General features: G+C 29.4%; 46 protein-coding genes, 8 tRNA genes and 4 pseudogenes (1 of these 58 cut by a window edge). 47 read left to right on the top strand and 11 right to left on the bottom strand.

The features are described 5' to 3' along the window. Positions 1-1,135 (bottom strand): annotated as a pseudogene (locus tag CLPA_RS19485) (transposase) (its annotated part extends 122 nt beyond the left edge of the window); the annotation flags it as partial. Positions 1,136-1,596: 461 nt separating this feature from the next. Between CLPA_RS19485 and CLPA_RS19480 the strand changes: the two are divergent. Both CLPA_RS19480 and CLPA_RS20170 read left to right on the top strand, forming a co-directional pair. Continuing rightward, entirely contained in the window at positions 1,597-2,814 is a 1,218-nt protein-coding gene (locus tag CLPA_RS19480) for a macrolide family glycosyltransferase (protein ID WP_003445022.1), read from the top strand. A gap of 577 nt (positions 2,815-3,391) precedes the next feature. Continuing rightward, complete coding sequence (locus CLPA_RS20170) at positions 3,392-4,372, top strand: DUF4878 domain-containing protein (protein ID WP_003445023.1); 981 nt, start codon at positions 3,392-3,394, stop codon at positions 4,370-4,372. A gap of 263 nt (positions 4,373-4,635) precedes the next feature. Here the strand turns inward: CLPA_RS20170 and CLPA_RS19465 are convergent. Beyond that, positions 4,636-6,057, bottom strand: a pseudogene (locus tag CLPA_RS19465) (aspartate ammonia-lyase). 274 nt (positions 6,058-6,331) lie between these two features. On the opposite strand from CLPA_RS19465, the gene CLPA_RS19460 reads away from it, so the two are divergent. Further along, complete coding sequence (locus CLPA_RS19460; protein WP_003445024.1) at positions 6,332-6,769, top strand: Lrp/AsnC family transcriptional regulator; 438 nt, start codon at positions 6,332-6,334, stop codon at positions 6,767-6,769. Between the two features lie 641 nt (positions 6,770-7,410). Here CLPA_RS19460 and CLPA_RS19455 read toward each other — a convergent pair. From CLPA_RS19455 to CLPA_RS19440, 4 genes are all read right to left on the bottom strand, one after another. Then, positions 7,411-8,805, bottom strand: coding sequence for a GntP family permease (locus CLPA_RS19455; RefSeq protein WP_003445026.1), 1,395 nt, complete (start codon positions 8,803-8,805; stop codon positions 7,411-7,413). A 59-nt stretch (positions 8,806-8,864) separates the two neighbouring features. Continuing rightward, positions 8,865-10,421: an acyl CoA:acetate/3-ketoacid CoA transferase gene (locus CLPA_RS19450; RefSeq protein WP_003445028.1), complete on the bottom strand. Its 1,557-nt coding sequence runs from the start codon at positions 10,419-10,421 to the stop codon at positions 8,865-8,867. A gap of 231 nt (positions 10,422-10,652) precedes the next feature. Then, positions 10,653-12,368 carry a sigma-54-dependent Fis family transcriptional regulator gene (locus tag CLPA_RS19445; protein WP_003445029.1) on the bottom strand — a complete coding sequence of 572 codons (1,716 nt, stop codon included), beginning with the start codon at positions 12,366-12,368 and terminating at the stop codon, positions 10,653-10,655. A gap of 273 nt (positions 12,369-12,641) precedes the next feature. Beyond that, positions 12,642-13,073: a MaoC family dehydratase gene (locus tag CLPA_RS19440; protein ID WP_003445031.1), complete on the bottom strand. Its 432-nt coding sequence runs from the start codon at positions 13,071-13,073 to the stop codon at positions 12,642-12,644. 907 nt (positions 13,074-13,980) lie between these two features. Here CLPA_RS19440 and CLPA_RS19435 point away from each other — a divergent pair. The 6 genes from CLPA_RS19435 to CLPA_RS19410 all read left to right on the top strand — a co-directional run bounded on the left by CLPA_RS19435 (position 13,981) and on the right by CLPA_RS19410 (position 21,381). Next, positions 13,981-14,196, top strand: a complete 216-nt coding sequence (locus CLPA_RS19435) for a LexA family protein (RefSeq protein ID WP_003445033.1) — start codon at positions 13,981-13,983, stop codon at positions 14,194-14,196. A 629-nt stretch (positions 14,197-14,825) separates the two neighbouring features. Beyond that, complete coding sequence (gene pfkB, locus CLPA_RS19430) at positions 14,826-15,740, top strand: 1-phosphofructokinase (protein WP_003445035.1); 915 nt, start codon at positions 14,826-14,828, stop codon at positions 15,738-15,740. Positions 15,741-15,943: 203 nt separating this feature from the next. Further along, on the top strand, positions 15,944-17,860 hold the full coding sequence (locus tag CLPA_RS19425; protein WP_003445037.1) for a PTS fructose transporter subunit IIABC: 1,917 nt from the start codon (positions 15,944-15,946) through the stop codon (positions 17,858-17,860). A 262-nt stretch (positions 17,861-18,122) separates the two neighbouring features. After that, entirely contained in the window at positions 18,123-18,884 is a 762-nt protein-coding gene (locus CLPA_RS19420; protein WP_003445039.1) for a hypothetical protein, read from the top strand. A gap of 13 nt (positions 18,885-18,897) precedes the next feature. Beyond that, positions 18,898-20,034, top strand: a complete 1,137-nt coding sequence (locus tag CLPA_RS19415) for an AAA family ATPase (protein ID WP_003445041.1) — start codon at positions 18,898-18,900, stop codon at positions 20,032-20,034. Between the two features lie 15 nt (positions 20,035-20,049). After that, entirely contained in the window at positions 20,050-21,381 is a 1,332-nt protein-coding gene (locus tag CLPA_RS19410; protein ID WP_003445042.1) for a vWA domain-containing protein, read from the top strand. A 116-nt stretch (positions 21,382-21,497) separates the two neighbouring features. On the opposite strand, the gene CLPA_RS19405 is transcribed toward CLPA_RS19410, so the two are convergent. Beyond that, complete coding sequence (locus CLPA_RS19405; protein ID WP_003445043.1) at positions 21,498-21,740, bottom strand: AbrB/MazE/SpoVT family DNA-binding domain-containing protein; 243 nt, start codon at positions 21,738-21,740, stop codon at positions 21,498-21,500. Between the two features lie 263 nt (positions 21,741-22,003). Here CLPA_RS19405 and CLPA_RS19400 point away from each other — a divergent pair, with 263 nt between their 5' ends. The 17 genes from CLPA_RS19400 (at position 22,004) to CLPA_RS19320 (ending at position 31,280) form a co-directional block, all read left to right on the top strand. Next, positions 22,004-22,939, top strand: a complete 936-nt coding sequence (locus CLPA_RS19400; protein WP_003445044.1) for a dipeptidase — start codon at positions 22,004-22,006, stop codon at positions 22,937-22,939. 252 nt (positions 22,940-23,191) lie between these two features. Next, the gene (locus CLPA_RS19395) at positions 23,192-23,737 is read left to right on the top strand and encodes an NADH peroxidase (protein WP_003445045.1); all 546 of its coding nucleotides are present in this window, start codon (positions 23,192-23,194) and stop codon (positions 23,735-23,737) included. A 152-nt stretch (positions 23,738-23,889) separates the two neighbouring features. Continuing rightward, positions 23,890-25,296 carry an NAD(P)/FAD-dependent oxidoreductase gene (locus CLPA_RS19390; protein ID WP_003445052.1) on the top strand — a complete coding sequence of 469 codons (1,407 nt, stop codon included), beginning with the start codon at positions 23,890-23,892 and terminating at the stop codon, positions 25,294-25,296. Between the two features lie 31 nt (positions 25,297-25,327). After that, positions 25,328-26,614, top strand: coding sequence for an adenylosuccinate synthase (locus CLPA_RS19385; RefSeq protein ID WP_003445054.1), 1,287 nt, complete (start codon positions 25,328-25,330; stop codon positions 26,612-26,614). Positions 26,615-26,723: 109 nt separating this feature from the next. Then, positions 26,724-26,909, top strand: a complete 186-nt coding sequence (locus tag CLPA_RS19380; protein ID WP_003445055.1) for a DUF1858 domain-containing protein — start codon at positions 26,724-26,726, stop codon at positions 26,907-26,909. 110 nt (positions 26,910-27,019) lie between these two features. Further along, complete coding sequence (locus CLPA_RS19375) at positions 27,020-27,769, top strand: acyl-[acyl-carrier-protein] thioesterase (RefSeq protein ID WP_003445059.1); 750 nt, start codon at positions 27,020-27,022, stop codon at positions 27,767-27,769. Between the two features lie 36 nt (positions 27,770-27,805). Further along, complete coding sequence (locus tag CLPA_RS19370) at positions 27,806-29,047, top strand: BaiN/RdsA family NAD(P)/FAD-dependent oxidoreductase (RefSeq protein WP_003445060.1); 1,242 nt, start codon at positions 27,806-27,808, stop codon at positions 29,045-29,047. A gap of 127 nt (positions 29,048-29,174) precedes the next feature. Then, positions 29,175-29,558 carry a CoA-binding protein gene (locus CLPA_RS19365; protein WP_003445061.1) on the top strand — a complete coding sequence of 128 codons (384 nt, stop codon included), beginning with the start codon at positions 29,175-29,177 and terminating at the stop codon, positions 29,556-29,558. 116 nt (positions 29,559-29,674) lie between these two features. After that, entirely contained in the window at positions 29,675-30,478 is an 804-nt protein-coding gene (locus CLPA_RS19360) for a pyruvate, water dikinase regulatory protein (RefSeq protein WP_003445062.1), read from the top strand. Positions 30,479-30,615: 137 nt separating this feature from the next. Beyond that, positions 30,616-30,690 (top strand) — tRNA-Glu (locus CLPA_RS19355). A gap of 6 nt (positions 30,691-30,696) precedes the next feature. Then, a tRNA-Val gene (locus CLPA_RS19350) sits at positions 30,697-30,772 on the top strand. A gap of 8 nt (positions 30,773-30,780) precedes the next feature. Then, positions 30,781-30,857, top strand: a tRNA-Asp gene (locus CLPA_RS19345). A 7-nt stretch (positions 30,858-30,864) separates the two neighbouring features. Further along, positions 30,865-30,940, top strand: a tRNA-Thr gene (locus CLPA_RS19340). Between the two features lie 14 nt (positions 30,941-30,954). Then, positions 30,955-31,029, top strand: a tRNA-Glu gene (locus CLPA_RS19335). Between the two features lie 6 nt (positions 31,030-31,035). After that, positions 31,036-31,111, top strand: a tRNA-Val gene (locus CLPA_RS19330). 8 nt (positions 31,112-31,119) lie between these two features. Beyond that, positions 31,120-31,196 (top strand) — tRNA-Asp (locus CLPA_RS19325). A gap of 8 nt (positions 31,197-31,204) precedes the next feature. Continuing rightward, positions 31,205-31,280: transfer RNA gene (locus CLPA_RS19320), tRNA-Thr, on the top strand. 186 nt (positions 31,281-31,466) lie between these two features. Here CLPA_RS19320 and CLPA_RS19315 read toward each other — a convergent pair. Beyond that, positions 31,467-32,450 carry an ATP-binding protein gene (locus CLPA_RS19315; protein ID WP_003445063.1) on the bottom strand — a complete coding sequence of 328 codons (984 nt, stop codon included), beginning with the start codon at positions 32,448-32,450 and terminating at the stop codon, positions 31,467-31,469. Beyond that, on the bottom strand, positions 32,443-33,429 hold the full coding sequence (locus CLPA_RS19310; protein ID WP_003445064.1) for a DnaD domain-containing protein: 987 nt from the start codon (positions 33,427-33,429) through the stop codon (positions 32,443-32,445). The genes CLPA_RS19315 and CLPA_RS19310 overlap by 8 nt, the downstream gene beginning before the upstream one ends. Before the next feature lie 566 nt (positions 33,430-33,995). On the opposite strand from CLPA_RS19310, the gene CLPA_RS19305 reads away from it, so the two are divergent. From CLPA_RS19305 to CLPA_RS19210, 21 genes and pseudogenes are all read left to right on the top strand, one after another. After that, a complete protein-coding gene (locus tag CLPA_RS19305; protein WP_003445065.1) occupies positions 33,996-34,736 on the top strand; it encodes a M23 family metallopeptidase in 741 nt (246 codons plus the stop codon). A gap of 199 nt (positions 34,737-34,935) precedes the next feature. Beyond that, a complete protein-coding gene (locus CLPA_RS19300; protein ID WP_003445066.1) occupies positions 34,936-36,192 on the top strand; it encodes a competence/damage-inducible protein A in 1,257 nt (418 codons plus the stop codon). Positions 36,193-36,339: 147 nt separating this feature from the next. Then, positions 36,340-36,555 carry a hypothetical protein gene (locus tag CLPA_RS19295; RefSeq protein ID WP_003445068.1) on the top strand — a complete coding sequence of 72 codons (216 nt, stop codon included), beginning with the start codon at positions 36,340-36,342 and terminating at the stop codon, positions 36,553-36,555. A gap of 480 nt (positions 36,556-37,035) precedes the next feature. After that, positions 37,036-38,112: an NAD(P)H-dependent flavin oxidoreductase gene (locus tag CLPA_RS19290; protein ID WP_003445070.1), complete on the top strand. Its 1,077-nt coding sequence runs from the start codon at positions 37,036-37,038 to the stop codon at positions 38,110-38,112. A gap of 58 nt (positions 38,113-38,170) precedes the next feature. After that, complete coding sequence (locus CLPA_RS19285; RefSeq protein ID WP_003445072.1) at positions 38,171-39,154, top strand: beta-ketoacyl-ACP synthase III; 984 nt, start codon at positions 38,171-38,173, stop codon at positions 39,152-39,154. A 212-nt stretch (positions 39,155-39,366) separates the two neighbouring features. Next, positions 39,367-40,305: an enoyl-[acyl-carrier-protein] reductase FabK gene (fabK, locus tag CLPA_RS19280; protein WP_003445074.1), complete on the top strand. Its 939-nt coding sequence runs from the start codon at positions 39,367-39,369 to the stop codon at positions 40,303-40,305. Between the two features lie 46 nt (positions 40,306-40,351). Then, complete coding sequence (gene fabD / locus CLPA_RS19275) at positions 40,352-41,287, top strand: ACP S-malonyltransferase (protein ID WP_003445076.1); 936 nt, start codon at positions 40,352-40,354, stop codon at positions 41,285-41,287. A 12-nt stretch (positions 41,288-41,299) separates the two neighbouring features. Continuing rightward, complete coding sequence (gene fabG / locus CLPA_RS19270) at positions 41,300-42,055, top strand: 3-oxoacyl-[acyl-carrier-protein] reductase (protein ID WP_003445077.1); 756 nt, start codon at positions 41,300-41,302, stop codon at positions 42,053-42,055. 49 nt (positions 42,056-42,104) lie between these two features. Beyond that, positions 42,105-43,346, top strand: coding sequence for a beta-ketoacyl-ACP synthase II (gene fabF, locus CLPA_RS19265; protein WP_003445079.1), 1,242 nt, complete (start codon positions 42,105-42,107; stop codon positions 43,344-43,346). Positions 43,347-43,351: 5 nt separating this feature from the next. Next, positions 43,352-43,852 carry an acetyl-CoA carboxylase biotin carboxyl carrier protein gene (gene accB, locus CLPA_RS19260; RefSeq protein ID WP_003445080.1) on the top strand — a complete coding sequence of 167 codons (501 nt, stop codon included), beginning with the start codon at positions 43,352-43,354 and terminating at the stop codon, positions 43,850-43,852. A gap of 70 nt (positions 43,853-43,922) precedes the next feature. Further along, on the top strand, positions 43,923-44,348 hold the full coding sequence (gene fabZ, locus CLPA_RS19255) for a 3-hydroxyacyl-ACP dehydratase FabZ (RefSeq protein ID WP_003445081.1): 426 nt from the start codon (positions 43,923-43,925) through the stop codon (positions 44,346-44,348). A gap of 210 nt (positions 44,349-44,558) precedes the next feature. Further along, positions 44,559-45,902, top strand: a complete 1,344-nt coding sequence (locus tag CLPA_RS19250) for an acetyl-CoA carboxylase biotin carboxylase subunit (RefSeq protein ID WP_003445082.1) — start codon at positions 44,559-44,561, stop codon at positions 45,900-45,902. Positions 45,903-46,001: 99 nt separating this feature from the next. Continuing rightward, complete coding sequence (accD, locus tag CLPA_RS19245; protein ID WP_003445083.1) at positions 46,002-46,865, top strand: acetyl-CoA carboxylase, carboxyltransferase subunit beta; 864 nt, start codon at positions 46,002-46,004, stop codon at positions 46,863-46,865. A gap of 120 nt (positions 46,866-46,985) precedes the next feature. After that, positions 46,986-47,804 carry an acetyl-CoA carboxylase carboxyltransferase subunit alpha gene (locus CLPA_RS19240; RefSeq protein WP_003445084.1) on the top strand — a complete coding sequence of 273 codons (819 nt, stop codon included), beginning with the start codon at positions 46,986-46,988 and terminating at the stop codon, positions 47,802-47,804. Positions 47,805-47,886: 82 nt separating this feature from the next. Next, positions 47,887-49,746, top strand: coding sequence for a type IA DNA topoisomerase (locus tag CLPA_RS19235; protein WP_003445085.1), 1,860 nt, complete (start codon positions 47,887-47,889; stop codon positions 49,744-49,746). Positions 49,747-50,065: 319 nt separating this feature from the next. Beyond that, complete coding sequence (gene modD / locus CLPA_RS19230; protein ID WP_003445086.1) at positions 50,066-50,920, top strand: ModD protein; 855 nt, start codon at positions 50,066-50,068, stop codon at positions 50,918-50,920. A gap of 137 nt (positions 50,921-51,057) precedes the next feature. Then, positions 51,058-52,074, top strand: a complete 1,017-nt coding sequence (locus CLPA_RS19225; RefSeq protein ID WP_003445087.1) for an ABC transporter substrate-binding protein — start codon at positions 51,058-51,060, stop codon at positions 52,072-52,074. Between the two features lie 195 nt (positions 52,075-52,269). Continuing rightward, complete coding sequence (locus tag CLPA_RS19220) at positions 52,270-52,953, top strand: GTP-binding protein (protein ID WP_003445088.1); 684 nt, start codon at positions 52,270-52,272, stop codon at positions 52,951-52,953. Between the two features lie 42 nt (positions 52,954-52,995). Then, a pseudogene (locus CLPA_RS20615) lies at positions 52,996-53,254 on the top strand (recombinase family protein); the annotation flags it as partial. Next, positions 53,226-54,389, top strand: a pseudogene (locus tag CLPA_RS19215) (RNA-guided endonuclease InsQ/TnpB family protein). The pseudogenes CLPA_RS20615 and CLPA_RS19215, both read left to right, overlap by 29 nt. 170 nt (positions 54,390-54,559) lie before the next feature. Then, the gene (locus CLPA_RS19210; protein ID WP_003445089.1) at positions 54,560-55,594 is read left to right on the top strand and encodes an ATP-binding cassette domain-containing protein; all 1,035 of its coding nucleotides are present in this window, start codon (positions 54,560-54,562) and stop codon (positions 55,592-55,594) included. A gap of 132 nt (positions 55,595-55,726) precedes the next feature. Here the strand turns inward: CLPA_RS19210 and CLPA_RS19205 are convergent, their stop codons facing one another. Together CLPA_RS19205 and CLPA_RS19200 are read right to left on the bottom strand one after the other, a co-directional pair. Next, on the bottom strand, positions 55,727-56,416 hold the full coding sequence (locus CLPA_RS19205; RefSeq protein WP_003445090.1) for an SIMPL domain-containing protein: 690 nt from the start codon (positions 56,414-56,416) through the stop codon (positions 55,727-55,729). A gap of 72 nt (positions 56,417-56,488) precedes the next feature. Next, on the bottom strand, positions 56,489-57,409 hold the full coding sequence (locus CLPA_RS19200; RefSeq protein WP_003445099.1) for a metal ABC transporter substrate-binding protein: 921 nt from the start codon (positions 57,407-57,409) through the stop codon (positions 56,489-56,491). Positions 57,410-57,671 lie beyond the last annotated feature (262 nt).

Here is a 57,671-nt window from a genome sequence, read left to right as displayed (position 1 = left end):
TTTCTATTCGGCTTATATCATCCTTATATTTTCTTGTTTTAGCTATTTCATAATTTGCTGGCTTAATATATGATAACTGTCCATTTTCTTTAGTATAAACATAATTTTCTTCACTCTCATAGCCTGAGTCTGTAGTTATTTTTAAATATCTAAAATACAAGAAGTTCTCCATGCTTTTTAGAAATGGAATCAACGTTGTGGTGTCCGCAGGCTGATCGCCTACAGTAAGCCACACTATATATTCAGAATCAACTCCATGCTGCACATTGTAAGCAGGTTTTAACTGACCGTTTTTCATGGCGTCTTCTTTCATCCTCATAAAAGTTGCATCTTTATCTGTCTTCGAATAGCTATTACGCTTACCGCAGATATGGATTTTCTGTGTGTATTCTTTTAGCTTATTAAGATATTCCTCGAGTTTTTCAATAGAACGTTGAATTGGAGTTTTCCTTTTACCACATCCATGTACAAATTCAATATTTTCTTCTTGTTTCAAGGCATAAAGTTTCTTGCGTAGCTTCTTTACATGCTTTATTTTTACTCTGTTTTCATATACGAGCTTTAGTCCGTATAGTTCTTCGCATTCAGCTACAAAATCAGCTAATTTATAAAGTAGTCTCTCCAAATTTTTTGAAACTGCTTTTTTCCAAACGAAAGTATACTTATTGGCACATGCCTCTATCTTTGTACCGTCAATAAATATAGCGTCCCCTAATATTTCTCCAATTTCATAAAGAAAGTTTGTCATTTCTGCCATAATTGTTTCTGCGCATTGAGAAAGGTGGATACTACGGAATCTTGCAAAGGTAGAATGATCTGGTACTGGTGAACCCTCTAAAAGGTACATGAAATTTACATCTCTTTTGCAGGAGGTTTCCATTTCCCTAGAAGAATATCTATGATTCATGTAAGAATAAAGTACAATCTTCAGCATCTGACGAGGCGTAGCCTGATTTTCCCTTAATCGAGAATAAGTCAAATATAAATCTGTTAAATCCATCTCCTCTACAAACTGACTTAGCAAACGCACCGAATCATTATCTGGAATCATGTAATCCATATTTAGTGGAAGTTTTAATTGATAACTTCCGCGATTTAAAGTATAATTTTTATGTAAATTAATATATTTTGCCATATGTTAATTTTACTATAAATCTTTCACTCTTCCGAGTGGGAGATTTATTTTTTTACGCAAAAAACTGTCCCACTAATTTTTTAGTGCGACAGCTCCTTTATTTTTTACATAAAAATAGATGCAACTCTTAAAGCTGCATCTACCCCAAATAAGTAAAAAAGAGATTATCTAAATTATTGACAGATATATGAATTATATGCAAAAAGTAAGAGCATTGCTACTAAACAATGCTCTTACCATACGAAAGTTTTAAAAAGAAAGTCTCATACTTCGTATACTATAATAATACTTTACTGGAAATATTTCAATATTAAGTAGAAATGATATCTTTATGTTTATTTGTTTATATATATTTATTATTTTGTTAATCTTTTAAAACGTATACATAATAAAGGATGAATTGACAATAAATAACATAGTAGTAGAATATTTATATAAAATAAAGTAAGGATGTGAAGTTTATGTCAAAAGTGCTTTTTTTAAGTATTCCAGCTCATGGACACGTTAATCCTACATTAGGATTAGTAAATGAATTAGTAAAACAAGGTGAGGATATTACTTATTTTTGTTCACAAGATTTTAAAGAAAAAATCGAAAAAACAGGTGCCGAATTTAAGGCTTATGAAACAAAAGCAAATATTCTTGAAAGAAACCATAATATGCCTAATAGCATGGATATAAGTAAATTATTTGACCATATAAATGAAATGCTTAAATCAAGTGATGAAATTATAGAAAGTATCTTAAATCAAATTAAAGATGAAAAATTTGATTATATTATGTATGCAGCTATGTTTCCTTTTGGAAACATCATTGCTCAAATATTGAAAATACCATCAATTTCTTCTTTTGCAGTATTTGCTACTCCAAAAGAACTTATGGCTCAAAATAAACAATTAATGAATGAAGACTTAATAAAAAAACATCCTGTTATAGATACTTACAAAAAAGTTTCGAAACAATTAAAAGAAACGTATAATGTAGAAATTCCTGAAAGTATGATTGAATTATTCTTTAACAAAGGTGATATAAACATTGCTTACACTTCTAAATATTTTGTTGCGCATACTGAATATTATGATGGTAGCTTTAAATTTATAGGCCCTCCAATATATGATAGAAAAGAAGATTTGAATTTCCCATTTGAAAAATTAGATGGGAAGAAAGTTGTGTACATTTCATTAGGTACAGTATTTAATAACACTAGTGATAAACTTTATAATATTTTCTTCAAAACCTTTGCTAATAGCGATGCTGTTGTGGTTATGGCGGCATACAATGTAGATCTATCTAAATTTGATATACCTGAGAATTTTATTGTAAGAAATTATGTGCCTCAATCAGAAATTTTAAAGTATACTGATGTAGCAATAACTCATGCAGGAATGAATAGTACTAGTGATTTATTATATAATAATGTGCCATTTGTAGCAATACCTATAGGTGCAGATCAACCGTATATGGCAGGAAGAGCTTCTGAGCTAGGAGCAGCTATTTCTCTTGACAAGGATACTATTACATCAGATATATTAAAAAGTTCAGTTAAAAGTGTTTTGAATAATCCAGCATATCTTGAGAATATTAAGAAAATAAGTAATTCTTTTAAACAAAGCGGAGGATATAAAGAAGCTGTTAAAGAAATATTTAAATTAAAAAGGGAGAAAGGAATTTTGGTTTAGATTAATATAAACAAAAATAGATGTACCGCAATAAGGGGTACATCTATAAAAAGGAATCAAAATATTAAATAATGAAAAAATCATTAATAGTATTTGTATTTTAGTATTTTTTATACATAAAAACCTAGGACAGCTACAATCCTAGGTTTTTGAAAGTGGAGTTATTTATAACAAAGATTACACATTTATGATTATTGACAAACGTTAAAGTTTTATTCAAAAAAAATAGATGAAAGAAATTCAGCTGACTTACATCTATTTTCTTATATTGAATATGAACTAAAAGGGGGATACCTTTTTAAATTATAATAATACTTTTATAATAATATTAATTATCACAGTAAAAAGATGTACCATAATAAATGATGCATCTATCGTAGAAGAATATTATGAAAAATTTAAAGTATATTATAATTATTTACACAGCCTAAATAGTTATTCATTTCTTATGAAAATTAAATTCTATTCAACTTAAGATTAAATTTATTTACTTTTATTTTTTATTTATTCATATATTGTAAATATATTAACAATTTGTTACACTATAATGGAATTTATTAATTATAGGGGGATAACTATGAAACTAATAAGAAAAGGTATACTAATGTTTATTTTAACATCTCTGGTATTAACATTATTAGCCTGTGGAGCTAAACCAGATGAAAGTGTAAAAAACTTTTTTGAAGCAGCTAAAAAATCTGATTTTACGACTATGGTAAATTACATAAAGAAGGATGTTAATAAAAGTAATTTTAAATATGATGACAAGGATCAAGAGAAGGTTATAAAGTCTGTTTTTTCAAAAGTAAGTTATGAAATTGTTTCTTCGAGTGTAGATGGTAAGAATGCTACTGTAAAAACTAAAGTTACATCTTTAGATTTACCTAAAATCTATGGGAAAACAGTATCAGACTTAATGCCTTCCTTACTTGCATCCGCATTTTCTAATGCTAATAGTGATGATGCTAAAAATCAAGTTATTCAGACATTTATAAATGATTTAAATGATCCTAATGCTTCTAAGACAACAACTGAAGTTGATATTAAATTGGTTAAAGATAATAAGAGTGGATGGTTAATAGAGCCTAATGATGATTTAGTCAATGCAATAACTGGAAATTTCAATAAGGCTTTTGCAAATAATAATAAAAGTAATGATTCTTCGCAAAAACAGGATTCATCAAAATCAAAAGTAACAGCTCAATTTGTTGTAGACAAGTTAAAAGAAAAAGAAGGCAGCTATATGACGGATATTACTGTTGTAACAGCTGAAAATGATGATAATAAACTGCTTGGAAGACCTAATCAATATACAGAAAAAATATTTTGGAAAGATAATAGATCAACTGGTGACCGCACAGATTCTACAGTTGAAGTTTTTAATAATAAAGAAGATGCTGATGCAAGGAGACAATATATTGAAGGTGTTATTAAATCAATGCCAACATTTACTCAATATATAGAACAAAAGAACAATGTATTAATTAGAATAGATGGTCAATTAACACCAGATCAAGCAAATGAATATTTAAATATATTTAAATCGTTGGATATATAAATAAGAATGAGTAGCTTTCATAGTGAAGTTGTCAATCTTATGGATAAAAGTCTATACTATTCATGCAGAATAGTATCCAATTTTGGTGTAAAATACAATAAGTAAAAACTGAAAAATGTCTTAATATAAATTAAAATAATATAGAAAAGGCAGATATATAAATTTGTAATCAAAGGGTCGCAGGTTCAAATCTTGTCGGAAGCACCATGGATAACTTCTGTAGTATCAATGCGGTGCAGGGAAGTGCTTATGATATGGATAATTTATATAGCATAAATGTCAGTAGTATATTGTGAAACCTTAGCAATCTTGGTCATTGAAATAGGATTTAATACTTCTTCTAATTGTTTAGAGGTTAATATTTTTTCATTTAAAACAAGCTTCCTAACAGGTATTCCAGTTGTTAGAGCTTTTTTAGCAATATCAGCAGATTTTTTATATCCGATATAAGGACAAAGTGCAGTTACTATTCCAACACTTTCATTTAGGAGTTTTTCACATCTTTCTTTGTTAGCTGTAATTCCAATAATACAGTTATCTACAAATGTAGCAGTAGCATTTTTTAAAGTTTCAATAGATTCGAATAAATTATAGAAAAGTATAGGCTCAAAGGCGTTAAGTTCTAATTGGCCTGCTTCAGCAGCCATTGTTATGGTAAAGTCATTTCCTATTATATTAAAAGATACTTGAGAAACTACCTCTGGAATAACAGGATTTATTTTTCCAGGCATAATTGAAGATCCATTTTGTTTTGATGGCAGGCTAATTTCTCCTATACCAGTTTTAGGACCGCTTGATAGTAATCTTAAATCATTTGCCATTTTAGATAGATTTACAGCACAAGTTTTTAATATGCTAGATACGAGAACAAAACAATCAAGATTTTGAGTTGAATCAATTAGATCATCTGCTTGAATCACATTTAAACCAGTGACTTTTTTAAGGTTATTAGTTATATTATTTAAATAGTTTAAACTTACATTAATAGATGTTCCTATAGCTGTTGCACCAATATTTAAAGTTAACATTTCATCTTTAACTTTAATTAACCTTTCAATATCACGTTTAATCATTGATGCATAAGCGTGAAAGGATTGACCAAGTCTTATTGGAACAGCATCTTGAAGCTGAGTACGTCCCATTTTAATTATATTATCAAATTCTAAAGATTTTAAATTGAGAGCATTATATAAACGTTGGAGTTCTGAAATTGCTTTTGGAAGTAGTTTTAACACTACTAATTTACCAACAGTTGGGAAAACATCGTTTGTTGATTGAGACATATTTACATGATCATTAGGATGTACTATACTATAATTACCTTTTTTTCCTCCAATTAGTTCAATGGCACGATTTGCTATAACTTCATTGGCATTCATGTTAGCAGAAGTACCTGCACCACCTTGAATGGGATCAACTATAAATTGATCATGCAAATTTCCAGAAATTATTTAATCACATGCATCTATAATTGCATTTGAAATTTTATAAGGTAAATTATTTATATCTCTATTCGTAATAGCTGCTGATTTTTTTATTTCAGCAAGACTTATAATGAGCTCTGAATGAAGTGTTTTATTAGTAATAGGAAAGTTCTCCTTAGCTCTTAATGTTTGAATTCCATAGTAAGCATTTGCTGGTACTTTCATAGTTCCAATTGAATGGGATTCCAATCTTGTTTTCATTTAATATTCCTCACTCTCTTTTTTGTGTTATCAACATAGCTAGGTTAACATTGTTTTATCTCAATGTAAATTATAAAGATGCAATTATGAATAAAAGGTAAAAAATCATGTATTGCACTTAACTTAAGTTAAGTAATTTATAATTTTAGTTAATTTAATTAAGTGGTAAATAATTAATATTTTTAATTATAGCTACTTAAATCTGTTGAATAAATTATATATAAACTTTATTATATTAATGAATATTTTAATAAATTATAAGAGGTGAATGTATTTGGATAAAATTGATTTAAAACTTATTGAACTTCTACAGGAAAATGCAAGGTATTCACTTAAAGACCTAGCAAAAGAAGTATTTTTATCAACGCCAGCTGTATCCACTCGTATTTTAAGATTGGAAGATATGGGTATTATAACTGGATATTATGCAAAAGTAGATGTACTAAAATTAGGATATAATATTAAGGCGTTTATAAATTTGGAAATGACACCAAAGCAAAAACCGCAATTTTATCCTTTTATAGAAGCATGTCCTAATGTGATTGAATGTAATTGTGTAACAGGAAAGTATTCAATGCTTATAAAGGTTGCATATAAGACAACTTTAGAATTAGATACATTTATTGGAGAATTGCAAAAATTTGGAGTTACAGAAACTCAAATTGTTTTTTCAACGCCTGTTAAACATAGAGGAATATGTGTATTAAAATAATAGAATATTTAAATTATTGTAGTATTTGATTAGTCAATAGGATGATAGGATTTTTGTCTCTTATATGTATATTATTTTTCAAATTTATCACATGGTAATAGTTACAGTGATTGTAGATTCTTATTTTTTTATAAAGTGTAAAATCATATTTAATGTAATAGAAATATTATTGACATAAAACTGCAACAATAGATAAATATTATATAAAGTATGAGAAATCCCATTCTTAGACATGCATATAATATATGGGTAGGCACTGGTAGAGATACTGGTGTCTTTTACATGTAAAATATTGTTGTGTTTATAATTTGTTAATCCACATTTAAGATAATAGAAATATTATTGAAAAGAAATTGTAACATTGAATATGTATTATATAAATATAAGAAGTCCCCCTTCTTAGTTGCATATAGAACATATGGAAAAGTACTGGTAATAATACCGGTACTTTTTTAGTATTAATAAAATATTTATATTTACAAAACTAGATTTTAACATAAGTATGTCAATATAATATTGTATCCTTCAAACTATAGTATATATTTAACAAAGCACCAGTGAGAATGCTGGTGTATTTTTTATTTGGTTTATTTATTGAAAACCTCCAATTAAAATATAGAATATAATTGGAGGTAGGAGTATTATATGAAATGGAAAATGCTTTGTAGGAATATCAATAAGAAACAGGTTCCAGCTTTGAGTAAAGTTACAGCAAAAATATCTTTATAAGATTGTTTATGGGTTAAACCAGAGATGCCTAAAAGTGTAATTACTGCTCCATTATGAGGTAATGTATCCATTCCACCTGAAGCCATGGATGCAACTCTGTGAAGCAATTCAGGACTTATACCAGTATTTGCCGCCCATTCTGCATATTTTTTACCAAACATATCAAGAACTATACTCATACCACCAGATGCTGATCCTGTAACTCCTGATAAAACGTTTACACTAACTGCTTCTGATAAAAGAGGGCTGCCATTAGGATTTATATTTATTAATGCATTAGCTATAGATTTAAATCCAGGGAGAGTTTTTATAACATTTCCGAATCCAACTTCAGAGGCGGTGTTCATGACAGCTAATAGAGAACCAATAGCTCCTGCATTTATAGCTTTTGCCAAGTTATTTCTGCTGCTTTTAATATTTATACAAAATGCAATAATACTTCCTATTATTAATGCTATTATAAGCGCCCAGTTATTCATGGAACCAACTATTCCTTCCTTAGAAAGAGAATAAGGTTTTTGAGTTACCCATGATAGTATATCCCAGTTTGGAAAAATTATTTTTTGCAGTACTAAAGTTATTATTAATACTGATGCTAAAGGTATAATCGATATCCACATAGGAGGTATGTTTTCATCATCACTAAGTGATGGTTCATTTTTATGATTTGTTCCATATCCTTCTCCAGCAGCTTGAGCGGAACGTTTACGCCATTCCAGATAAAATATTCCACCGACTAACAGTATTATTGAACCTAAGGTTCCAAAGACAGGTGCTGCATACAAATCTGTATTGAAGTATTTCATAGGAATGGTATTTTGAATCTGTGGAGTACCTGGCAGTGAATCCATGGTGAAAGAAAATGCACCGAGAGCAATTGTTGCTGGAATGAGCCTTTTGGGAATATCTGCTTCTTTGAAAATAGAAGCTGCAAAAGGATATACTGCAAAAGCCACTACAAAGAGACTTACTCCTCCATAAGTTAAAATAGCTGCTGATAGAACTACAGAGAATATAGCTTTATCTTTTCCTAGTTTTCCTACAATAGTTTTAGCAATAGATTTAGCAGAACCAGATTGTTCCATAGCTTTACCGAATACAGCACCTAATAAGAAAAAAGGGAAATATATTTTAACATAGTTGCCCAAATTTGGCAAAAATATTTCTGTATAAGTTGGTAAAAGGGCCATTCCAGAAAATAATGCAGCAAGAAGTGCAAAAATAGGTGCAAAGAATATAACAGAAAATCCTTTATAAGCCATAAATATTAATAATGCTAAACTTAGTATAATTCCTATAACTGCCATTTGTAAAACCTCCATTAAATTATTTATATCACTGTCAATTATCTTATAAAATACATTGCCTAGTCTTTAATTTTTATTCCCATTGGTCTCTCTTTAAATATTCTTTCATCCATGATCTTAAGATTATTTGATATTTTTGGCATGAAATCCATGTGATCTAATATGTCTTTTTTTAAATCTATTCCAGGGGCAATTTCTTCTAGAACAAGTTCTTTTTTATCTAATCTAAACACTGCTCTTTCAGTTATATAGAGAACTTTTTGACCTGTATCTGCAGCATATTCACCACTAAAAGATATCTGCTCAACTGTATTTATAAATTTATTAAACTTTCCATCCTGTTCTATAATAAGGTTTCCATCTTTAATTTTAATTTTTAATCCACCAGCTGTAAAAGTTCCACAGTATACTACCTTTTTAGAATTTTGACTTATATTGATGAATCCACCGCACCCAGCAATTTTGGGCCCAAATTTACTTACATTTATATTTCCTGATTTATCACATTGAGCAAGACCTAAAAAAGCTACATTAAGGCCTCCACCATCATAAAAATCAAATTGACTGGATTGATCAAGTATGCTTTCTGGATTAGTAGAGGCTCCAAAGCTTAATCCACCAGATGGAACACCGCCAATTCCACCAGACTCTATTGTCAAAGTCATTTCATCCGCTATACCTTCTTCATTAGCAACTATTGCTATACCTTCAGGGATGCCGATTCCTAGATTGATTACAGAATTTGGTGATAATTCCATAGTTGCTCTTCTTGCTATGATTTTTCTCTCATTAAGTGGCATATTACTTATAGAATTTACTAAAAATTTGGCTTCACCAGAGTATGAAGGATTATAATGTTCACTAAAGGTTTGCATATGATTTTCTGGTTTTGCTATAACTATGGCATCAACATATATACCAGGAATTTTAACTTTTTTAGGATCTAGAGATCCTTTTGATACAACTTCTTCAACCTGAATAATTACTATTCCACCAGAATTTTTAGCTGCCTGAGCCATAGCAGTTGCATCTAGTGTGGCAGCTTCTTTTTCCATAGTAGCATTTCCAAATTCGTCAGCATAAGTGGCTCTTAAGATTACAACGTCTATTGGCATAGATTTATAGAATAAATATTTTTTACCTTCTATATTTATTAAATCTATTAAATCTTTTTTAGTTATTTCATTTAATTTACCACCTTCAATTCTTGGATCTACAAAGGTTTTCAATCCAACATGAGTTACAGTTCCAGGTCTTTTGGCTGCAATATCTCTATATAATTGTGATATTATTCCTTGAGGTAAGTTATAAGCTTCTATTTTATTGTCAAGAGCTAATTTTTGAAGCTTTGGAGCTAGTGCCCAATGTCCACCTATTACTTTATCAACTAATCCCTCATGTCCAAAATGATTTAATCCTCTGTTACCTCCATCTCCCTGACCAGCTGCAAATATTAAAGTTAAATTTTTAGGCATATGTTCTTTTAAATAACTTTTTTCTATTTCAGAAGTAATGTCTTCGGGATGTGCACAGCCCACAAACCCCCCTACGGCAACGGTATCACCATCTTTTATTAAATGAATCACCTTATCTTTAGACATTATTTTAGATTTCATATTAAAAACCTCCTCATGTAATAAGTGATTTTATTAATATAAATAGCAAATACTGTGCCAAGGCATCAATAGCAGTATAAAGCATATTTTTATAAATTAAAAAATAAAAAGTATGTCTATTATATATCCATGTAGTCTATTTATTTTTATAAAGAGTCCCATTAAATAAGTATTATTTAGAAGGTATTGTATATTTTATTTACATGTATTTGCTTGATACATAAATGTGTATTACATTTTTAATTTATATTCTTCTATTTTTTTATATAATCCAGCTCTACTTATGCCAAGTATATTTGCTGTCTTGTTTTTATTCCAATTGTTTTTATTAAGAATGTTTAATATTACATGTTTTTCAACTTCTGAAATTATATCTTTTAAGTATTTCCCATCATTATCATAATTTATATATTTATTTAGTTTATATTTTGTTAATCTTTTAGGAAGATGATTTGTTTTTATAATTAAGTCTGAATCTAATAGATCAATAGCTCTTTCGATAACGTTTTCTAGTTCTCGCACATTACCTGGCCAATCATATTTAGTGATACAAGTCATAGCTTCTTTAGATATTCCCTCTACGTATATTCCTAATTTACTAGCAATTTTAATTCTTAGATTGTTTGCCAGCAAAGAGATGTCTTCCTTTCTATCTCTTAATGGAGGTAAAGTTATTCTCATAACGTTAAGTCTATAATAAAGATCTTCTCTGAATTTACCTTGTTTTACATGGTTTTCAAGATTTCTGTTTGTAGCTGCAATTATTCTAACATCTATTTCTTTTATTATATTTCCACCTATTCTTTCAATTTCTCTATCCTGAATTACTTTTAGAAGTTTAACTTGCATATGCATAGGCATATCACCTATTTCATCTAAAAATATGGTGCCACCGTTGGCTAACTCAAATTTCCCCTTTTTACCACCTTTTTTTGCTCCAGTAAAGGCACCCTCTTCATATCCAAATAGTTCTGCTTCAAATAACTCTGAAGGGATAGCTGCACAGTTTATTTCTATGAAAGGACCTAAATATCTTCCGCTGGCGTTGTGAATTCCGTGGGCAAATAATTCTTTACCAGTTCCACTTTCACCTGTTATAAGTACATTGGAATCAGTTTTTGCTACTTTTAATGCTATGGATTTTACTTCTTGTATTTTAGAAGATCTACCTATAATATTTTCAATAGAATATTTTGCTTTTCTTTCTTTACCAAGTTCATTCTTGTATATGGCAATTTCTCGTTCTAAATTATTTAGTTTTCTGCTTAAAGTATAAAAATCTCCAATATCTTTAAATATAACTTTACCTACAGCCCCTATGATTTTATTTCCTTCTTTAATTGGAACACGTACAGCAATCATCTTATTTCCATTTATTTCTTGAATATCACCTATTTTTACATTTCCATTTTTTATAACTTCATATAGTTTTGTATTTTCTATTACATCTCTTACATCCTTTCCTTCAGGATTACTGCATCCTAGAAATTCTTTATAAGCTTTACTCATCATGGTTATAACACCCATTTCATTTACTAAAACTATACATTCATTAAGAGTATTCATTATAGTATTTAAAATATCTATATACATCTCATTATTTAGTAACTCTTGTTTCATTCTTTTATTATCTGTTATATCTTGAAATACTGCTATTGCACCTTTAATTGTTCCTTCAATATAAATGGCAATTCTGCTGGTTATAAATTCTCTGTTATTAGCAAAAAAATTTTTATTTAATTCATTTTTACCAGTTTTTAAAATTCTATTAAGTTTCGTTTCTGGAACTACGTCTTCTATATATTTTCCTATGTCTTCTTTTGAATTAATTGATAGCAGTTCTTCTGCTTTGTTATTAGCGATAATCAATATGCCATTTTTATCTATACCTATTACAGCTTCACTTATATTTTGTATTGCTGACTCAAAGGATTTTTTTAAAAACATAAATTGACAACACCCCTTAAATTTTATTTCATATCACTATATATGTGGAGGATATTATTGATATACTAGAAGATTTATAGTTTAAGGAAAGGTAAATGAAGATTCTGATTAGAAAAATAAATATATAATTTGAAATGCAAAAAATCTTTCTGTGTAATTACAGAAAGATTTTTTTACAGATACTTAAAAACTTATAAATATACAACTTAAGATATAAATTATGCTTTCAAAATATATAATTTAAAATAATATTTATGTGAACTAATATATTTACTAAATTGATTGGTTTTTAATTGGAGGCATAACAAGTGCTTCTCCTACGATGACTGCTTTGCCTATTTGATTAGTACAGGTAGTCTTTAGTTTAATTCGATTTTTAGGAATATTCATATCTATGACCTCTACTTCAGCTTTTATTGTATCACCAATATGGACAGGGGCTGTAAATTTTAGTTGCTGTCCCAAATAAATAGTTCCAGGGCCAGGAAGATACATTCCAAGACAGGCAGAGATAAGACCTGAAACTAGTATTCCATGTGCAATTCTTCCTTTAAACATAGTATTTTCAGATTTAATTTGATTTATATGTGCAGGATTTAAATCACCAGTTATTCCAGCAAATAAATATACATCAGATTCAGATATAGTCTTTTCTATAGATATCTTATTTCCTATTTGTATTTTATCAATAGTTAGACCTTCCATAATTTTTTTCCCCTTTAACAGAATTGATTTGTTATTTAATTAGTAAAGCAATAAGGATGCCATACTGTTAAAGTTTGCGTTAAATGGGTTATTATAAATTACTAAAGTTAAATTGTGTAAATTATTTATACACAATAAAGGTAATTCATTGAATTTAAATCAAATTATATTATTGAACATTTAATGTGCATGTATATAATATGTACATTTAGAGAATATAGTTTTCTTTTATATATGAAATATAATGATAAATAGTTAAATAAGATTTCTTATTATATTAAATATATGACAAGGTTAATTTAACAATAAATATATAAATTTCAATAGTATTATAAAAAGTACACCTTATATAGTGTACTTTTTATAATTGGTAAACTTAAAAATAAAATTTAAGAAGATACAATAAAATTTTTTGTTTCAATTATAAGTATTTACAGATTTGTAAAATATATTTATAAAATATAAAAAAGATGTAGTTCTAGTGAACTACATAGTTTAGTTGGTGAATATTAAAAATGAGACGATTTATAGAAGAAGTTTCAATAATATTATTTACATTTATAAAAAATTTATTCATAGAAATAAATTTTTTATAAATGTAAATTTAAAGTTTTATAAGGGTCTCATAATTATATCAAACACAATTATGTATAATATACCAAATAATAATGATATTATGGTTATATCTATATTTGAATGACTTTTAAGCTTCATATTTTTACCACCCCATTTATTCTAATTGTTGACAACAATTAGAATAAGTATTCAAAATTTATTTGATTTAGAATTTATGTAAGAATTTTATATTGTAATTTATAAGACTAGCTTGACAAGCAGTTTTTTATTCAATATAATTATGTTATAAATTTACATATTTTAAATTTAATGGGGTGATTTTACGAGTATTATGGCATTGACAGAAAAGCAAATAAAGGGACTTAAGGTAATACAGGAGTATATAGATAAAAATAAATATGCACCTACGGTAAGAGAGTTAGGAGAAAAAATTGGATTAAATTCAGCTAAATTAGTACATTCATTTATAAGAGATATAGAGGCTAAAGGATATATATCAAGTATCAATGGCTGTCCTTCAACTATAAAAATAATAAAACGAATATAGAAGTATAAACAACATAGTATTGCTTGATTCTCTCTTATACAGGAGTAAGTCGAAAATAAATCTTTCACTCTTTGGAGTGGAAGATTTATTTTTTTACACAAAAAACTGTCGCACTAATTTTTTAGTGCGACAGCCCCTTGTTTATAGCGCTATAATTTTATTGTTAGTTATTAATAATGTAGAAATTGTTTATTGCTGAAAATTTGCCATGGAATTTTTGTAGTGGCGAAATAAATTAAAATTTTCATAGAAATTAGTGAAGATTCTTTGATTAAGGTTATACATAAAATATTATTAAATAATAGAAATGAATATAATGTTATAAGTTGAGAATACTATAATTTACAGTAAAGAGAAAGCAATAATTAAATAAATTAAATTACAATGAATAGTAAAATTATAAATAAAAGTTAACATGAATAATATTGCAAAATAAATTCAATAGGATTTATTAAATATATAAAAATATAGATGAATACCATTGAATTTAATAACGAAAAGCGAATAAGATTTAAGTTTTTGTAAAAAATTATGATTAAATTTGAATATACATGTTGTTTGTTGATTGATTTTGTATTATGATAAATACATAACAATCATAAAAACAATAGAAAAGGTTGTGAATAAGTATGATATATACAGTAACTTTCAATCCAGCAATAGATTATGTTATAAATGTAGATGATTTTAAAGCAGGAGAAGTAAATAGAGTAGTTAGTGAAGAAAAGTTTGCTGGAGGAAAAGGTATAAATGTTTCAAGAGTTTTAAATAATCTTGGAGTAAAGAGTAAAGCATTAGGTTTTATAGGAGGCTTTACTGGGAAATTTATAGTTGATTCTTTAGAGGATCAAGGTGTACAAACAGACTTTGTAGAAGTATTAGGTGATACTAGAATAAACGTTAAGCTTAAGTCGAAAGAGGAAACAGAAATTAATGGCGGTGGTCCTATTATAACTAAAGAAGATCTTCAAAAGTTATTTAATATAATAGGTAAATTAGGTGCTGATGATTATTTGGTATTAGCTGGTAATGTACAAAACTCAGTGCCAAGAGACATATATGCTGTAATTCAAGAAAAATGTGCAACTAATAAGGTAAAGGTTGTAGTTGATACTACTGGGGAAGCTTTAGTTGCTACATTGAAAAATAAACCATTTTTAATTAAACCTAATAATCATGAATTAGGTGAGATATTTAATGTAGAGTTGGAAGAGAGAGAAGAAATTATAAAATATGCACAAAAACTTAGAGATATGGGAGCATTAAATGTAATTATATCTATGGCTGCAAAAGGAGCCCTTTTAATTTGTGATAGTGGAGTTTATCATGCTTCACCAGCAAAAGGAACTGTGAAAAATTCAGTAGGAGCTGGAGATTCTGTTATTGCTGGATTTTTAGCAAGCTATTCTAAAAATTCAGATATAGTGGAAGCATTTAGATGGGGTGCTACATCTGGAAGTGCAACAGCATTTTCTAAAGACTTATGTAAAAAAGAAGATGTAGAACATTATTTACCTCAAGTAATTGTAACTAGATTGCAATAATTTATTATGGAATAATATAAAATGCTTTTATAATTATGTATAATAGGTGAAAACCTTTTATGATAATTTAGTAAAGATAAGAAGATAATAGTTTTTGATACATCTTAATCCCATTATTCTTTTTCTTATTAATTAAGATTTTAAATGATGGAGAGGAATGATGTTTATATATTTATTATATACTATTTTTTTGGAGGAAAAAAATGAAGATTACAGAACTTTTAAAGAAAGATACTATTATTTTAGATCTTAAAGCTACTTCAAAAGCAGAAGTAATTGATGAATTGGTAGATAAGCTTGATAGTGCTGGAAGATTAAATAATAAAGAAGATTATAAAAAAGCTATTTTAAAAAGAGAATCCGAATTTTCAACAGGTATAGGTGATGGAATTGCTATACCACATGCTAAGACAGCTGCAGTAAAAACTCCAGCTCTTGCCTTTGGTAGATCTATTTCAGGAATAGATTATGATTCTTTAGATGGAAATCCAGCTAACATATTTTTTATGATAGCTGCAAGTGAGGGAGCTAACAGTACACATTTAGAGACATTGTCAAGATTATCTACAATGCTTATGAATCCAGATTTCAAAGCTAAGCTTTTAGAAGCTAAATCTGAAGATGAAATTTTAAGATTGGTAGATAATGAAGAAGAAGAAAAAATGTCAGAAGAAGAATCGGAAAATTCAGTTGTAGAAGAAACTGAGGTAAAGGAAACAGAGGATTCAAAGGGGTTAGTATTAGCTGTAACTGCCTGTCCTACAGGTATAGCTCATACTTATATGGCTGCAGATGCTTTAAAAAATAAAGCTAAAGAGATGGGTGTCAATATAAAGGTAGAAACTAATGGATCTACAGGTGTAAAGAATAAGCTTACTGAAGATGAGATAAATAGAGCATCAGGAATAATTGTAGCAGCAGATAAAAAGGTAGAAATGGCTAGATTTGACGGCAAAAAAGTTATTCAAGTTCCTGTTGTTCAGGGAATAAAGAGACCAGAAGAACTTATAACTCAGGCATTAAACGGAGATGCACCAATTTATAAACATGAAGGTGGAAGTGATAGTTCAGATTCAGCAAAGGGAGAAAAGTCTGGCTTTTATAAACATCTTATGAGTGGTGTTTCAAATATGCTTCCTTTTGTCGTTGGTGGAGGTATACTAATTGCCATATCCTTTATGTTTGGAATTAAAGCTTATGATCCTAAAGATCCAAGTTATAATTATATAGCAAAATTACTTAATGATATAGGTGGAGCAAATGCCTTCGCACTTATGGTACCTGTACTTGCTGGTTTTATTGGAATGAGTATAGCAGATAGACCAGGATTCGCTCCAGCAATGGTAGGTGGATTAATTGCTGCTAATAATGGTGCTGGATTTATAGGTGGTTTAATAGCAGGTTTCTTAGGTGGTTATATAGTAGTATTACTTAAAAAAGTATTTGATAAATTACCTCAAGCTTTCGATGGAATAAAGCCAGTACTTATTTATCCGCTTCTTGGAATTCTTATTACCGGGGCAATAATGTTTATTGTAGTAATAGGACCTGTTAATGCCTTTAATTTATGGCTTCAACATGTACTAAGTTCTATGGGAACAGCTAATAAAGTTATACTTGGTGTAATTTTAGGCGGTATGATGTGTATAGATATGGGTGGTCCAATAAATAAAGCTGCCTTTACATTTGGTATTGCAATGATATCTTCAGGAAATTACTATCCACATGCTGCTATCATGGCAGGTGGAATGGTACCTCCTCTTGGAATTGCATTAGCTACTACATTCTTTAAAAATAGATTTAATGCACAGGAAAGAAATTCAGGTCTTACTTGTTATATAATGGGTTTATGTTTTATAACAGAAGGTGCTATACCTTTTGCAGCAGCAGATCCTGCTAGAGTAATTCCAGCATCTGTAGTTGGTGCAGCAATTACTGGTGGACTTACAATGCTATTTAATATAGGATTACCAGCACCTCATGGTGGAATATTTGTATTTGGAATAGTTAAAGGAAATCCATTACTTTATCTTCTAGCTGTTGCAATTGGTGCTGTAGTAACTTGTTTATTACTTGCGATACTAAAGAAACCTATTAAGGAAAATGAAGTTCAAGCATAATAATATATTTATAGTATAATTTGAAAAGGCATACAAACATGTAATGTAAGTTTGTATGTCTTTTATTTTATTAAGAAATAAATTTAATATTTAAACAGTATAAATATTCAGCCTGGAATATAAATTTGGATTTTTTTAACCCAGGCTATTCAAGTCATCAATTTGCATCAACATCTAGGTTATGAAATTAGATATTGATGCACAAATGATATATAATTATAATTAATAATGGAAAGTAATTGAAGTCTAAGAGGTGATATATATGGAGTTTATACGTAAAGATCCCTATTATATTAAAAATATAGATAATCCTACAGAGGAAATGCAACTTCAGGCAGTTAAAAGCAATCCAAGTGTACTGAAATATATAAAAAATCCATTTCAGTATGTTCAATGGGAGGCTCTTAAAAAGAATGTTTGGGTTATTGAATATATAGAAAATCCAACAGAAGAAATGAATTTATTTGCTGTACAAGGCGCTTGGAATACTCTTAAACTTATAAAAAATCCTTCAGAAAAGGTTATAAAAAAAGCTGTTTCAATTAAGGGATGGGCATTACAATATATAAATAATCCATCTGAAGAAATTCAAGAAATTGCAGTAAAAAAAGACTGGGATTCAATAAAATATATAGAAAATCCTTCAGAAGCAACTCAATTAATATCAATTTCAGGACATTTTGGAGCATTGAAATATATAAATAATCCCACTATGGCTGTAAAGAGAAAGGCTATAATGGAGAATGCAGAAGCTATTAACTATATAAATGATATAAATGAAGATGATATGAGAACTTTTTTAGAAGATAATATAGATATAATAAAATATGCAGGAACTAGAATCGATATGGACTGGGTTGAAGAAATTCTTAGGGATAAGTTTAAAAGTGAAAATATAGATAAAAACTATATTTTAAAGTTTATCAATTGTAATGTATTAACTATGGATAAAACTAATTTTATCTATAATTATGGCAGTGAAAATGCAAAAAGAATTTTTGTTGATTATAATTTATCATATTAAGGAGAAGTATAATATGAATTTTAATGATGCATTGAAATGCGTAGAGTTAGTTATAGAAAGTGGTGGAGTTCCACTATTAGTAGGAGAAAGTGGTATTGGAAAGACTACTATTATAAAGAGTTTTTGTAAGAAAAACAATTATTATTATATTAATATAGATGGAAATATGTTAAAGGAAGGTGAAATAGGAGGACTCCCTACTGTAGAAGATTATATAATGCATGTAGATGGTGAAGCAATTAAGATTAAGAGAACTGTTTATGCTGTGCATACTAAGCTGCAGGAAATAGATAGAGTTTTAAGTAAAGATTCTGATAAAACAATAATATTATTTATAGATGAATTAAATCGTTGTGAACATAGTGTACAACAAGAATTAATGAATATAATACTTGATAGAGAAATAAATAGTTTTAAAATACCTAGACAAGTAAAAGTTGTAGCTGCTATGAACCCTTCTAATAAATATGAAAAATACAATAATACAGATTATCAAGTAGTAGATATGGATGCAGCACAAGAAGATCGTTTTGTATGGATAGAAGTAGAAGCAGATGCAAAGAGCTGGATTGGTTGGGGTATTGAAAAAAATGATAAAATTCAAAACATACATGAAGATATAGTAAATTTTATATCTTTATTTCCGGAATATCTTCATACTCCTAATTCAATAGAAATGGTAAAGGCAACACCAAGAAGCTGGGAGAGAGTTTCTAATGCATATAGATTATATTTAAGCAAATCTAAAGCAGTACATAAGAATATTATATATAATGTTATAAAGGGAAATGTTGGAAACAGTATAGCACAGGAATTTATGAACTTTATAGATAGCAATAAGAGACCTATTATTACCCCAGAAAGAATGTTTTTAGAGGATAGGTTAACTTCAGAAATCATAGAAGAAATAAAAAGTGAAAATCACTCAAGATTATATTTAATAGCTAAAAATGTTTTTGAGTACATAAAAAATAGTGATGATAGAATACAAATGATAGATATATTTTCTAAATTACTCAGATATTATCCATCAGATTTAAGGCTTGCTATAATGAAAGAACTTAAAGAAAGTTATGAAGATAATATCTACAGGGAATTCTTAATGAATAAAGATTTTATTGAAGACTTCTTTTCTATATATTTAAATTAAGAGGGGAAGAAAGGTATGGATCAAAATAAATTTGAAATTTTAAAAAATGAACTGTATGAAGAAGTTCAAATAGGAATTGATAGTTCTACTGAATTTGAGAAAAGATTTTTACAATTAATAGCAATGTGTAATTTATCTCTTATGACAGGTGATGAAAATTTCTTTGGATTATTTTTTATTCAGATTAAAAGAAAAATAAATTTTAAACTTTCTACTGCCTTAGAAACGAAATTATCTGGTGCGTACTTTACAGCGTATTTTAATCCAACTATATTTTTAGAGTGTACACTAAGGGAAATGCAAGCTTTAATTAAACATGAAATATATCATATTATGAGTAAACATTATATAAGAGCAAAAAAATTAAAAAATAAATATAGTGAGCTTGCTATAAATCTTGCTATGGATGTATCTATAAATCAATATTTGATGTATTTACCACCCTGGTCAGCACAGCTTGAAAATGTAAAATTAGCTTATAATATAGAACTAGAAGAAGATAAGACTATGGAACAATATGCCCAAAAGATACAGAAGGGTATAGATAAAAAAATTAAAAAGCAAGAGGAATTTGAAAAGGATTTTTTAAAATTACATGAAATTTGGAATGATATGGACGATGATATTACTTTAGGTCAAATAGATGAAATAATAAAAAAGACGGCTAACAATGCATATAAAGAGAAAGTACCTGAAAGTATAGATGTACTTATGAAGGCACTTAATAGAACATCTGAAATTGCATGGAAAGATTATCTTAAAAATATAATTGGTACATTACCATCAGGTCATAAAAAAACTGTAACAAGAAAAGATAGAAGACAGCCTAATAGATTAGATATAAGAGGAAAATTATCAAATAGAATAGTAAAAATACTAATAGCTATTGATATTAGTGGAAGTATGACAGATAGAGAAATAGAACAATCCATGATAGAAATTTTCTCCATAGTTAAAAATTATCCTTTTGACATATCAATAATTGAATGTGATGAAGAAATAAGAAGGATATATAAAGTTAAAAATATAAAAGATATTAAAGAAAAGATAAATACTAAAGGAGGAACTAAATTTTCTCCAGTATTTCAATATATATATGATAAAAGGCTTAGAGATTATGTAGTTATATTTTTTACAGATGGAGTGGGAGAAAAAGAACTTATAGTTAAATCTTATAATTATAAAACTATTTGGGTATTAACTGGTATAAATGAAGAATTGTCACTTGAAAATCCTATGGGAATAATATTTAGATTAAATAGTTCTGTAGAAAAGAAGGAAAGAGCTAATGGTTATGATCTCATTAGAGATGCTATGAAGGATATAAGAAGCGAATGGGCAAAATAAGAAATTTTAATATATAATAAATTAGTTTAAGGAGAATATGGAAAAATAAATTTCCTACATTCTCCTTAATATTGTTAAAAGCAATATTAAATTAAAGTTTTAAAAGCTTACTTTAATTAATCATTTTTTAATTCGCTCATACAATTTTTACAGATGTTTTTTCCTTTATAATTTGTAACATCTCTTGCATCTCCACAGAAAATACAAGCAGGTTGATATTTCTTTAAAATTATATGTTCGCCTTCCACATATATTTCTAGAGCATCTTTTTCTCCTATTTCTAATGTTCTTCTTAATTCTATAGGAATAACCACTCTACCTAGTTCATCTACTTTTCTTACAACTCCTGTTGATTTCATCACAAGATCCCCCTTAAATAACAAAAATCGACTTATTAACTAATTAAATGATATCAATCATTGCACATAAAGTCAAGCTGTTTTTTATGAAAAGTATAAATATATAATAAATAATTCAGAATTTCAAAAAGCTTATCGATTATTTTCGACAAATATATGAGAAATATAAATACATTATAGTATTTTAGTCGATAACATAGATAAAAATTTATTCACAATAGTGTTATAATGTAATATAGAGCTTATATATTGGAGGTATATATATGAAAGTAATAGACTTTCACTGTGATACTATTTCAAAACTTATGGATAATCCCCATACATCTAATTTAGGAAAAAATAATTTTAGTGTGGATATTCAAAAACTAAAAGGTGGTAATAATCTAGCACAGTTTTTTGCTCTATTTATAAATTCAAGACTTATTGATGATCCACTGGAATATTGCTTAGCTATGGTAGATAAGTTCTATACAGAATTAAAAGATAATGATGATTTAATAGGATTTGTAAAATCTTATGATGAATTAATTAATAATAACAATGAGAATAAGTTATCTGCATTTTTAACTATAGAGGGTGGAGAAACTTTAAATGGTAAGTTATGTAATTTGAGAAATTTTTATAGATTGGGAGTAAGGTTAATAACTTTAACTTGGAATTATCCAAATGAAATAGGATTTCCAAATTCAAAAAAAGAATATATGGAAAGAGGATTAACTAAATTTGGATATGAAGTGTTAGAAGAAATGAATAAACTTCATATGATTATTGATGTGTCACATCTTTCAGATAGGGGATTTTACGATGTAGCTGCAGCTTCTAAGAGACCATTTATTGCATCTCATTCTAATTCTAGATTTATAGCTAATCATCCAAGAAATTTAACTGATTCCATGATAAAAGAGTTATCAAATAGAGGTGGAATTATGGGAATAAATTTTTATAATAAATTTTTAGGTAAAAGTACTACTAGCAAAATAGATGATATTATTCTTCATATAAAACATATTTACAAAATTGGAGGAATAGATGTGATAGCATTAGGCAGTGATTTTGATGGAATAGATTGTGATGTTGAGATAAAAGATACATCAGAAATGTATAAGCTTGAGAATGAACTGAAAAAAAATGGTTTTAACGAAGATAGTATTGAAAAAATATTTTATAAAAATGCTTTAAGAATAATAAAAGATATATAATTCTAGGAAATGAATTCTATATAAAATACTACATATAAATATAATTTTATAAAATATATTCATATGTAGTATTTATTAATTATGTGGATCTTAGAAAATAAATTTGAAAAATTAAAAATTTATTGAAAAAGTACTTGATTATCGATAATAATTATTATATAATAATAAATGTTGGCGATGGCATTACCATTTACCTTAAATAAAAATTAAATAATAATATAAATAATAAAATTTTAGGAGGAATAATTTATTATGAAGAAATTTGTTTGTTCAGTCTGTGGATATGTATTTGAAGGAGAAGAAGCACCAGAAAAATGCCCTCAATGTGGTGCAGGAAAAGATAAATTTGTAGAAAAGACTGATGATAAAGAAGAATGGGCAGATGAACATAAAATTGGAGTTGCTGCTGGTGTAGATGCAGAAGTAGTAGAAGGATTAAGAGCTAATTTTACTGGTGAATGTACAGAAGTGGGAATGTACCTTGCTATGAGTCGTCAAGCAGATAGAGAAGGATATCCTGAAATAGCAGAAGCTTATAAAAGAATAGCTTTTGAAGAAGCAGAACACGCCTCTAAATTTGCAGAACTTCTTGGAGAAGTTGTAGGTGCTGATACTAAGAAAAATCTTGAAGTTAGAGTAGAAGCAGAATATGGTGCTTGCAAAGGTAAAAAGGAATTAGCAACTTTAGCTAAGAAACTTAATTACGATGCTATTCACGATACTGTTCATGAAATGTGTAAAGATGAAGCTCGTCACGGAAAAGCATTCAAAGGTTTATTAAATAGATATTTTAAATAAAATAAAAAACAAAATGGCTTTCTCAATAGGAGGAAGCCATTTTGCTTTTGTGTTTTAATACGAACTATATAATTTAAGCTTGTATTAATATTCGTCACTTGTATTGACTAGCTTCCATTGCTCTGATAATATGTTAAAGGGAGGGATACAAGTTGAAAACTAATTATGACATTGTTATAGTAGGAGCTGGTCCAGCAGGAATTTTTACTGCCCTCGAAATTGCAAAAATTAAACCAGAATTAAGTGTTTTAATAATTGATAGAGGAAGAAATATTGAAAAAAGAGTATGTCCTGCAAGAAAGACTGGTAAATGTATAAATTGTAATCCTTGTGGAATAACTTTTGGATGGTCAGGGGCAGGTGCTTTTTCTGACGGTAAATTATCTTTAAGTCCAGAAGTTGGAGGTCGAATTTTAGATTATTATTCACAGAAAGAATCACAGGACCTAATAAATTATTGTGATGATGTATATCTAAATTTTGGGGCTAATAAAATTGTTTATGGTTTAAACAATGAAAAAATAGATGAGATAAAATATGAAGCTAGTAAGCATAATATTCGCCTTGTTGAATGTCCTGTAAGACATTTAGGTACTGAGCTTGCATATGAAGTTCTAAAAAAAATGTACCTGTATCTCATAGAAGAAACTAATACTGAATTTCAAGAACTTACAGAGGCTGTAAATATAATAGCCGAAGATAATGAGATTAAGGGAATAGATATAAAAAACAAATCAGGAGAATTTAGAATTCAAACTAAAAATTTAGTGGTTGCTCCAGGTAGAGGTGGAGCTGAATGGATTACAAAGGAAGCGAAAAGATTAAGTATAAAAACCACCAATAATGAAGTGGATATAGGTGTTAGAGTAGAAGTGCCAAATTCAATTATGGATCATTTGACTAAAGATTTATATGAAGCAAAACTTGTTTATTATTCTGATACCTTTGATAATAAAGTTAGGACTTTTTGTATGAATCCTGGTGGAGTAGTATCTGAAGAACATTATGATCAGGGGATGGCAGTTGTGAATGGACATAGTTATGGAGAAAAAGAATTAAGAACAAATAATACTAACTTTGCTATGCTTGTTTCGACTACTTTTACAGAACCTTTTAATCAGCCAATAGATTATGGTCAATACATTGCAAAGCTTGGCAATATGTTGACTGGTGGAGGAATAATGGTTCAAAGGCTTGGCGACTTACTTATGGGAAGAAGAACAAATGAATCGAGACTTAAAAAATCAACAACTATACCAACTATGAAATCAGCAGTACCTGGTGATTTAAGTTTTGTACTTCCCCAAAGATATCTGACTTCGATAGTAGAAGCTTTAAAAGCTTTTGATAAAATTGCACCTGGTTTATATAGTAAGAATACACTTCTATATGGAATTGAAGTGAAATTTTATTCAAGTAAGATTGAAACAAATGAGAAATTTGAGACAGAAATAAAGAATTTATATACTATAGGTGATGGAGCTGGAATTACGAGAGGACTTATGCAAGCATCTGTAACTGGTGTTATAGTGGCTAGAAATATAGTAAAATCAAGTTAAATTTAATCCGAATGGAAAGTGAGGAATTATTATGTCAGCATTTATTGTTTTAGGAGCTCAGTGGGGTGATGAAGGTAAAGGTAAAATGACAGACTATCTTGCAGAGGAAGCAGATGTAGTTGTTAGATTTCAAGGCGGAAATAATGCAGGCCACACTGTTGAAGTAGGTGAAAAGCAGTATAAACTTCATCTTATACCATCAGGTATATTATATGAAGATAAGTTAAATGTAATAGGAAATGGAGTAGTTTTAGATCCTAAAGCTATGTTTCAAGAAATAGAATATCTTGAAGGTTTAGGAGTAAAGGTTACACCTGAAAAATTACTAATTAGTGATAGAGCACAGCTTATAATGCCTTACCATAGAAGTTTGGATGGGGCAAAAGAAAAAATAAGAGGTAAAAATGATATAGGCACTACGGGAAAGGGTATAGGACCTTGTTATACAGATAAGGCTGAGAGATGTGGAATAAGAGTATGTGATTTAATGCATAAGGATGTCTTTAAAGAAAAACTTAGAGAAAACATTTCTGATAAAAATACTGTTTTATCTAAAGCATATGGTATGGATACCTTTGATTTTGACACTATATATGACGAATACATAGGATATGCAGAGAAAATAAAAGCCTTTGTAGCTGATGCCTCTGTAAGAGTTTATAATGAAATAAAGCAAGGTAAAGATGTTCTGTTTGAAGGAGCTCAAGGAAATTTATTAGACATAGATTATGGAACATACCCATTTGTTACATCATCTAGTACAATTGCAGGAGGTGTATGTACTGGAGCTGGAATAGGACCTACTATGATTAATAGTGCTATAGGTATTGCTAAAGCATATACAACCAGAGTAGGAAAAGGACCTTTTCCTACAGAACTTTTTGATGAAATGGGAGAACACATAAGAGATAAAGGCCATGAGTATGGTGTAACTACAGGAAGGGCAAGAAGATGTGGATGGCTTGATGTTGTAATTTTAAAATCAGCAGCTAGAGTTTCAGGTCTTACAAGTTTTGCTGTAACTAAAATAGATACTTTAGCTGGAATAGATAAAGTAAAAGTATGCGTAGGATATGAGCTTAATGGAAATATTATAGACTATGTGCCAGCGAGCCTTGAGGATTTAGCTCTTTGTAAGCCAGTATATGAAGAATTTGATGGTTGGGATTCTAGTGTAGAGGCTGCAAGAACCTATGAGGATCTTCCTAGTAATGCCAAAATTTATCTTAAAAGGATAGAAGAACTAACAGATACAAAAGTTTCTATAGTTTCAGTTGGACCAAGAAGAGATCAGACTATTGTGGTTAGTGAGATATAATTGTATAATATTCATATATTATAGCTAAAAATAACAGAACATACTTTAACAGTTTATTAAATATGTTATAATATAAATACTAAATATTAAGAGAAGAGAGGTATAAATTATGGAAATTAATAAAGATACAACTATAGGTGAAGTAGTAAGAACTTATCCTGAAAAAGCACAAGTATTAATGAGCTTTGGTATGGGATGTATAGGATGTCCATCATCTCAAGGTGAAACATTAGAACAAGCTGCAGTAGTTCATGCATTAGATTTAGATGATTTATTAGCAGCATTAAACAAATAATTTATAAACATAAATTTTAGAAATTATGAGCGCTGGGTTTATTTTAAATTCAGTGCTTATTTTTAATTTTTACATATTGTATTCATTAATGACTATGGGGGAGAAATAATATGGGAAATAAAATATATGAAGAATATTATAAGGTTCATCATTATGAAGTAGATAGAAATGGAAGGGTTTTTATTGCAACTTTTATAAATTATTTTGAAGATTTAGCATTAAATCATTCAGAAAGTTTAGATATGGGAATAGATTATCTTTTGAAAAACAATATAGCTTGGGTTGTATATAAATGGGATATAAAAATATATAAATATGCTATGTTAGGGGAAAAATTGAGAGTAAGAACTTGGGCACATTCGGTAAGAACATTTTATGCTTACAGAAAATTTGATATTATAAACTCTTCGGGAGAAACCATCGCTCAGGCTAATTCACTATGGTTTATGATAAATATAAAGAGAAGAAGACCATGCAAAATTCAAGATGAAATAATTGAAAAATTTGGCCTTACTAAAAAGGATAGTAGTCCAATTGAATTTGAAAAATTAAAAGTTCCAATTAATATTACTGAGGAAAAAAATTTTGTTGTAAGATATAGTGATATAGACACAAATAAGCATGTAAATAATGTAAAATATGTTTCTTGGGCACTGGAGACAATTCCAAAAAATATAATTAACAATTATAAACTTAGTCAATTAAAAATAAATTATGACAAAGAAACTGCTTATGGAGAAGTTGTTAAAGCTTTAGGAGAAACAGTGGAAGTTGATAATGGATATATAATTTATACATCTCTTTTGAATTCTAATGGAGATAGATTAAATTTAGTTAAAACTACATGGATTAAAGAATAAATTATAGTTTGGTTTATTATGAAGGAGAGAAAAAATTTGAAACATGATATTATTATAGTTGGTGGCGGTGCATCTGGAATTATGGCAGCTATTACAGCTAAAGACTTAGGAAAAGATGTGGCTATTATAGAGAGAAATGATAGAATCGGTAAAAAGTTGCTTACTACAGGTAATGGTAGATGTAATATAAGTAATACATGTAAAGATTATTCCAGGTATCATAGTGATAATTATGGATTTTTCGAATATTGTTTGAAGAATTTTAGTTTTAAAGAGACAAAAACATTTTTTAATTCTATAGGACTACCTCTTACTGTATTAGAAGATGGCAAAGTTTATCCTATGTCTTTTCAAGCTTCATCTGTTTTAGATACTTTTAGAATGGCTATAGAGGAAAGAGAAATTCCAGTATATCTAAATAAAAAAGTTAAAGAAATTAATATGAAAAATTCTAAAATTAATATTTCTATATGTAATGAGGAGGATACATTTTGTTGTAATAGATTGATAGTGGCTACCGGAGGAAAGGCTGCCCCTAAAACAGGTTCTGACGGTAGTGGTTATTCTATTGCTGAATCTTTTGGTCATAATATAATTAATCCCATTCCAGCTTTAGTACAATTACACCTTAAATACAAAAACTTAAAGGCACTATCAGGGATAAAATTCAATGGATATTCTCATGTTTGGATTAATGATAAGAAAAAAAGAAGTGAATTTGGAGAGATTCTTTTCACTGATTATGGTATATCAGGTCCGCCTATACTACAAATAAGTGGTATTGCATCAAAAGCTCTTCAAGATGGAAAAAGCGTAGATATAACTATTGATATGTTACCTCAATATACAATGGATAATTTAATAGAATTTTTAGAAAATCATTGGGGAATGTTTAATTATAGAAGTGTTTTCAATTCATTGATTGGAATAATTAACAAAAAAATGATACCTATAATTTTAAAGGAAGCACAATTAGATAATATACATAAGCCTTGTATAGAATTAACTTGGCAAGAGAAAAAAAATATATATAGTTTACTTAAAAGCTGGAAGTTTAAAGTTAGTGGTACTAATTCCTTTAATAATGCACAGGTTACGGCAGGAGGAGTAGACACAAAATATTTAGGGATAGATACTCTTAGATCAAAAATTATAGATAATTTATATTTTTGTGGAGAAGTATTAGATGTAGACGGTGATTGTGGAGGATTTAACCTTCAATGGGCTTGGAGTTCAGGCTATATTGCAGGAAAAAGTGCAGCTTGTAATTTAAGCTAAATATTTTTAAGGATATTTATATGTATTTAGTTTATAATAGCATTGTGAAAGTATTTTATATTGCAATAATATAATTTTACCTTTATTAATTAGATATTATTGTAATGAGAAAGGGAGAATTAAGGATATGAATGCTAGTAATTTAATGAATTATAAAAATTGGGTAGTGATAGGAGATGTATTGAATAGCTCTAAATATGCTTATAAAATATTAAATAGATTAAAAAATGAAGGATATAATGTATCAGGTGTTAATCCTAAAATAAAATCGCAAGAAATATTTACATCTCTAAAAGATGTTAAATATAAAATAGATGTTATAGATTTATGTATAAATCCCAAGATGGGTATTAAAATATTAGAAGAAGCAAGTGAGTTAAATATAGATAAGATACTTATTCAACCAGGTGCAGAAAGTAAAGAGATACTAGATTATTGCAAATATAATAATGTTACTGCTATAGAGGGTTGTGCATTAGTTGAACTTCAGCATAAAAATTCCATATTATAATATTATTTTATATTATATAACAGCTAATAAAACTGTATAGATTTTTATATTTTATTTATATTGATTAGTTATTTTTTTATATTAGATTAAGGAGTTTATAAAAAGGGGGATGTATAATGTTAACTATTTATGCTGTATCAGACTCTATTGGTGAAACAGCAGAACAGGTAGCTAAAGCTGTTTCAAGTCAATTTAATGAACCTATTGAAATTAAGAGAATAACTTATATAAATAGGATACAAGATGTAGACGATTTCGTAAATGGTATTGAAGATGTAAAAAATAGTATAGTTATATCTACAATAATTTTAGTCGAAATTAGAGAATTTCTCATAGAAAGATGTATGAAATTAGGTATTCCAATAAATAATGTGTTAGCTCCTTCAATTAGTATAATATCAAGAATGTTAAAAAAAGTTCCTGAATATAAACCTGGTGCTGTCTGGGATATGAATTCTAGATATTATAAGAGAATCCAAGCTATAGAATTTGCAATTCAATGTGATGATAGTAAAGATAATAATGGTATAAAGAAGGCAGATGTAATTTTAATAGGATTATCTAGAACTTCTAAAACGGCCTTATGCATGTATTTGGCCAACAAAGGTATTAAAGCATTGAATATACCCTTAATGCCTGAAGTAGATGTTCCAAAGGAGCTGTATGAAATAAGCAGAAAAAAGATAATAGGCCTTACAATAGAAGCAACTCAGCTTATAGATATAAGAAGGCATAGATTGAATAAGTTTGGTGTTATTAATAAAAATATACAATATGCAAATGCAGAAAGAGTTCTTCAGGAATTAGAATTTGCAGATAATATTATGAGAAAATTAAATTGTAGAGTAATAGATGTAACAAAAAGGGCTATTGAAGATACTGCTTTAATTATTATGGAGTCCATCAAAAATATTTTGTGATATATGGAAAAATGTGTATTTAAATTTTTGTAGTTAAAAAAAATATAAAAAAAATAAAAATTTATGTTGACATTAGGTGTTTTTTTTTGTATCATATTTATTGTTAGGTCGCAAGAGCAGCATCAAAAAATTAATAAGGCCCCTTGGTCAAGCGGTTAAGACACCACCCTTTCACGGTGGTAACATGGGTTCAAGTCCCGTAGGGGTCACCATTTTGTGGGCGTTTAGCTCAGCTGGGAGAGCATCTGCCTTACAAGCAGAGGGTCACAGGTTCGAGCCCTGTAATGCCCACCACAAAATATGGCCTGGTAGCTCAGCTGGTTAGAGTGCTGGCCTGTCACGCCAGAGGTCGAGGGTTCGATCCCCTTCCAGGTCGCCATATTTTAGCTGGCATAGCTCAATTGGTAGAGCAACTGACTTGTAATCAGTAGGTTATGGGTTCAATTCCTATTGCCAGCACCATTATAAATTAATAAGGCCCCTTGGTCAAGCGGTTAAGACACCACCCTTTCACGGTGGTAACATGGGTTCAAGTCCCGTAGGGGTCACCATTTTGTGGGCGTTTAGCTCAGCTGGGAGAGCATCTGCCTTACAAGCAGAGGGTCACAGGTTCGAGCCCTGTAATGCCCACCACAAAATATGGCCTGGTAGCTCAGCTGGTTAGAGTGCTGGCCTGTCACGCCAGAGGTCGAGGGTTCGATCCCCTTCCAGGTCGCCATATTTTAAGCTGGCATAGCTCAATTGGTAGAGCAACTGACTTGTAATCAGTAGGTTATGGGTTCAATTCCTATTGCCAGCACCACTACTTTCTAGGTTAATATCTAGAAAGTTTTTGTTTTTTTGAAATTAATTTAATAATATCGAACTAGAAAAGTTTTTATGAAATAAATAGTATAAAATAATAATTTAGTAGGAGTAAAAACTCCCACTAAATACATTTAATAAATATTATTATGGGATTAAGTATAATATTTTCATATTAATAAATTTATTTTTGTTTCAAAAAATTGATTTTAACTCTTATATCTTCACCATAAAATTTGAATAGATTAAAATTACCAAATAACCTTGAAGTAATTCTTTCTGAATAAGTCCTTGAAAGCCTTTCTAAAGAATAGTTAGAAGAAATAAGCATTTTTTTATTCAATAATAATTTTTTATTTAAAAGATTAAATAATTCAGTAGATGAAAAATCAGTTATCTGCTCAGTACCTAAATCATCTAGTATTAATAAATCACAATTAAGAAGCAAGTCTTCCAAAGTAGAGTTATTTTCAAATTTAATTTTTTTAAGTTCCTGAATAATATCATCGGCAGTTCTATAAACTACTAAAAATCCTCTGTCCAATAAATCTTTTGCAATACAATTTGATAAAAAAGTTTTTCCGGTACCGGAATTACCATAAAAAAGTAAATTTGTATTTGAGGATGAAAAATTTTTTATATAATCCATAACAAAAGGAATTATTTTTTCTTCCATATTTTTTCTTGGACTTCTTGGTTCTTCACCTGTTCTAGTAGATGAATAGCAGTTAATATTAAAATTTTCAAAATTATTATTTTTTAATATTAAATTTAAATGTGAATCCTTATAATATAATTTAACAAGCTTTTGTTTATAACAAGTACATTTTTTAGAACCTATGTATCCGGTATCCTTACATTTATTACATAGGTAATGGCGAGAAACATAATCTATAGGATAACCATTGGCAGTTAGAAGTTCAGATTTTTTTATTCTAAGATCAGTAATTTTTTCTTTTAAATTTTTTAGGTTCTGTTCTCTATTTTTTACATCTTTAAAAGATATAACAGATAAATTTATACATAGGTTAGCTATCTGACGTTCTATATCTAATACTTCTGGAATCTTTTGTGAAATTTCCAATCTTCTTTTTTTTAGTGCAGTATCTTCAATTTCTTGTATATGAGAATACATTTTAGTTACTTCTTCTTTATAACCTTTAATCATTTTTATCCCATCCTAATAATTTCTTTTCAAGTTCATCATAATCATAGGACCTTTGCTCATAATTGTTGAAATTAGTTTTAGGACCTGTATTTAAATTTGAAGATGATTTTTTAAATTTAGCTTTTTTAAAGTCTTTAGTATCTATATCCTTGATAGTTTTAATTCCTTCTTTGAACCAATTAGTTAGAATAGCATCTATATACTTAAAATCAGCTTTATTTATTCGAGAAAAAGTAATATCACAGGCTCTATAGATAACTTCTAGAGAAAACTTATAAGAATTTATCCATTTTTCTAATAGCTGTTGCTGTGGTTTCATAATTTCTGCGTCTTTAATACCAAGATAGGATAATATTTTCCTTATTTTTATCCATTTATCTTCATGTTTTTTTATGTAAATCTGTGCATTTTCTATAGTATTAATTTTAGCATCATGCCAGGATATAGCAATTCTTTCTATATATCTGTAATCAGTTTTATTTTTAGAGGTACAGTATTCAATAAGTAAGAGAATTAATTCTGGTGGAAAATTAAAATCGTTTATCCAGCTTATATACATTTTCATTTCTTTACTGGAAAGTGGTCTAGCAACAAGATTTTCTATATCCTGAAGCATATCTTTAGTAGAGGTATTATTTAATTCTTTTAATAGGTCTATATTTTCATTGTTATCTGAAATTTGATCATCTAAATCTAAAAAGGCTATATTAAAATTTCCTAAATTATCTATAGGAATGAGTTTTACTACCCCTTCATCATTCCAGTAGTTCCATGCATTCATTACATCTGTTTCAAGAAGACTCAGAGTACCTGCAAACATTGCAGAATTTATACCTGGTTCTCCAGACATACAATACTTTATTCCTAAAAGGTATACTTTTACATATTCACCTCTTGCTTTAGGCATGTACTTATCTATAAATATATTACTTATAGGAGTATAGCTGTTTGCTTTATTTTTAAACATGAAAGTACTCACAATATCACCGCCTTTCAAAATAATTATACAATATATAGTATTATTTATATTTATTATAACAAAATATTGAATTAAAATTAAGGTTAAACATGAAAATCTATTATTTAAGCACATAGTAGATTTCTTGAATAAGAATAATATTTAATTTGTCCATTAATCTAATAAAATCATTGATGATGATTAATTTTTTCTTAAAAAAATGCTTATAAACAAATCCAGTAATACCGATTCCTACTTGACTAATATAGGTTGATTATAAATTGAGTTTTTAATATTAAATATGTATTTTGTTAGTATTTTAATATTAAATATGTATTTTGTTAGTATTTTAATATTAAAAAATTATGCTGTTAAATCAATAATATTATAATATAAAATTAAAATCAATAATAAAAAAATTTATAAATATTTCCATTAATGAAAAGCTGGTAACATAAAAATTTATTTTAATATTATCTATTTACAATACAATGTGCTATTTTGCAGTTAAAGATAAATAATATATTGGGATATTATATTTTTTTAATATGTGTCAATAATATGTTAATGCGAGAGGAGAGATGATTTTGATATTAACAAGTAAGCATAGAATTATAAAAGTAGTAATATTAGTGATAGCTACTATTAGCTTTTGTATATTTACTTATTATAGGACTATGGCTTTGGAAAATGCAGAAAAAGCTTCAATTGATAAAGAAAAAAAAGTAGAATATTCGTCTTCTGAAAAAAATAATAGTATAAAAAAGGTAAATAAAAATGAAGAAAGTAAAATAAATGAAAAAGAAAAGGAGACTTCTGGTATTAAGAATAATGATAACAATTCTCAGGGTAAAACCAAAAATAAAGAGGTATCTATAAAGGATAAGGAAGCCGAAGTTGTTAATCAGAACTTAGCAATTCTTGCCTTGCCAGCTAATGGTAGAATAAGTTCTTTTTTTGGGTATAGAAAGGTGAAACTTAATGATGGTACTATTGAAGCAGGTATTCATAAAGGCATAGACATAGCTGTACCTTTAGGAACTAAAATAGGGGCTGCTATGAAAGGCCAAGTGGAATTTGCAGGAGTACAAGAGGGTTATGGAAATGTAATAATATTAAAACATTTAGGAGGATTAGAAACTGTTTATGGTCATTGCAGTAAGATTGAAGTGAAGAATGGAGATATAGTAAGCACTGGCAATGAAATAGGGAAGGCTGGAAGTACTGGCAGAAGCACAGGTCCGCATATACACTTTGAAGTTCGATATAATGGTACAGCAGTGGATCCTTTGAAATATCTAAATAATAATAGTGTCTATAATAAATAATTATTCATGTTTTAAAATACAAATCTTTTAAGTTTATATTTTTATATATTTTATTTACAAAGATTAGATAGTTAATATATTTTTAATTCCATATATTTATAAAATTAATTAGGAGTAGAATAATGTAAATATATTTATGATATAATTATAGAAAATATTTATATAAAGTATATAAATTTAAAATGATGGGGTGAAAAAAATGAAAGCTGAAATTCTATCTGTTGGAACAGAATTACTTCTTGGAGATATATTAAATACTAATGCTCAATATATTTCTAGGGAATTAGCAAATTTTGGTATTAATGTTTATTATCAGACTGTAGTTGGAGATAATCCAGAAAGACTAAAAAATGCATATAATTTTGCACTTAATAGAGCTGATATTGTAATTACAACCGGAGGACTTGGACCTACAAAAGATGATTTGACAAAGGAAATAGCAGCAGAATATTTTAATAAAAAACTAGTTTTAGATAATAAGTCATTGCAGGAAATAATTACGTTTTTTAAGAAGATAAATAGAGAAATCAGTGAAAATAATAAAAAACAAGCATATTTTCCAGAAGGAAGTATTATTATAGAAAATAATAATGGAACTGCGCCAGGATGTATTATAGAGGAAAATAATAAAATAGCCATATTACTCCCAGGACCACCAAAGGAAATGATACCAATGTTAAATGAAACAGTTATTCCCTATTTAAAAAAATTCCATGAGGGAACTCTTGTATCAAAGGTATTAAGGATAACTGGCATAGGAGAAAGCAGTGTTGATAATTTAATAGGTCATATAATAGATAATCAGACAAATCCAACAGTAGCACCTTATGCCAAAGATAATGAGGTTATATTAAGACTTACAGCTAAAACTAACAATGAAGAAGAAGCATATAGAATAATTGAACCAGTTGAAAGACAAATAAGAAACAAATTAGGTGATATAAATGTTTATGGTGTAGAAAACCAAACTATAGAAGGTGTAGTTGCTAAATTGCTTATAGAAAATAAGCTTACTATATCTACAGCAGAATCTTGTACTGGAGGTCTTTTAGCTGGACAATTAATTAATTATCCTGGAATATCTTCGGCATTTTTAGAGGGTGCAGTAACTTATAGCAATAAAGCTAAGATAAATAGGTTAAAAGTTAAAGAAGATACTTTAATTAAATTTGGTGCTGTAAGCAGTGAGTGTGCAGCAGAAATGGCAGAAGGTATAGCTAAAGAATCAGGTACAAATATAGGGGTTTCTACCACAGGCATAGCAGGGCCTGATGGTGGTACTGATGAAAAACCAGTAGGACTTGTTTATGTTGGAATTTACATAAATGGTATTGTAAAAACTAAGAAATTAAATTTAGTTGGTAATAGACAAAAAATTAGAGATAGAGCCGTAGCTTATACTTTGGATTGGATTAGAAGAGAATTAATAAAATATTTAAAAGAAGGTAATAATTAAATTTTAATAAAGATAATAATTAAAATTTAATATATGTAGTAATTTGCGTTAATGTTTGTTCACATAGTATAACTTTACAAATATAGAATAAACACAAGGATTAATTTCATATATTTGTATGAATAAGTTTGCTTGGAGGAATTTTTTATGCCTTGTCCTAATATGCAGTTATGTCCATTTATTAATAATACCAATGACAAAAATGAAAATTTTCAAAAAGATATTATAAAATATAAGGAAGAATTTTGTAATAATAATTATAAAAAATGTGCCAGATTTATTCTCGGAAATGTAACTGGAGAAGTTCCAGATGATTTGGCACCTGATAATATAAAAACGGCTGAGAAACTTATGAAAAGATAATTTTATAATAATTATTATAAATAATAGTAAATTAATAAGCATAAATGCATAGATTATTAAATTTTATGGCAATATTATCGATGATTGTGAATTAAAGATAGTATTGCCAATTTTTATGGATGATATAGATTAAATAACGTTAGATATACAACTTGAAATATAAATTTAGATCTTTTATATTAAGTTACTTAGGCTATTTATGAGTATCAACATTTAATTATGAATTTGGATATCTATAGATAAATATTTATTATGATATAATACTTATGAGAATGTAATTAAAAACTAATTAATTTCCTGTATGAAGAATATTTAGAAATAAATAAAAATAATATTTGATTTAACTGGAAAACATACAATTGTAAAAACAAATTTTAACATTTTTTCTTGACGAAATAGGACTTTTTATATATACTTTGATTATCAAAATGTATACTTATAATATTAATATTTAACTATATAGAAAAGGAAGAGATACGTATGAAATTGCCTCCTTTAATAATAGGAGATTTAAAATCTGACATACCGGTTGTTCAAGGTGGAATGGGTGTTGGTATATCAGGTTCTAGCTTGGCGGGTACTGTTGCTAGTTACGGTGCTGTAGGTATTATATCTGGAGTTCAAATTGGTTATAAAGAACCAGATTTTGAAACTAATACAGTTGAAGCCAATATTAGAGCTCTAAGGAAGGAAATACACAAAGCTAGAGAAATCAGCCCTACAGGAATAATAGGATTAAACCTCATGGTTGCAATAAGTTGTTATGATGAACTTGCTAAAGTTGCAGTAGAAGAAAAAATAGATTTAATAATATCTGGAGCGGGTCTTCCAATAACATTACCTGGTCTTGTAGAAGGTTCAAGTACTAAAATTGCACCTGTAGTTTCATCGGCAAAGGCTGCAAAGGTTATCTGTAAAATGTGGGACAGAAAACATGATAGAATACCTGATTTAGTGGTTGTTGAAGGTCCAAATGCAGGAGGACATCTTGGATTTTCTATGGAAGAACTTACTGGGGATAATAGGAAAAATTTAGAAAATATAGTAATATCTGTTATAGAAGCTGTGAAGCCCTTTGAAAAAAAGTATGGCAGGAAAATACCAGTTATTTGTGCTGGGGGGATCTATTCAGGAAAAGATATTGCAAAATATATAAAGTTAGGTGCAGCCGGAGTTCAAATTGCCACTAGATTTATAGCTACAGAGGAATGCGATGCACATATAAAATATAAACAGGCCTTTATAGATTGTAAAAAGGAAGATATAGAAATTGTAGTTAGTCCAGTGGGAATGCCTGGAAGAGCTATTAGAAATTCCTTTATTGAAAAAATAAAAAAACAAAATGAGCCAATAACAAAGTGTTACAATTGTCTAAAACCTTGTAATCCTAAAAATACCCCCTATTGTATATCAAAGGCGCTTATAAATGCTGTAAAGGGTGATATTGATAATGGTTTATTATTTACAGGAAGCAATGCATACAAAATAGATAAAATTGTTACAGTTAAAGAAATTTTAGATGAACTTGTAACTGAAGCAGAAAAATATTTAGAATAGTTTAATTGCAGCTTAGTACAGATGTAAATATAGGTAAGGGCTAACAAGGAGTGGTTATGTGAATAATGTTAAGATAATAGGAACTGGAAGTTATGCACCTGATAGAATAATAAAAAATATAGATCTTTCAAAGATAGTTGATACAAATGATGAATGGATTTCTACGAGAACGGGAATAAAAGAAAGAAGAATAACTGAGGGAGAAAATACATCTTTTCTATCAACAAAAGCAGCATTACAGGCTATAAAAAATGCTGATATAGATCCTTTAGATATTGATTTAATAGTTGTGGGAACTGCTTCACCAGATAGCTTTATACCATCAACAGCATGTTTAGTTCAAGCGGAAATAGGAGCAGAAAATGCAACTTGTTTTGATATATCAGCTGCCTGTACGGGATTTGTTTATGCATTGAATATAGGAACTCAATTTATAAAAACTGGTCAATGTAAGACGGCGCTGGTAATTGGAGCTGAAGTACTCTCGAAGATTGTGGATTGGTCCGATAGAAGTACATGTGTTTTATTTGGTGATGGTGCTGGAGCGGCTATACTTCAAAAGTCTGAAGATAATGGAATATTATCTATATACACAGGATCTGATGGAAGAAATGCAGCTAAGCTTTTGGGATGTTCAGCAGTCCCCGTAAATAATCCTTTTATTAATACAATAAATGAGCAAAATAGTTTAGTTACCATGAGTGGTAAGGACATATTTAGATTTGGTACTAAAATTGTGCCTAAATGTATAGAGGAAGTTTTAAAAAATCAAGATTGTAAGGTCCAAGATATTAAATATATTGTACCTCATCAAGCTAATATGCGAATTATAGATTCAGCAGCTAAACGATTAGATATAGATAGTAATAAATTCTATATTAATCTAGATAAATATGGGAATACTTCTGCCGCAAGTATTCCAATTGCTCTTGATGAAATGAATAAAGATGGATTACTAAAAAAGGGTGATAAAATTATTTTGGTAGGCTTCGGCGGAGGTTTAACTTTTGGATCAGCACTTATAGAATGGATGATTAATTAAAAAAGACAAAATTATTGAGGTCAGGTACAGAGATTACATATTTATTGAGAATAATCAATTTAAATTTTGATCTTTATATCTGACCTACTATTAGTGTAACCTATATAAAATATTTAAAGAGGTTATTAGACAAATAAAAATTGGTATTATAAATAAAAATAATTTTTTATTGTAAATTATTTTTTAAGATATTTAATAATGAGGAGGATATCATGATTAAATCCGTATTTTGTGAAATGGTAGACATAGAGTATCCTATTATTCAGGGTGCTATGGCATGGATTGCAGATAGTTCGTTAGCAGCGGCAGTGTCAAATGCTGGAGGCTTGGGTATTATTGCAGGAGCTAACGCACCTGTAGATTACATAAGAGATGAGATTAGAAAAACTAAGAAACTTACAGATAAACCTTTTGGAGTTAATATAATGCTATTAAGTGAAAATGCTGAAGCACTTGCTAAGTTGGTTTGTGAAGAAGGTGTTAAAGTTGTAACTACAGGAGCAGGAAATCCTGGTAAGTATATTGATATGTGGAAGTCTTACGGAATAAAAGTTATACCTGTGGTAGCTTCTGTTGCACTTGCTAAGAGAATGGAAAGAAGCGGAGTAGATGCTGTTATAGCTGAAGGATGCGAATCTGGAGGACATGTTGGAGAACTTACTACCATGACATTGGTACCACAGGTAGTGGATGCTGTTAATATTCCAGTAATTGCAGCTGGTGGTGTTGGTGATGGAAGAGGTGTTGCAGCTGCATTTATGCTTGGTGCTGTAGGCGTTCAAGTTGGAACGAGATTTTTAGTAGCTAATGAATGTACAGTACATGAAAATTATAAAGAAAAGGTTATAAAAGCAAAGGATATCGATTCAGTGGTTACAGGAAGACCTACTGGACATCCTGTAAGGGTTCTGCGTAATAAGCTTACTAGACAATTTCAAATTCTTGAAAAGGAAAGAGCAGAAATTGAAAAATATGAAGAATTAGGGAGAGGTGCTTTGCCTAAGGCAGTTAAGGAGGGCGATGTAAATATGGGTTCTATTATGGCTGGGCAGATAGCAGGGCTCGTTTGCAAAAAGCAGGATTGTAAAGATATAATAAAAGAGATGTTTTTAGAAGCAGATAAAACACTTGAAAAGATTAAAACTTTATAATTTAGATCATTAATATAAACATTTTAAAGGATGGAGAAATAATATTATGGGAAAAGTAGCATTTTTGTTTTCTGGTCAGGGTGCACAATATGTAGGTATGGGAAAAGAACTTTATGATAATTTTCAAGAAAGTAAAAATATATTTGACAAGGCTGATGAGGCATTAGGTTTTAAAATAAGTGAGATTTGTTTTCAAGGTAGTAAAGAAGAATTAGATAAAACTGAAAATACGCAGCCAGCTATTTTAACTACTAGTATAGCTGCTCTCAAAGCTTTAGAAAGTAAAGGAATAAATGCCGATGTTGCAGCAGGATTAAGTCTTGGTGAATATTCAGCCCTTGTTTATAGCGGAGTATTTGACTTTCAAGAGGCAGTAAAGCTTGTAAAGAAAAGAGGTAAGTATATGCAAGAAGCTGTACCTCAGGGAAAAGGTGCTATGGCTGCTGTTTTAGGACTTGACAGTGATAAAGTTAGAGAAGTTTGCAAAGATGCAAGTGATAAAGGTATAGTGGAACCAGCTAATTTTAATTGCCCAGGTCAAATTGCTATTGCTGGAGAAGTAGCAGCAGTAGAATCAGCGGCAGAATTTGCCAAAAAAGCAGGTGCAAGAAAAGTAGTAATGCTTCAGGTAAGTGGACCTTTTCATACATCTATGCTAAAGCCAGCATCAGATAAACTAGCATTAGAACTTGAAAATATATCTGTAAATAAACTAAAGCTTCCTGTAATAACTAATGTTACAGGTAACTACATTAAAGAAGAAAAAGATATTAAGGAATTATTGAGAAGACAGGTTATGAGTTCTGTACTTTGGGAGGATACTATAAATAGAATGATAGATGACGGAGTAGATAAATTTATAGAGATTGGACCTGGAAAAGTACTTACTGGATTTGTAAAAAAAATAAACCGAAAACTTAAAACTTTTAACATAGAAGATTTAAATAGTTTAAATAAGTGTATAGAAAACATTGCAGAATAGGAGGGGATCTTAATGAAATGTTGTAGTCTAAAAGAGAGAACTGCAATAGTAACTGGTGCCAGTAGAGGTATTGGAAAAGCTATAGCCCTTAAACTGGCAGATATGGGAGCAAATTTGGTTGTAAATTATAGAAGCAGTACTAATGGCATAGAAGAACTTCTAGAGGAAATAAAGGAAAAAGGTGTAAAGGGCATAGCTGTTCAAGCAGATGTAAGTAAATTTGAAGAAGCAGAGAAACTTGTAAAATCTGCTAAGGACACATTTGGCAGTGTTGATATATTAGTTAATAATGCAGGGATTACTAAAGATACTTTGCTGCTTAGGATGAAGGAAGAAGACTTTGACAGCGTAATAAATGTAAACTTAAAGGGAACTTTTAATACTATAAAGCATGTAAGTAGTATAATGTTAAAGCAGAAGGCTGGAAAGATAATAAATATTTCTTCTGTAGTAGGAATTACAGGAAATTTTGGACAATTGAATTATTCTTCTGCAAAGGCAGGAATTTTAGGACTTACTAAGTCAGCAGCTAGAGAGCTTGGAAGCAGAGGTATTACCGTTAATGCTGTAGCACCTGGTTTTATACAGACAGATATGACGGAGATACTTTCTGATAAGCTTAAAGAAAATATAAAAGATACTATTCCTTTGAAGGTATTAGGTTCACCAGAAGATGTAGCTAATTTAGTGGGATTTTTAGCATCGGATATGGCTTCATATATAACAGGGCAGGTTATAAATGTAGATGGCGGTATGGTAATGCAGTAGACTTTTATTAATAAGTATAAATTAAAAAGTGTAAAGGTAGGAGAAGCGTATGAGTAGAAGAGTAGTTATCACAGGTATGGGAGCAATTACACCTGTAGGAAATGATGTAGAAACATTTTGGAATTCCATTAAAAATGGTAAGTGTGGAATTGATGAAATAACACTATTTGATAATACTGACTTTAAAGCCAAATTAGCAGCAGAGGTTAAAGATTTCAATCCTGAAGATTACATTGAAAAAAAAGAAGCAAGAAGAATGGATAGATTTTGTCATTTTGTTATGGCTGCTTCAAAAGAAGCAGTAAAAGATTCAGGTTTGAACTTTGAAGAAATTGATAAAGAGAGAGTAGGAGTTATATTAGGAAGCGGAATTGGAGGAATAGGTACTATTGAAGAGCAGGTAAAGAAGCTTAATGAAAAGGGACCTGGTAGAGTTTCACCTATGCTTATACCTATGATAATAAGTAATATGGCTTCAGGATATGTAGCAATAGAATACGGCCTTAAGGGAATATGTACTACTATCGTTACAGCATGTGCATCTGCTAATAATGCCATTGGAGAGTCTTTTCACAAGATAAGGAACAGCGAAGTAGATATAGTAATTTCAGGAGGAACTGAAGCGGCAATTACCCCTATATCAATTGCAGGGTTTGCATCAATGACAGCACTAAGTAAAAGTACTGATCCTGAAAGAGCGTCTATACCTTTTGATGCAGAAAGAAATGGATTTATAATGGGAGAAGGATCCGGAGTGCTTGTACTTGAAGAATTGGAACATGCTAAAAAGAGAAACGCTAAAATATATGCTGAAGTAGTTGGTTATGGATCTACTTGTGATGCTTATCATATTACATCTCCATCTCCAGGCGGAGTTGAGGGAGCAAGAGCTATGGATATAGCTATTAAGGAAGCGGGTATAGAAGCTAAAGAAGTATCTTATATAAATGCTCATGGAACTAGTACTCCTCCTAATGATAAAACTGAAACAGCAGCTATTAAAAAGGTCTTTGGAGATTATGCATATAAAATTCCTGTAAGTTCAACAAAATCTATGACAGGTCATTTACTTGGTGCAGCAGGTGCTGTTGAAGCTATTGTATCGGTTAAAGCTCTTCAGGATGGATGTGTACCGCCTACTATAGGATTAAAGGTTAAAGATCCTGAGTGTGATTTGGATTATGTTACAGACTTAGGCAGAAAGGCAGATTTAAACTATGCATTATCTAATGCATTGGGATTTGGTGGTCATAATGCAACTATTCTATTTAAGAAATGGACCGGGAGGTAATTTAAGTGGATTATAAATCAATACAACAGCTTATCAAAACAGCTGGTGAAGAAGGACTTACTTTTCTTGAAATTGAAACTGAAGGAATCCGTATAACTATGAAAAAAGGGTCACAAACTGATGTAGCTGAAAATTCAGTTAGTGTTACTAGTAATTTAGAAAGCTTAGAAGAAAAAAAAGAAGAACAGGTTGAAATAAAAGAAAATGCTGCAAATGAAAATAAAGAAGCAGTGAATAATATAACTGCATCAACAGATGAAAAAGATTTAAAAACTGTAAATTCCCCTATAGTTGGAACTTTCTATGCTTCAGGGGATCCAAAAGAACCTGCTTTTGTAGAGATTGGAAGCAAAGTTAAAAAGGGAGATACTCTTTGTATTATAGAAGCCATGAAGCTTATGAATGAAATACAGTCAGAATTTGATGGTGAAGTAGTGGATATATTAGTAGAAAATGAGCAAATGGTTGAGTATGGACAGAGTTTATTTAAAATAAAAGTAAAATAGATAAGAACTAAAATAAAAATGGATTGTATATAACCATAAGGAGTTCTTATAACAAAGTGGAGGAACAGTTATGAGTTTAGATATAAAACAAATAATGGAGATAATACCACATAGATATCCAATGCTTTTAGTTGATAGAGTTGAAGAAGTTGAACCTGGAAAGAGAGCAGTGGGTTATAAAAATGTTACTATTAATGAACATTTTTTTCAGGGTCACTATCCAGGTAATCCTGTGATGCCAGGTGTATTAATAATAGAAGCATTAGCTCAATTAGGTGGAACAGCCATGTTAAGTATGGAGGAGTATAAAGGAAAGACACCTTTATTTGCAGGTATAAAATCCGCTAAATTTAGAAAACCTGTTATACCAGGAGATGTTTTGAAACTTGAAGTAGAAATTGTTAAAATAAAAGGACCAGCAATAGTAGGTAAAGGTATAGCTACGGTAGATGGAAAAAAAGCAGCTGAGGGTGAGCTAATGTTTATGGTGGTATAATTGTTAAAATAAAATTATAGACACTAAGGTATATTTAAATAAATAACTAGTCATTATGCTAGCCTATTTTGAATCCTACTGCGTCAGCAGAACCTCAGATATCCTACTATCCTGGTCACCTGCTTCCTTGTTGGATTCAAAATATTCGTCGCATCTTTGACTTACTATTTATTTTCACATGCCTAAACTTTAGAAATGGAGAGTATAGATATGCTTAAAAAAATATTAATTGCTAATCGTGGCGAAATTGCAGTTAGAGTAATAAGAGCTTGTCAAGAAATGGGAATAGCTACAGTTGCAGTTTATTCAGAAATCGATAGAGAAGCTATGCATACTCAAATAGCAGATGAAGCAGTGTGTATTGGTCCTGCAAAGTCAAAAGATAGTTATTTAAATATGCAAAATATAATAAGTGCTACGGTACTTACTGGGGCACAGGCTATCCATCCTGGATTTGGATTTTTATCTGAAAACAGTAAATTTGCAAAGATGTGTGAGGAATGTAATATTAAATTTATAGGTCCTGATCCTGAAACTATTGATAATATGGGAAACAAATCAAAGGCAAGAGAAATTATGATTAAAGCAGGAGTGCCAGTTATACCTGGTACAGAAGGAGCTGTAAAAGATTTAGAGGACGCTCTTTTTCAAGCCAAGAAAATAGGATTCCCTGTAATGATAAAAGCTTCTGCAGGTGGTGGCGGAAGAGGTATAAGAATAGTTAAAGAGGAAAGTGAGTTCAAGAAGGCATTTGAAACTGCCAGATCAGAGGCAGAAGTGGCTTTTGGCGACGATACTATGTATATCGAGAAATTTGTAGAAGAGCCAAAGCATATTGAGTTTCAAATATTAGGTGATGATTTTGGAAATATAGTGTATCTCGGTGAAAGAGATTGCTCTATCCAGAGAAGAAATCAAAAAGTTTTAGAGGAAGCACCATCACCTATTATGACAGAAGAGCTAAGAAAGAAAATGGGAGAAGCAGCAGTCAAAGCAGCAAAAGCCGTTAATTATAAAAATGCAGGCACAATAGAATTCCTTTTAGATAAACATGGTAATTATTATTTTATGGAAATGAATACTCGTATTCAAGTAGAGCATCCTATTACTGAAATGGTTACAGGAATAGATTTATTAAAAGAGCAGATTAATATTGCATCAGGAGAAGAATTAACCTTTAAACAGGAGGATATTAAAGTTACTGGTCATGCTATAGAATGTCGTATTAATGCAGAAAATCCTGATAGAGGGTTTATGCCTTCACCAGGAGAGATAAAATATTTATATACTCCAGGTGGACTGGGAGTGAGACTTGATAGTGCAGCATATCAAGGATATGTGATTCCACCTACATATGATTCAATGATAGGCAAACTTATAGTATATGGTCGCGATAGAAAAGAAGCAATAAGCAGGATGAGAAGGGCACTTGGAGAATTTATAATAGAAGGTGTAGATACAAATATAGATTTTCAGTATAGGATAATAAACAATAAGGCATTTATAGAAGGAAAATATAACACAGGTTTTATAAGTAAAGAATTCAATTTATAAAACTATATTTAAAATTAATAGTAGTATAAAATTATTTATTTTCCATAGGATTTTTTACTTCAGATAAAAAATATGTGGTAAAGGTTAGGTGAATTTTTTATGGGGTTATTTAGAAAAAGAAAATATATTACTGTTAGCAATACTGAGATAAAAGATGAAAATGAAGATATAGTCGAAGAAGAATTACCCATAATACCAGATGGTATGTGGGTGAAGTGCCCAAAATGTGGAAGTATATTATATAAAGATGATTTAAATGAAAATTTAAAGGTTTGCGGAACTTGTAATGGGCATCTTAGATTAAATGCCAGAGAGAGAATAAAAGTTATAATAGATGAGAATACTTTTATTGAATTTGATTCAGATATGAAGCCATTAAATCCCTTGAATTTTCCCGATTATGAGGAAAAGACCAAAAAAGAAGCGGAGAAGACAGAACTTAATGATGCTGTTATTACAGGTATGGGTAATATAAATGGCAAAAGTACAGTTATTGCTGTTATGGATAGTAATTTTATGATGGCAAGTATGGGTTCCGTAGTAGGAGAGAAGATTACTAGAGCAATAGAAGCAGCTACAAGTAAATTTTTGCCAATAATAATATTTACTGCTTCTGGAGGGGCTAGAATGCAGGAAGGAATAATCTCTTTAATGCAAATGGCAAAGACTAGCAGTGCCTTGGGAAGGCATGCAGAGGCAGGACTTTTGTATATTACAGTTCTTACAGATCCTACTACAGGAGGGGTTACTGCAAGTTTTGCTATGCTGGGAGATATAATAATTTCAGAACCCGGAGCACTTATAGGATTTGCAGGCAGAAGAGTTATAGAACAAACTATAAATCAGAAGTTACCAAGTGAATTCCAAAGAGCAGAATTTTTACTTAAGCATGGATTTATTGATAGCATTGTTGAAAGAAAGAATTTAAAGGATATTCTTGAAAAACTTTTACCAGATAATTAATAAATTTAATAAGTTGAATTGTAAAATATGAAGATAAAAGGAATGATTCTTTTTATATTATTAGTCTAAATACATCTAAAATAAAACTTATTAATCAGTTGGGGATTGAGGTGATATGAGTTGGATAATGAAAATAAAAGAAATTTATCAGCTTGGGAAAAGCTAACTATTGCTAGAAAAGTGGAGAGACCTACATCGCTTGATTATATAGAAAATATATTTGACGATTTTATAGAATTGCATGGAGATAGAGTGTTTGGAGATGACCCTGCTATTGTAGGAGGTATAGCTAAGTTTAATGGTATATCTGTTACTGTAATAGGAGAACAAAAGGGAAGAGATACTAAAGAAAATATAGAGAGAAATTTTGGAATGCCAAATCCGGAAGGATACAGAAAAGCTCTCAGACTTATGAAGCAGGCTGAAAAATTTAAAAGACCTGTTATTTGTTTTGTAGATACTTCAGGGGCTTATTGTGGAGTTGGAGCTGAAGAGAGAGGACAAGGTGAGGCAATTGCAAAAAATCTTATTGAAATGTCTCAACTGAAAACCCCTGTAATATCTGTAGTTATCGGAGAAGGTGGAAGCGGAGGAGCATTGGCTTTAGCTGTAGCGGATCAAGTTTGGATGCTTGAAAATTCTATCTATTCAGTACTTTCACCGGAGGGATTTGCATCTATACTATGGAAGGATTCCAGAAGGTCCAAGGAAGCTGCGGAAGTTATGAAAATAACTGCACAGGACTTAAAGAATTATGAAATCATTGAAAGAATTATAGAGGAGCCGGAAGGTGGAGCAGATGCTAATGCAAAGTTTGTGTTTGACAGTGTAAAAAATGCGCTTATTGAAGAGCTTCCAAAGCTTATGGATAAAGATAAAGGTTTACTTTTACAAGAAAGATATAATAGGTTTAGAAAAATAGGTAATTTTAAAGAATAAGATTGGCTTTGAACCAACTGGTGGGTGCTTATAGTTTTTATAGGCACCCACCAGTTGGTTAATAAATTGTGATGGTGAGGATATGAGTAAAATATTATTAGCAGAAAAGCCTTCTGTAGCTAGAAATATTGCGGAAGCACTGGAGTGTAAAAACAAAAAAAATGGATATATTGAAGGAAAAGATTATATAGTGACATGGGCCTTTGGTCATTTACTAACATTGTATGATTGTAAGGATTATGATTCCAAATTAGCTCTATGGAGTTTTGATAATTTTCCCTATATACCCAAAGAATTTAAATATAAAATAAAAAATGATAGTAAAAATAGAAATAGTGTTGATGTGGGAGCAAAAAAACAACTTAATGTAATAGGTGATCTTATAAATAAAAATGAAGTTACAGAAATTATAGTGGCTACAGATTATGACAGGGAAGGGGAACTGATAGCTTTTCTTATAATAAATTATTTAAAAATTAATAAGCCTGTATATAGAATATTAATTAATGAATGGACACCGAAGGAAATAAAAAAAGGATTAAATAATCTTAAGAAAGCTTCAGAAATGAAGTCTTTACAGGATGCAGGATTAAGCAGACAGTTGGCAGATTGGGTTATAGGAATTAATTTTACTTCAATAGCCACTATGAAATATACGCGTGGTAAAGGTAATCTTTTGAATATAGGAAGAGTGTTAATGCCAACATTAAAAATGATATACGATAGGGAAATGCAAATAAAAAATTTTAAAGTTGAAGAATTTTTTGAGTTGATTGGAAATTTTAAAAATGAAAAAGGTATGTATAAGGGGAAGTTTTTTTATGGCAAAAAAGATAAATTTCCTAATAAAAAGGATGTCCAAAGATTAAAGGATGAAATACAGGGCAAAGATGGAATTATAATAGAGAAAATAGTACAGGTAAAAAAAGAAAATTCACCTAGCTTATTTAATCTGAGTAATTTACAGGGATACATAACAAGTAAATATAAAGGATATACTGCGGATAAGGTTTTAAAAATAGCTCAGAGTCTATATGAAAAGAAATATATAACTTATCCGAGAACAGAGAGTACTGCTCTTGAAGAAAGTATAAAGGATAAAGCGAAGCATGTATTGGATATTTTAAAAGTCCCATTTGACTTTAAGGATGAGATAATTTTCAGTGAATCAAAAAAAGTTTTTAATAATGAAAAAGTAGAGAGTCATAGTGCAATAATGCCTACCTATCTGATTCCTAAAAATTTAACTGGCGATGAAAAGACAGTATATGATGCAATTAAAAATAGATTTTTGTCTCAATTTATGGAGGCAGCAAAATATGAAAATACGGAAATAGTAACCAGTGTAAAAGGTGAAAATTATGATAGATTGTTTTCCACTAAAGGTAAAATTCTAAAAGTTAAAGGGTGGTTAAAATTATACAAAGAGGAAAAAAAGGATGAACTTCTTCCACCAGTAGAAAAGAAAGATAAAGTTATTATGGAATCTATTAAAATTATAACTAAAAAAACTAAACCTCCAGCTCATCATACTGAAAAAACACTATTAAAGGCTATGGAGACTTGTGGAAAAAATAATGGAAATGATAACGAAGCTGAAGAAGAAACACAAATTTTATATGGTTATTCTATAGGTACAGCAGCTACTAGAGCGGAAACAATAAATAAATTAAAGTATGCAGGCTATATAGAGCAAAAAGGTAAATCTCTTTTGATTACAGAAAAGGGATTAAAACTTATTGAAATATTTCCTGTAAAGGAACTTTTGGATACCGATTATACTGGCAGATTAGAAAAAAAATTATATGATATTGAGAAGGGAGCTTTTGATAAAGAAAAGTTTTTAAAAGAAATATATGGATTTACTATAAATGGAGTAAACACAATTAAGAGACGTAAAGCGGATATAATTTGTGATACTAGAAAAGAAAAACCGTCATAAATATCTATATACAAATCTTATAACAAATATTTAATTGATATATATAACTTGATTTTTGTATTAAAATGTTTATAATTTATATTAATATATAGATATTTCGTAATCAGATATTGAAAATTATAAATATGTCTTAAAATCTGTATTTTCAAAGTATAAATTAATATAGCTAGTTATATAATTATTTAAAATTAATTTTATATGTCATACTGCATATCAAAATTTTTTCAGAAAATTCATTAAAAGTAGGTTGAATAGTTCAGTAAAATTTAGGCAAATATAGTATAATAATAATATTAATATTATGTATGGGGAAAAGGGGATGATAATAATATATATTACAGATGATACTATAGATAAATTTATCAAGGAAGACATACCTTATATTGATTTAACTACTTTAATATTAGATATAGGAAAAAAAAAAGGAAAGATAGAGTTCATTTCAAGAGAAAATGCAACAATTAGTGGGACGGAAGAGATTGTTAGAATATTTAAAAAATTAAATATAAAAATTATAGAATATATGCCAAGCGGGACCAATGTTTTAGCAGGTGAGGTTGTATTAGGGGGTGAAGGTTACGCCCAGGATTTGCATATGGCATGGAAGTTATCTTCAAACATACTTGAATATTGTTCAGGTATAGCAACTAGGACTAGAACTTTAGTTGATAGAGCAAAAAAAATTAATCCTAAAATAGAACTCTTTACTACTAGAAAAGTGTTTCCTGGTACTAAAGAATTATCAATAAAATCAGCTATAGCTGGAGGGGCATATCCTCATAGGCTTGGATTATCTGAAACTATATTAATTTTTGAGAAGCACATGAATTTTATGAATGGAGTAGATGGATTAATTTCACAGTTTGAAAATATAAAATCAAAAGCTTGTGAAAAAAAGATTATTGTTGAAGTTGAGTCTTTAGAGGATGCTATAAAATTTAGTAAAGCAGGGGTGGATGGCATTCAGTTTGATAAAATTCCTCCAAAAGACTTAAAAAGTATGGTAGAGGAAGTAAGAAATATTGACTACAAAATTACCCTTATAGGCACAGGAGGAATTAATTCTAATAATGTTGAAGAATATGCAAAAACAGGAGTAGATGCAATTTCAACTACTTGGGTCTATTTTGGAAAACCAGTTGACTTTGGAACTAATATAGTGAGAATTAAATAGAGTATCATTTTATCCATAAATTATATATAGGTAAATATAAATTAAAAGTTAATACAGCTATGTATATAAGGCATCTCATGTTTAGTGCTTATGAAGGGTATAAAATTAAAAACTTAAAATTTTAGGAGGGTATTAATATGGATTTAGATTTAATGGAGGATAGTATTTTATTGGATGATGATTGTAATTTAAATGACTTAAATTTTTTGGGGATAATAGCGTGTAGTGTAAGACAGACTTTTAAAGAAGAACTTGAGAAGGCCGTAATAGAACATAGGGATAAAAAAAACATAAAATTAAAAGGTTATGTTCCTTCAGGCTGTAGTTGTAAAGCAGACCTTAGCAGCATATGGGATGCAAAAAATATAGATGATTTTCCAGATGTTGCTGCTGCCAATGGATTTAAAGATGAATTTAGAAATGGATTTATGAATGACTTGGTAGACAAAGGACATTTTAAGTATTTTAGAGATGAAAAAAACATAAATAAGGAGTTTTTAGAAGCAGGATGTATTGATCCTAAGGGTGTATATAATATGTATGGAGTGTCCCCAAGTGTAATACTTGTAGATAAGAAAAAATTAGGGGATCTTCCCATGCCTAAGAATTGGGGTGACTTATTAGATCCTGTTTATAAGGATAATATAATAGTGGGGGGAACATCAGAGGAACTAAGTGATTCAGCAGTATTATATATCTATAAAGAATATGGAGAAAATGGAGTAAAGAAATTGGTTAAAAATACCAAGAGCCTTTGGCATCCATCTAAGATGTCAAAGACTGCAGGTACAATGAATCAAGAGGGAGCAGCAATATATGTTATGTCTTGGTTTTTTGCAAAAACTTGTCCTAATGCAGAAAAGGTAGCTATAGTATGGCCTGAAGATGGAGCACTTATTAACCCTATGTGCATGATTGCAAAGGAATCAAAAGTTTCAGAAATGGATACCCTTATAAATTTTGTCATGGGCGAAGACTTGGGAAGTAAACTTGCAGATAGTTATTTTCCATCATTAAATTCAAAAGTTGATAATAAATTGCCAGAAAATGCAAAATTTAAATGGCTGGGATGGGATTATATAAGAGAAAATGACATGGAAGAAGTAAGGAATACAACAAATACCATGTTTATAAAAGAATGGCACAATAAGTAATAGATATATTTAATTAGGCAAGTAATGCGATGAATTTTTATTAGTACTCGATTTTATTGTATAATAAAGTGTAAAAATATTGAATATGTTATATGAATTACTTGCCTAATATTAGAATTAGCATAAATATATTTTTTGAATTAGATTGTTAATTGGTGAATTCTATCTAAAATAAAATATAGAAAGAGTGGTTATATGAAGTTAATTACAGTATCAGGGCCTCCATCCTCTGGTAAAACTTCAGTAATTTTAAAGACAATTGAAGTTTTGAGATCAGAAGGGACTAAGATTGGTGTTATTAAATTTGATTGCTTATCATCTTTTGATAATGTTTTATATGAAAAATTAAATGTGCCTGTAAAGGTTGGACTATCAGGAAGTCTTTGTCCTGATCATTTTTTTGTAAGTAATATTGAAGAATGTGTACAATGGGGAGTAAAAGAGGGATTAGATATACTTATAACTGAAAGTGCAGGACTTTGTAATAGATGTTCACCTCATATAAAAGAAATTCCAGCAGTATGTGTTATCGATAATCTATCTGGTATAAATACACCTAAAAAAATAGGACCAATGCTTAAATTTGCAGATATAGTTGTAGTTACTAAAGGAGATATAGTTTCTCAAGCAGAAAGAGAAGTGTTTGCATTTGAAATAAAACAAGCAAATCCAAATGCTAAAATTGTATTTGTAAATGGTATAACAGGTCAAGGCGCTTATGAATTAGGCAAAAAATTAAAAGATAATAGTACTATAAATGAGATTACTAATAAAAGATTAAGATTTCCAATGCCTGCAGCGGTTTGTTCCTACTGCCTTGGACAGACAAAAATAGGAAAAGAGTATCAAAATGGCAATATTAAAAAAATGACCTTTTAAGGAGGATATCGTTAGTTCGTAAGAATATATATAAATATATTCAAATCTGAAAAAAGAACAGTTATATACACAAGAGTTTCAACTTCTAATCAAAAAGATAATTTGAAAAATCAAGTTGAGTTTCTTAAACAGTATGCTAACGCAAAAGGTATTATTGTAGATGAAATAATAGAAGATTATTAGTTCAAGATATAATTTCCATACTTCGTGTTTTTAGTTGTAGAATTTATGGTTTAAGAAAATATAAAAAAGGATAAAGGAAGATGAAGAAGTTGAAAAAAGCATACAAAATAGAGATTAAACCTACTGATGAACAAAAACAAAAAATTCATCAAACTATTGGTGTAAGCAGGTTTATATATAACTTTTACATCTCCCATAATAAAGAAGTTTATAAAAAAGAAGAGAAGTTTATTAGTGGTATGGACTTTTCTAAATGACTTAACAATGAGTATATCCCTAATAATCAAGATAAAGTTTGGATTAAAGAAGTATCTTCCAAAGCTACAAAACAAGCTATTATGAATGGTGAGAAAGCTTTTAAAAAGTTTTTTAAGGGCGAAAGCAGATTTCCTAAATTCAAGAAGAAGAAAAAACAAGATGTAAAAGCGTACTTTCCTAAAAACAATAAAACAGATTGGACAATTGAAAGACATAGAGTTAAAGTGCCAACATTAGGATGGATTAGATTTAAAGAATTTGGTTATATCCCAGTAAATTCAATGGTTAAAAGTGGTACAATAAGCCAAAAATCAGATAGATATTATGTTTCAATATTAGTTGAAGAAGGAATTAAAGTAAATGATAAAGCATTTTCTAAAGGTATAGGTATTGATGCTGGGCTTAAAGAATTTGCAGTTTCTTCTAATGGAAATAGTAAAAAGAACATTAATAAAACTGCTAAAGTTAAAAAGATAGAAAAGAAATTAAAAAGAGAACAAAGAAAACTTTCAAGGAAATATGAAAGTTTAAAATTAAGAAATAAGAAAATGAAAGGAGAAGTTACTCGTCAAAATATCCAAAAGCAAGTAGTTAAGGTACAAAAACTTCATCAAAGACTTACTAACATTAGAACTGATTATATAAACAAAGTTGTTAGTGATTTAATAAATCAAAAACCACGATTTATAACAATAGAAGATTTAAATATTAAGGGAATGATGAAGAACAGGCATTTAGCTAAATCTGTATCACAACAAAAATTCTATGAATTTAGAACTAAACTTATTTCTAAAGCTAAACAGAATGATATTGAAATAAGATTAGCTGATAGATTTTATGCAAGTAGTAAAATTTGTAGTTGTTGTGGATACATTAAAAAGGATTTAAAACTATCTGATAGGGTATATAAATGTGATAATTGTAATGCCTCAATAGATAGAGATTTAAATGCTTCAATAAATTTAGCTAATGCTAAAAAATATAAGACAGCTTAATTAAACAAGCACTTATATGTGTACCCAAGGCTATTTGGGGAATTAACGACTGTGGAGTGCTATACAAACTGTAGTAGCTTCGGCAAGGCAGAGGCAAGGCAGAGTACATTGAAGCAGTAAAAGTCTCAATATGGATACGTTTGACCATATTTTGAGTAGCAGGTAGTCTTATGGAAGATACCATAAATAATGAAATATTAGATATAAAAATATTAAATGTGATTGCTAAATATCCTTATGCGGATAGTTTTTTTAATTCTGCAGGTATTAAAAGTTTTGATAAGAATCTTACCATGAAACAATTGGTTAGTGAATTTTCAGATGAAAATTTAGATGATCTCGGTATTGGAAGAGATCAGATATTAGAAAATTTTATTTCTTTTATTGACAATATGGAAAAAACCAAGGAAGATGAAAGCAGTATTGTGAATTCTGTAACTATAATTGGAGGATACAACAAGCTTAGAGAAAGAGAAGATTTGAGCATAACTTTGAATAGGGGAGAAATAATATCAATAGTTGGACCTACAGGCTCTGGTAAAAGCAGGTTATTAGAAGATATTGAATGTTTAGCACAAAACGATACTCCTACAGGCAGGCAAATACTTGTTAATGGTAAGGTTCCAGAGGAAGATAAACGTTTTTCTATAGAGAATAAGCTTATTGCACAATTATCTCAAAATATGAATTTTATAATGGACGTAACAACTTCGGAATTTATTACTAGGCATGCAGAAAGTCGTAGAGTTAAGAATATAGATGAAATAGTGAAGTCTATAATTAAATGTGCAAATGATTTGGCGGGAGAAAAGTTTTCGGCAGATGTACCAGTTACACAGCTTAGTGGAGGGCAATCTAGAGCACTTATGATAGCTGATACAGCACTGCTTAGTAAATCACCTATAGTGCTTATAGACGAAATAGAAAATGCTGGAGTAGATAGAAAAAAGGCTATAGAGTTTTTGGTGAAGAGAGAAAAAATAGTTTTAATGTCCACACATGATCCTATTTTAGCATTGATGGGAAATAAGAGAATTGTAATAAAAAACGGAGGTATTAATAAAATAATAAATACCAGTAAAGTTGAAAAAAATAATCTTGAGATGCTCAGTAAATTTGATTATAAAATGTTACAAATGAGAAATCTTCTTAGAAATGGTAAACAAATTGATTTTAATATAAAAGATTATTTTAAAGTTGACTAATTAATAAAAAACCATGTAAGGTTGTAAGTTGTATACACTTTGCATGGTTTTTTTATTTGAAAAATTTTAAACATATTAATAAAGTTTTCTTAGTTAGAATTTGTACTCCAACTAAGTTTAGATTAATAAGTTTTATTGGTAATTAAAGGTTGCCGTTATATGAGCAGTTATATTAAGTTGACCAGGCAATATGGGAGTACTTGCAGCAGCAAAAACCAAGGGATTTCTAGCACTAGAAGATGGCTGATCAAATCTACTTTCTACAATATTTATTGGAGTCTCATTTAGTGTAACACCTAGACTATTACTTATGGATCTAGCTCTTATTAAAGCATCTTCTACGGCAAGATTTAAGGTTTTCCTATAGTAAGGTGTTGGATTTGATAAGAAGAAGCTTATATTATTTATAATATTTACTCCATTTGCAGTAGCTGTATCCACAATTGTGCCAATGCTATTTATGGTCATTGTGATAACTTTAATATTATTTGTAACTCTATAAGTTTTAAAGGTTTGTTTACCGTCAATATAGTCATATAAAGGTTCTATGGCATAGCTGTCGGTATTCATACTCTCTTCATTAATACCTATAGATTTTAAAGAATTAATAACTCTTGTAGCTATAATAGTATTTTCATTTTGAGCAGTTTCCAAATCTGTATTTTCAGTTTGAATACCCAATATAATGCTAGCAGTGTCTGGAGTAGCTTTTACATTACTGGTGCCATCTACTCTTAAAGTTTTAATTTCTTTACTTTTATAATAAGAATTATTACGATTATAGGGATAAAAAAAATAACTATTATTAGGTTCGTAATACATAGTATTTATTCCTTCCTAGAAAAATACATTAATTTACTTCAATATATGAATTAATCTAGAAATTTGTTATAATTATTTTAAACTATTATATATTTCATCAAGATTAGTTTTCATACTTTGTATATAATCTAAACCATCCTCTTTGCTTTCAAGGGTGTAAATTTTTTGTGTTTTAGCTCCAACTTCTTTTGCCAGAGTGTTTGATACTTTTGGACTAGCCATATCTTCTACAAAAATAGTTTTTATATTATTATCTTTACAATACTTTACAAGGTCTTGCAGTTTTTGTGTGCTTGGATCACCTTCTGCAAATACATCTTCTACACTATTTTGTTTTAAGTTAAAATCTCTGCAAAGATAGGCAAAAGCAGCATGACCAGTTACAAAATTTTTGTTTGGAATATTTTCTAGTTTTGATTTATAATCAGAATATAAAGAATCAAGTTGATTTTTAAAATCTGCATAGTTTTTTTCATAAAAATTTTTATTAGATGGATCAGCTTTTATTAAAGCTTCTTTTATGTTATTTGACTCTAATTCGGCACCTTTTGGGCTAATCCAAATATGAGGGTCATACTCCCCGTGTTCTTTAATTTCATCAGGATCAGAATTTTTTATAGCATCGGCACCTTTAGATGCTTCCACTACTATTAAATTCTTATTTTCTGCTGATTCTACTGCTTTGTCAGCCCATTTTTCCATTCCTAAGCCACTATATACAAATACTTTTGCAGTAGTAAGTGTCTGAAAATCCTTTATTTTGGGATCGAATTCGTGAGGTTCTGTTCCATTAGGTATCATAGTAGTGATATCAACTTTGTCTTTACCAATAGCACTTACAAATTCTCGCATGGCATTAAAGGAAACTACAACTTTGAGTTTTTTTGATGTAGTATCAGCAGTAGAATTATTGGCAGTGGAGTTGGTGCCGCAGGAAGATAGAGTTAGCAGCATTGATAATACAACAATAGATAAGATAAATTTTTTTAACAAGTTAATCACCTCTTCATATATGTAAATGCAATTTGTTTGCATTTACATATATTTTACACTTTATTGCCAGTTTAAGTCAATCCCATATTTAATGTGAAATATAAATTTAGATTTTCTAGATAAGCTTACTTATCTTATCTATTCTTATTAATATTTAATTATAAATTAGATGTCTATAAATAAAGTTTAATTATAAATGTAAAGAATAAAGGTTTATAATTAAAGATGCAGATATAGACATCTGATTTTCCATAAAGTAAAC

The organism is Clostridium pasteurianum DSM 525 = ATCC 6013 (genome assembly GCF_000807255.1).
In the GTDB taxonomy this organism is placed as follows: domain Bacteria; phylum Bacillota; class Clostridia; order Clostridiales; family Clostridiaceae; genus Clostridium_I; species Clostridium_I pasteurianum.
Note: the sequence above shows the minus strand (reverse complement) of the source record. Positions and strands in the feature narration are given on the sequence as shown.

Bases quoted from the DNA above. Each gene is read 5' to 3' on its own strand.
- CLPA_RS19480 (WP_003445022.1), top strand. From the start codon at position 1,597: ATGTCAAAAGTGCTTTTTTTAAGTATTCCAGCTCATGGACACGTTAAT.
- CLPA_RS20170 (WP_003445023.1), top strand. From the start codon at position 3,392: ATGAAACTAATAAGAAAAGGTATACTAATGTTTATTTTAACATCTCTG.
- CLPA_RS19455 (WP_003445026.1), bottom strand. From the start codon at position 8,805: ATGGCAGTTATAGGAATTATACTAAGTTTAGCATTATTAATATTTATG.
- CLPA_RS19450 (WP_003445028.1), bottom strand. From the start codon at position 10,421: ATGAAATCTAAAATAATGTCTAAAGATAAGGTGATTCATTTAATAAAA.
- CLPA_RS19445 (WP_003445029.1), bottom strand. From the start codon at position 12,368: ATGTTTTTAAAAAAATCCTTTGAGTCAGCAATACAAAATATAAGTGAA.
- CLPA_RS19440 (WP_003445031.1), bottom strand. From the start codon at position 13,073: ATGGAAGGTCTAACTATTGATAAAATACAAATAGGAAATAAGATATCT.
- CLPA_RS19435 (WP_003445033.1), top strand. From the start codon at position 13,981: ATGGCATTGACAGAAAAGCAAATAAAGGGACTTAAGGTAATACAGGAG.
- pfkB (WP_003445035.1), top strand. From the start codon at position 14,826: ATGATATATACAGTAACTTTCAATCCAGCAATAGATTATGTTATAAAT.
- CLPA_RS19425 (WP_003445037.1), top strand. From the start codon at position 15,944: ATGAAGATTACAGAACTTTTAAAGAAAGATACTATTATTTTAGATCTT.
- CLPA_RS19420 (WP_003445039.1), top strand. From the start codon at position 18,123: ATGGAGTTTATACGTAAAGATCCCTATTATATTAAAAATATAGATAAT.
- CLPA_RS19415 (WP_003445041.1), top strand. From the start codon at position 18,898: ATGAATTTTAATGATGCATTGAAATGCGTAGAGTTAGTTATAGAAAGT.
- CLPA_RS19410 (WP_003445042.1), top strand. From the start codon at position 20,050: ATGGATCAAAATAAATTTGAAATTTTAAAAAATGAACTGTATGAAGAA.
- CLPA_RS19405 (WP_003445043.1), bottom strand. From the start codon at position 21,740: ATGAAATCAACAGGAGTTGTAAGAAAAGTAGATGAACTAGGTAGAGTG.
- CLPA_RS19400 (WP_003445044.1), top strand. From the start codon at position 22,004: ATGAAAGTAATAGACTTTCACTGTGATACTATTTCAAAACTTATGGAT.
- CLPA_RS19395 (WP_003445045.1), top strand. From the start codon at position 23,192: ATGAAGAAATTTGTTTGTTCAGTCTGTGGATATGTATTTGAAGGAGAA.
- CLPA_RS19385 (WP_003445054.1), top strand. From the start codon at position 25,328: ATGTCAGCATTTATTGTTTTAGGAGCTCAGTGGGGTGATGAAGGTAAA.
- CLPA_RS19380 (WP_003445055.1), top strand. From the start codon at position 26,724: ATGGAAATTAATAAAGATACAACTATAGGTGAAGTAGTAAGAACTTAT.
- CLPA_RS19375 (WP_003445059.1), top strand. From the start codon at position 27,020: ATGGGAAATAAAATATATGAAGAATATTATAAGGTTCATCATTATGAA.
- CLPA_RS19365 (WP_003445061.1), top strand. From the start codon at position 29,175: ATGAATGCTAGTAATTTAATGAATTATAAAAATTGGGTAGTGATAGGA.
- CLPA_RS19360 (WP_003445062.1), top strand. From the start codon at position 29,675: ATGTTAACTATTTATGCTGTATCAGACTCTATTGGTGAAACAGCAGAA.
- CLPA_RS19315 (WP_003445063.1), bottom strand. From the start codon at position 32,450: ATGATTAAAGGTTATAAAGAAGAAGTAACTAAAATGTATTCTCATATA.
- CLPA_RS19300 (WP_003445066.1), top strand. From the start codon at position 34,936: ATGAAAGCTGAAATTCTATCTGTTGGAACAGAATTACTTCTTGGAGAT.
- CLPA_RS19295 (WP_003445068.1), top strand. From the start codon at position 36,340: ATGCCTTGTCCTAATATGCAGTTATGTCCATTTATTAATAATACCAAT.
- CLPA_RS19290 (WP_003445070.1), top strand. From the start codon at position 37,036: ATGAAATTGCCTCCTTTAATAATAGGAGATTTAAAATCTGACATACCG.
- fabK (WP_003445074.1), top strand. From the start codon at position 39,367: ATGATTAAATCCGTATTTTGTGAAATGGTAGACATAGAGTATCCTATT.
- fabD (WP_003445076.1), top strand. From the start codon at position 40,352: ATGGGAAAAGTAGCATTTTTGTTTTCTGGTCAGGGTGCACAATATGTA.
- fabG (WP_003445077.1), top strand. From the start codon at position 41,300: ATGAAATGTTGTAGTCTAAAAGAGAGAACTGCAATAGTAACTGGTGCC.
- fabF (WP_003445079.1), top strand. From the start codon at position 42,105: ATGAGTAGAAGAGTAGTTATCACAGGTATGGGAGCAATTACACCTGTA.
- fabZ (WP_003445081.1), top strand. From the start codon at position 43,923: ATGAGTTTAGATATAAAACAAATAATGGAGATAATACCACATAGATAT.
- CLPA_RS19250 (WP_003445082.1), top strand. From the start codon at position 44,559: ATGCTTAAAAAAATATTAATTGCTAATCGTGGCGAAATTGCAGTTAGA.
- accD (WP_003445083.1), top strand. From the start codon at position 46,002: ATGGGGTTATTTAGAAAAAGAAAATATATTACTGTTAGCAATACTGAG.
- CLPA_RS19235 (WP_003445085.1), top strand. From the start codon at position 47,887: ATGAGTAAAATATTATTAGCAGAAAAGCCTTCTGTAGCTAGAAATATT.
- modD (WP_003445086.1), top strand. From the start codon at position 50,066: ATGATAATAATATATATTACAGATGATACTATAGATAAATTTATCAAG.
- CLPA_RS19225 (WP_003445087.1), top strand. From the start codon at position 51,058: ATGGATTTAGATTTAATGGAGGATAGTATTTTATTGGATGATGATTGT.
- CLPA_RS19220 (WP_003445088.1), top strand. From the start codon at position 52,270: ATGAAGTTAATTACAGTATCAGGGCCTCCATCCTCTGGTAAAACTTCA.
- CLPA_RS19210 (WP_003445089.1), top strand. From the start codon at position 54,560: ATGGAAGATACCATAAATAATGAAATATTAGATATAAAAATATTAAAT.
- CLPA_RS19205 (WP_003445090.1), bottom strand. From the start codon at position 56,416: ATGTATTACGAACCTAATAATAGTTATTTTTTTTATCCCTATAATCGT.